This is a genomic window from Chromobacterium subtsugae (assembly GCF_001676875.1).
Taxonomy (GTDB): domain Bacteria; phylum Pseudomonadota; class Gammaproteobacteria; order Burkholderiales; family Chromobacteriaceae; genus Chromobacterium; species Chromobacterium subtsugae.
Genome location: NZ_JYKA01000024.1, coordinates 1 through 56,687, shown reverse-complemented (window position 1 = coordinate 56,687; position 56,687 = coordinate 1). Strand labels below are relative to the sequence as shown.

48 protein-coding genes, 1 tRNA gene, 1 pseudogene and 1 riboswitch (1 of these 51 running past the window's edge) are annotated in these 56,687 nt (G+C 65.4%); of the genes and pseudogenes, 17 read left to right on the top strand and 33 right to left on the bottom strand.

All coding sequences use genetic code 11. The features are described from left to right. The 3 genes in view from MY55_RS20390 to MY55_RS20380 are tightly spaced (at most 39 nt apart) and all read right to left on the bottom strand, a layout consistent with a single transcriptional unit that may run on beyond the window. On the bottom strand, nt 1–1,200 hold the 5' portion of the coding sequence (locus tag MY55_RS20390; protein WP_065202941.1) for a sodium:solute symporter family transporter. It extends 279 nt beyond the left edge of the window; 1,200 of the gene's 1,479 nt are visible here — the first part of the coding sequence; the start codon lies at nt 1,198–1,200; its stop codon lies off the left edge, out of view. Further along, a complete protein-coding gene (locus MY55_RS20385; protein WP_043577084.1) occupies nt 1,197–1,406 on the bottom strand; it encodes a hypothetical protein in 210 nt (69 codons plus the stop codon). The genes MY55_RS20390 and MY55_RS20385 overlap by 4 nt, the downstream gene beginning before the upstream one ends. A 39-nt stretch (nt 1,407–1,445) precedes the next feature. Then, nucleotides 1,446–1,895, bottom strand: coding sequence for a GNAT family N-acetyltransferase (locus tag MY55_RS20380; RefSeq protein WP_043577093.1), 450 nt, complete (start codon nt 1,893–1,895; stop codon nt 1,446–1,448). Nucleotides 1,896–1,898: 3 nt separating this feature from the next. Here MY55_RS20380 and MY55_RS20375 point away from each other — a divergent pair, with 3 nt between their 5' ends. Together MY55_RS20375 and MY55_RS20370 are read left to right on the top strand one after the other, a co-directional pair. Next, nucleotides 1,899–2,831 carry a hypothetical protein gene (locus MY55_RS20375; protein ID WP_146008374.1) on the top strand — a complete coding sequence of 311 codons (933 nt, stop codon included), beginning with the start codon at nt 1,899–1,901 and terminating at the stop codon, nt 2,829–2,831. A 156-nt stretch (nt 2,832–2,987) separates the two neighbouring features. Continuing rightward, on the top strand, nt 2,988–4,958 hold the full coding sequence (locus tag MY55_RS20370; protein ID WP_043577097.1) for a phosphocholine-specific phospholipase C: 1,971 nt from the start codon (nt 2,988–2,990) through the stop codon (nt 4,956–4,958). A gap of 66 nt (nt 4,959–5,024) precedes the next feature. Here MY55_RS20370 and MY55_RS20365 read toward each other — a convergent pair whose 3' ends face one another. Continuing rightward, on the bottom strand, nt 5,025–5,237 hold the full coding sequence (locus tag MY55_RS20365; RefSeq protein WP_043577099.1) for a cold-shock protein: 213 nt from the start codon (nt 5,235–5,237) through the stop codon (nt 5,025–5,027). A gap of 330 nt (nt 5,238–5,567) precedes the next feature. Further along, nucleotides 5,568–9,008: a DNA polymerase III subunit alpha gene (gene dnaE / locus MY55_RS20360; protein WP_047243868.1), complete on the bottom strand. Its 3,441-nt coding sequence runs from the start codon at nt 9,006–9,008 to the stop codon at nt 5,568–5,570. Nucleotides 9,009–9,134: 126 nt separating this feature from the next. On the opposite strand from dnaE, the gene MY55_RS20355 reads away from it, so the two are divergent. After that, complete coding sequence (locus tag MY55_RS20355) at nt 9,135–9,737, top strand: flavin reductase family protein (protein WP_043577104.1); 603 nt, start codon at nt 9,135–9,137, stop codon at nt 9,735–9,737. 6 nt (nt 9,738–9,743) lie between these two features. Here the strand turns inward: MY55_RS20355 and MY55_RS20350 are convergent, their stop codons facing one another. The 6 genes from MY55_RS20350 to MY55_RS20325 form a co-directional block, all read right to left on the bottom strand. Next, a complete protein-coding gene (locus tag MY55_RS20350) occupies nt 9,744–10,646 on the bottom strand; it encodes a VirK/YbjX family protein (protein ID WP_052878038.1) in 903 nt (300 codons plus the stop codon). Nucleotides 10,647–10,822: 176 nt separating this feature from the next. Further along, entirely contained in the window at nt 10,823–11,068 is a 246-nt protein-coding gene (locus MY55_RS20345; protein ID WP_043577110.1) for a PhaM family polyhydroxyalkanoate granule multifunctional regulatory protein, read from the bottom strand. A gap of 76 nt (nt 11,069–11,144) precedes the next feature. Further along, nucleotides 11,145–13,415, bottom strand: coding sequence for an NADP-dependent malic enzyme (locus tag MY55_RS20340; protein ID WP_043577113.1), 2,271 nt, complete (start codon nt 13,413–13,415; stop codon nt 11,145–11,147). Between the two features lie 154 nt (nt 13,416–13,569). After that, nucleotides 13,570–14,898, bottom strand: a complete 1,329-nt coding sequence (locus MY55_RS20335; protein ID WP_043577116.1) for a TRAP transporter large permease — start codon at nt 14,896–14,898, stop codon at nt 13,570–13,572. Next, nucleotides 14,895–15,482: a TRAP transporter small permease gene (locus tag MY55_RS20330; RefSeq protein ID WP_043577119.1), complete on the bottom strand. Its 588-nt coding sequence runs from the start codon at nt 15,480–15,482 to the stop codon at nt 14,895–14,897. Before MY55_RS20330 ends, MY55_RS20335 begins: the two co-directional genes overlap by 4 nt. A gap of 75 nt (nt 15,483–15,557) precedes the next feature. After that, nucleotides 15,558–16,562, bottom strand: a complete 1,005-nt coding sequence (locus tag MY55_RS20325) for a TRAP transporter substrate-binding protein (RefSeq protein ID WP_065202939.1) — start codon at nt 16,560–16,562, stop codon at nt 15,558–15,560. 188 nt (nt 16,563–16,750) lie between these two features. Between MY55_RS20325 and MY55_RS20320 the strand changes: the two genes are divergently transcribed. From MY55_RS20320 to MY55_RS22910, 3 genes and pseudogenes are all read left to right on the top strand, one after another. Beyond that, nucleotides 16,751–19,045 carry a PAS domain-containing sensor histidine kinase gene (locus MY55_RS20320; RefSeq protein WP_065202938.1) on the top strand — a complete coding sequence of 765 codons (2,295 nt, stop codon included), beginning with the start codon at nt 16,751–16,753 and terminating at the stop codon, nt 19,043–19,045. A 28-nt stretch (nt 19,046–19,073) separates the two neighbouring features. Continuing rightward, nucleotides 19,074–19,149 (top strand) — tRNA-Ala (locus MY55_RS20315). Between the two features lie 517 nt (nt 19,150–19,666). Next, nucleotides 19,667–20,423: pseudogene (locus tag MY55_RS22910) on the top strand (IS5 family transposase). Between the two features lie 58 nt (nt 20,424–20,481). Here MY55_RS22910 and groL read toward each other — a convergent pair. The 13 genes from groL to MY55_RS20255 all read right to left on the bottom strand — a co-directional run bounded on the left by groL (nt 20,482) and on the right by MY55_RS20255 (nt 30,782). Further along, nucleotides 20,482–22,098: a chaperonin GroEL gene (gene groL, locus MY55_RS20310; RefSeq protein WP_065202937.1), complete on the bottom strand. Its 1,617-nt coding sequence runs from the start codon at nt 22,096–22,098 to the stop codon at nt 20,482–20,484. A gap of 29 nt (nt 22,099–22,127) precedes the next feature. Next, nucleotides 22,128–22,445, bottom strand: coding sequence for a co-chaperone GroES (locus MY55_RS20305; RefSeq protein WP_047238958.1), 318 nt, complete (start codon nt 22,443–22,445; stop codon nt 22,128–22,130). A 169-nt stretch (nt 22,446–22,614) separates the two neighbouring features. Next, on the bottom strand, nt 22,615–23,241 hold the full coding sequence (locus tag MY55_RS20300; RefSeq protein ID WP_065202936.1) for a diguanylate cyclase: 627 nt from the start codon (nt 23,239–23,241) through the stop codon (nt 22,615–22,617). Nucleotides 23,242–23,338: 97 nt separating this feature from the next. After that, complete coding sequence (locus MY55_RS20295; RefSeq protein WP_043581086.1) at nt 23,339–23,566, bottom strand: TIGR02450 family Trp-rich protein; 228 nt, start codon at nt 23,564–23,566, stop codon at nt 23,339–23,341. After that, entirely contained in the window at nt 23,553–24,089 is a 537-nt protein-coding gene (locus tag MY55_RS20290) for a lipocalin family protein (RefSeq protein WP_047258542.1), read from the bottom strand. Before MY55_RS20290 ends, MY55_RS20295 begins: the two co-directional genes overlap by 14 nt. Nucleotides 24,090–24,096: 7 nt before the next feature. Next, nucleotides 24,097–25,623 carry a cryptochrome/photolyase family protein gene (locus MY55_RS20285; protein WP_099049675.1) on the bottom strand — a complete coding sequence of 509 codons (1,527 nt, stop codon included), beginning with the start codon at nt 25,621–25,623 and terminating at the stop codon, nt 24,097–24,099. Next, nucleotides 25,620–25,781 (bottom strand): DUF2256 domain-containing protein, encoded by a 162-nt coding sequence (locus tag MY55_RS24320; protein ID WP_080770358.1) that lies wholly within the window; start codon nt 25,779–25,781, stop codon nt 25,620–25,622. The genes MY55_RS20285 and MY55_RS24320 overlap by 4 nt, the downstream gene beginning before the upstream one ends. Next, nucleotides 25,781–26,215: a nuclear transport factor 2 family protein gene (locus MY55_RS20280; protein ID WP_047258540.1), complete on the bottom strand. Its 435-nt coding sequence runs from the start codon at nt 26,213–26,215 to the stop codon at nt 25,781–25,783. Before MY55_RS20280 ends, MY55_RS24320 begins: the two co-directional genes overlap by 1 nt. Beyond that, a complete protein-coding gene (locus MY55_RS20275; protein WP_047258539.1) occupies nt 26,212–26,991 on the bottom strand; it encodes an SDR family NAD(P)-dependent oxidoreductase in 780 nt (259 codons plus the stop codon). Before MY55_RS20275 ends, MY55_RS20280 begins: the two co-directional genes overlap by 4 nt. Further along, nucleotides 26,988–27,521, bottom strand: a complete 534-nt coding sequence (locus tag MY55_RS20270) for a DUF3833 domain-containing protein (protein ID WP_043581074.1) — start codon at nt 27,519–27,521, stop codon at nt 26,988–26,990. Before MY55_RS20270 ends, MY55_RS20275 begins: the two co-directional genes overlap by 4 nt. Beyond that, nucleotides 27,521–28,726 (bottom strand): SAM-dependent methyltransferase, encoded by a 1,206-nt coding sequence (locus MY55_RS20265; protein WP_047237631.1) that lies wholly within the window; start codon nt 28,724–28,726, stop codon nt 27,521–27,523. Before MY55_RS20265 ends, MY55_RS20270 begins: the two co-directional genes overlap by 1 nt. Then, nucleotides 28,723–29,499, bottom strand: coding sequence for a DUF1365 domain-containing protein (locus MY55_RS20260; RefSeq protein WP_047258538.1), 777 nt, complete (start codon nt 29,497–29,499; stop codon nt 28,723–28,725). Before MY55_RS20260 ends, MY55_RS20265 begins: the two co-directional genes overlap by 4 nt. Further along, a complete protein-coding gene (locus MY55_RS20255) occupies nt 29,496–30,782 on the bottom strand; it encodes an NAD(P)/FAD-dependent oxidoreductase (protein WP_065202934.1) in 1,287 nt (428 codons plus the stop codon). Before MY55_RS20255 ends, MY55_RS20260 begins: the two co-directional genes overlap by 4 nt. 114 nt (nt 30,783–30,896) lie before the next feature. On the opposite strand from MY55_RS20255, the gene MY55_RS20250 reads away from it, so the two are divergent. Continuing rightward, on the top strand, nt 30,897–31,532 hold the full coding sequence (locus MY55_RS20250; RefSeq protein ID WP_043581067.1) for a TetR/AcrR family transcriptional regulator: 636 nt from the start codon (nt 30,897–30,899) through the stop codon (nt 31,530–31,532). Between the two features lie 168 nt (nt 31,533–31,700). Here MY55_RS20250 and MY55_RS23895 read toward each other — a convergent pair whose 3' ends face one another. Further along, nucleotides 31,701–31,943: a hypothetical protein gene (locus MY55_RS23895; protein WP_146008368.1), complete on the bottom strand. Its 243-nt coding sequence runs from the start codon at nt 31,941–31,943 to the stop codon at nt 31,701–31,703. Here MY55_RS23895 and MY55_RS20245 point away from each other — a divergent pair. Then, a complete protein-coding gene (locus tag MY55_RS20245; RefSeq protein WP_065202933.1) occupies nt 31,942–33,609 on the top strand; it encodes an ABC-F family ATP-binding cassette domain-containing protein in 1,668 nt (555 codons plus the stop codon). The two genes, MY55_RS23895 and MY55_RS20245, sit on opposite strands and share 2 nt — an antisense overlap. 123 nt (nt 33,610–33,732) lie before the next feature. Here MY55_RS20245 and MY55_RS20240 read toward each other — a convergent pair whose 3' ends face one another. Then, nucleotides 33,733–35,439: an amidase gene (locus MY55_RS20240; RefSeq protein WP_065202932.1), complete on the bottom strand. Its 1,707-nt coding sequence runs from the start codon at nt 35,437–35,439 to the stop codon at nt 33,733–33,735. Nucleotides 35,440–35,626: 187 nt separating this feature from the next. Next, complete coding sequence (locus MY55_RS20235) at nt 35,627–36,562, bottom strand: LysR family transcriptional regulator (RefSeq protein ID WP_065202931.1); 936 nt, start codon at nt 36,560–36,562, stop codon at nt 35,627–35,629. A 258-nt stretch (nt 36,563–36,820) separates the two neighbouring features. On the opposite strand from MY55_RS20235, the gene aguA reads away from it, so the two are divergent. After that, complete coding sequence (gene aguA, locus MY55_RS20230) at nt 36,821–37,927, top strand: agmatine deiminase (RefSeq protein ID WP_065202944.1); 1,107 nt, start codon at nt 36,821–36,823, stop codon at nt 37,925–37,927. Nucleotides 37,928–38,217: 290 nt separating this feature from the next. Here aguA and MY55_RS20225 read toward each other — a convergent pair whose 3' ends face one another. Beyond that, entirely contained in the window at nt 38,218–39,180 is a 963-nt protein-coding gene (locus MY55_RS20225; protein ID WP_065202930.1) for an amidohydrolase family protein, read from the bottom strand. 123 nt (nt 39,181–39,303) lie between these two features. Between MY55_RS20225 and MY55_RS20220 the strand changes: the two genes are divergently transcribed. The 3 genes from MY55_RS20220 to MY55_RS20210 all read left to right on the top strand — a co-directional run bounded on the left by MY55_RS20220 (nt 39,304) and on the right by MY55_RS20210 (nt 42,259). Next, the gene (locus tag MY55_RS20220; RefSeq protein ID WP_043581252.1) at nt 39,304–40,182 is read left to right on the top strand and encodes a LysR family transcriptional regulator; all 879 of its coding nucleotides are present in this window, start codon (nt 39,304–39,306) and stop codon (nt 40,180–40,182) included. A gap of 142 nt (nt 40,183–40,324) precedes the next feature. After that, on the top strand, nt 40,325–41,644 hold the full coding sequence (locus tag MY55_RS20215; RefSeq protein WP_053006777.1) for a hypothetical protein: 1,320 nt from the start codon (nt 40,325–40,327) through the stop codon (nt 41,642–41,644). A 12-nt stretch (nt 41,645–41,656) separates the two neighbouring features. Next, nucleotides 41,657–42,259: a c-type cytochrome gene (locus tag MY55_RS20210; protein WP_065202929.1), complete on the top strand. Its 603-nt coding sequence runs from the start codon at nt 41,657–41,659 to the stop codon at nt 42,257–42,259. A gap of 116 nt (nt 42,260–42,375) precedes the next feature. On the opposite strand, the gene MY55_RS20205 is transcribed toward MY55_RS20210, so the two are convergent. Then, nucleotides 42,376–43,614 carry an NADH:flavin oxidoreductase/NADH oxidase family protein gene (locus tag MY55_RS20205; protein WP_047237624.1) on the bottom strand — a complete coding sequence of 413 codons (1,239 nt, stop codon included), beginning with the start codon at nt 43,612–43,614 and terminating at the stop codon, nt 42,376–42,378. Between the two features lie 329 nt (nt 43,615–43,943). Here MY55_RS20205 and MY55_RS20200 point away from each other — a divergent pair, with 329 nt between their 5' ends. After that, on the top strand, nt 43,944–44,357 hold the full coding sequence (locus tag MY55_RS20200; RefSeq protein WP_043581258.1) for a MerR family transcriptional regulator: 414 nt from the start codon (nt 43,944–43,946) through the stop codon (nt 44,355–44,357). A 184-nt stretch (nt 44,358–44,541) separates the two neighbouring features. Next, on the top strand, nt 44,542–46,860 hold the full coding sequence (locus tag MY55_RS20195; RefSeq protein WP_157889396.1) for a penicillin acylase family protein: 2,319 nt from the start codon (nt 44,542–44,544) through the stop codon (nt 46,858–46,860). 46 nt (nt 46,861–46,906) lie between these two features. Here the strand turns inward: MY55_RS20195 and MY55_RS20190 are convergent, their stop codons facing one another. After that, on the bottom strand, nt 46,907–48,016 hold the full coding sequence (locus MY55_RS20190) for a chitosanase (protein ID WP_047244446.1): 1,110 nt from the start codon (nt 48,014–48,016) through the stop codon (nt 46,907–46,909). A gap of 341 nt (nt 48,017–48,357) precedes the next feature. Between MY55_RS20190 and MY55_RS20185 the strand changes: the two genes are divergently transcribed. Continuing rightward, on the top strand, nt 48,358–49,185 hold the full coding sequence (locus MY55_RS20185; protein ID WP_157889395.1) for a CHAD domain-containing protein: 828 nt from the start codon (nt 48,358–48,360) through the stop codon (nt 49,183–49,185). Between the two features lie 13 nt (nt 49,186–49,198). On the opposite strand, the gene MY55_RS20180 is transcribed toward MY55_RS20185, so the two are convergent. After that, entirely contained in the window at nt 49,199–49,963 is a 765-nt protein-coding gene (locus tag MY55_RS20180) for an SDR family oxidoreductase (RefSeq protein WP_043581261.1), read from the bottom strand. 83 nt (nt 49,964–50,046) lie between these two features. Next, entirely contained in the window at nt 50,047–51,345 is a 1,299-nt protein-coding gene (locus tag MY55_RS20175) for a voltage-gated chloride channel family protein (protein WP_043581263.1), read from the bottom strand. A 79-nt stretch (nt 51,346–51,424) separates the two neighbouring features. After that, nucleotides 51,425–51,488, bottom strand: a riboswitch (Fluoride riboswitch). Nucleotides 51,489–51,733: 245 nt separating this feature from the next. On the opposite strand from MY55_RS20175, the gene MY55_RS20170 reads away from it, so the two are divergent. After that, nucleotides 51,734–53,665, top strand: coding sequence for a hypothetical protein (locus MY55_RS20170; RefSeq protein WP_065202928.1), 1,932 nt, complete (start codon nt 51,734–51,736; stop codon nt 53,663–53,665). A gap of 39 nt (nt 53,666–53,704) precedes the next feature. Then, entirely contained in the window at nt 53,705–54,808 is a 1,104-nt protein-coding gene (locus MY55_RS20165; RefSeq protein ID WP_065202927.1) for a ferritin-like domain-containing protein, read from the top strand. Nucleotides 54,809–54,880: 72 nt separating this feature from the next. Here the strand turns inward: MY55_RS20165 and nadB are convergent, their stop codons facing one another. Next, nucleotides 54,881–56,467 carry an L-aspartate oxidase gene (nadB, locus tag MY55_RS20160; protein ID WP_047238506.1) on the bottom strand — a complete coding sequence of 529 codons (1,587 nt, stop codon included), beginning with the start codon at nt 56,465–56,467 and terminating at the stop codon, nt 54,881–54,883. Nucleotides 56,468–56,687 lie beyond the last annotated feature (220 nt).

Below are 56,687 nucleotides of genomic sequence, written 5' to 3'. Positions count from 1 at the left end.
CATCATCACCGCGATGTTCAATTGCTGGAACAGCGTGGACAGAACGATGCCGAACAGGCCGAGCGCCAGCGTGGCCAGTCGCGAAACGCGCAGCTCCCGGCGCGGCTCGGCCTGGCCGCGCTTCAGCCATACCGCGTACAGATCGTGGCTGACGGCGCTGGCGCCGGCCAGCGCCAGGCCGGACACCACAGCCAGGATGGTGGCGAAGGCGACTGCGGCCACCAGCGCGCTGGCGGTTTCTCCGCCCAGCAGGCGCGCCAGGTGCAGCGCGGCCATATTGCCGCCGCCCAGCAGTTTGCCGTCGGCGCCGTGGAAGCGCGCGTCGGGTCCCACCAGCATCATCGCGCCGTAGCCGATGACGATGTTGAGAGCGAAGAAGGCGGCCACCAGCCAGGTGGCGATGCCGACCGAGCGGCGCGCGGCGCGCGCGTCGGCCACGGTGAAGAAGCGCATCAGCACATGCGGCAGGCCGAGCAGGCCCAGGCTCAGCCCCAGGCCCAGCGACAGCATCTCCACCGGGTCGGCCAGCGCCTGGCTGGGCAGAAAGGCGGCCGCGCCGCGCAGTTTCTCCGCGGCGTCGAACAGCGCCGCCGGGCTGCCGCCGAAGCGCGCCAGCACGCCGCCGGCCAGCAGCAGCGCGCAGATGAACAGCAGGCTGGCCTTGCTGATCTGCACCCAGGTGGTGGCCAGCATGCCGCCCAGCGCCACGTAGACCATCATCAGCGCGCCCACCAGGCCGACGGCAGCGAGGTAGGGCAGGCCGAACAGCAGCTCGATCAGCTTGCCGGCGCCGACCAGCTGCACCACCAGGTAGCACAGCGTCACGGTCAGCGAGCCGGCGATGCTGACCAGGCGCACGCCGGCGTGGTCGAAGCGCTGGCTGAGCACGCCGGCCACGGTATAGCGGCCGCGCCGGCGCAGCGGCTCGGCCAGCAGCAGCAACAGCAGCGGCCAGCCCGCCAGCGTGCCCACCGCGTAGGCCAGCGAGTCGTAGCCCTGGCCCAGATACATGCCGGCGGCGCCGAGGAAGGCCGCTGCGGACAGGTAGTCGCCGGCCAGCGCCAGGCCGTTCTGCCAGGCCGGCAGGTGGCCGCCGGCGGTATAGAAATCATTAAGGGACGCGGTGCGGCGCCGCGCGGCGGCGGTGATGGCCAGCGTCAGCAGGATCAGGGCGGTGAACAGCAGCTGGGCGTGGCTCATGATGCGTCCTCATCGCGCGAGCCGCCGTGCAGCGCGGCGATCAGGCAGAACAGCAACAGCAGCGCCAGCGCCAGCAGAATGGAAACCGGCAGGCCGGCCAGCCGGCAGGCCAGCCAGCCGGGGCGCGCGGCCAGGATCAGGTAGTAGCCGAGACAGGCGGCGATGGTGAGGAGGACCAGCAGTCGCTGGCAGGGTGCGGGCTTCATGCGGCGGGCAATCGGGCAAAGAGTCGAGTGTAGCGCATGTCAGGCGGATGCGGCCGCTTGCCATTGCATCAGCCAGCGCGCCTCGCCGGGGCCGAAATAGTCCGGCTCGTGGCCGACGGCGGCGAAGCCCAGCCGCTGGTACAGCGCCGCGGCCGGATTGGCCGGGTCCACCGTCAGGCGGATGCTGCGCGCGCGCGGCCGCATGGCCGCCAGCGCCGCCTGCATCAAGGCCTTGCCGGTTCCGTTGCCGCGGCAGGCGGGCAGCAGCGCCAGCGACAGCAGCCACAGCTGGTCCGGCTCCTGGGACGGCGCGCCCAGCGCGTAGCCGATGGGCGCGCCGCGTTCGTCTTCGGCCAGCCAGAACCAGTCCGGCCACAGGTCCAGCGCCTGGCGGAAGAAAAAGTCCGGGTAGACGTGGCTGCCGAACACGGCTTGTTCGATGGCGAAGATGGCGTCGAGATCGGCGCGGCGGGCCTGGCGGAGTCGCATGGAGTGCTTTCGTGTTTTTGTTGGAATGCGCAGCCTAATGGAAGGCGTCCAGCCGGTAAAGTCCGGCTGAGGCGGCGCAAGGGTTTTGATATCATTGATCTTTTACTATCGAAGGGAACGCGTCCGCATTGGTTGGCGCGAAACAGCATGATGAATGTGTCTGGTTTTGGGGGAAAGTGCCGGGTTGGCAGAAAGTGGCCGGCGTACGCCGCGCTGGCGCTGGGCATGGCGGGCCATGCCGCCGCGGCGCTGGCGGCGGACGAACCGGCGACGCCGCTGTCCGCGGAGCTGAAGGATAGGTACGAGCAAATGCAGGATGATGTGCCCAATCGCGTTCCCATGCTTAGCCTGACGCCGGCCGCATCGGGCCGCGCCGGGCAAATGGAGGCGTTGGTGCGCCAGTGCATGAACGAGCAGTTGCAGAAACGCAATGATTACAGCCTGGAGCTGCAGCGCGCCGGGGCCGCGGTCTTGCTGGATATGAAAAGAATCCGCGAGGACAACGCCGTCGAAGAAAGCAGGACGATAGTGGAGAACCTGCGCGCGGCCGCGCAGCGCCATCGTTATGACATGGACGCGGTTCCCGGATGCCTGGAGGACAACCTCGGCAAGCTGAAACTGAGCAAGGCCGCGAAGAAAGACTTCATGCGCGGGGTGAGCGCCGGCATGGCCAAAAGCCGTTATCAGGCGGAAAGAATCTGGACGCTGGAGTTCGCCTTGATCGACCAGATGGCGGCGGCCACGCAATATCTGACCGCGAACAAGAACTATTGGTCGATCGACGACAGCGGCCGGATGGCGTACGCCTCTCCCCAGGTGAAGGCGCAGGCGGAGTCGATGTTGGCGGTGCTGGGCAAGCTGCGCGATCAGCAACGCGAACTGGGGCGGCAAGGCGTGGCCAACGGACTGGCCAATATGAGAAAAGCCGGCATGTGAGGCGGCATGCCCGCCGGGCGCGAAGCCGCGCCGCGCGGATAGAGACCACCGGGAGGAGCCTGATCCCATTAATCAAATCTAAATATTGAGAAAGCACACTGCGCGCTGGCCAGAATTGCCATGGTCATCAAACCTGAACATTTCCGGAGGGTTGTCATGAGCGAGTTGTCACGTCGCGAGTTTCTCAAGTTGTCGGCCGCCGGCGTCGCCGCCGGCGCCATTCCGCCCGGGCTGGCCGCGGCGATGGCGATCCGCCCCGCCGGGCGCAGCCTGTCCGCGGTCAAGCACGTGGTGGTGTTCATGCAGGAAAACCGCTCGTTCGACCACTATTTCGGCATGCTGCGCGGGGTGCGCGGCTTCGGCGACCGCAGCGCGCTGCAGCTGCGAAACGGCAGCAGCGTGTTCCGCCAGCCGCATCTGCTGTCCAGCGAGTTTCCCTTCCACCTGGACAGCAGCCGCACCAACGCGCAATACCTGACCGACCTCGACCACTCCTGGACCGGCACCCACGCCGCCTGGAACCAGGGCAAATACGATGGCTGGGTGGCGGCCAAGACCGGCCTGACCATGGGCTACTTCAACCGCGCCGACATTCCCTACCACTACGCGCTGGCCGACGCCTTCACCATCTGCGACGGCTATTTCTGTTCGCAGCAGGGGCCGACCAATCCCAACCGCCTGTACCTGTGGAGCGGCACGGTGGACGCCGCCGGCAAGAACGGCGGCCCGGTCACCGACAACAGCGAGAAGGGCTACAGCTGGACCACCTATCCGGAGCGGCTGCAGGCGGCCGGCGTCAGCTGGAAGGTGTACCAGGTGGTCGGCGACAATTTCGACGACAACGCGCTGGCCTGGTTCACCCAGTACCGCAACGCCAAGCCCGGCAATCCGCTGCACGACCGCGGCATGAGCTCGGTGCCCAAGGTCAGCGGCAATTCGGTGAAGGACCTAGTGGCGGCCATCCGCAGCGACGCGGTGAACGGCACGCTGCCGCAGGTGTCGTGGATCGTCGCGCCGCAGGATTATTCCGAACACCCCAGCGCGCCTCCGGCCGCCGGCGCCTACTTGGTGGACCAGGTGCTGCAGGCGCTGACCGCCAATCCGGATGTCTGGGCCTCCACGGTGATGCTGCTCAATTACGACGAGAACGACGGCCTGTTCGACCACGTGCCGCCGCCGGTGCCGCCGTCCGGCACCGCGGGCGAATTCGTGTCCGGCGCGCCGATCGGCCTGGGGCCGCGGGTGCCGCTGCTGGTGCTGTCGCCGTGGAGCCGCGGCGGCTACGTCTGCTCGCAGGTGTTCGACCACACCTCGGTGCTGCGCTTTCTGGAAACCTGGAGCGGGGTGCAGGAACCCAATATCTCGGCCTGGCGCCGCCAGGTGTGCGGCGATCTGACCGCGGCGCTGGATTTCGGCAGCAGCAATACCAGCCTGCCGGCTTTCCCCGACACCGCGGCGCTGTTGACCCAGGCGCAGCAAAGCAAGGGCTGGCCGGCGCCGACCGCGCCGGTGCCGGGGCAGATGCCGCAGCCGGAGGCGGGCCGCCGTCCGGCGCGCGCCTTGCCCTACCAGTGCAATGCCTACGCCAGCACCGATGTGGCCGGCGGCATGGTGTGGATACACATGCAGAACAGCGGCAGCCAGGGTGCCCATTACGCCATCTACGCCAACCAGTACCGGCTGGACGGCCCGTGGCAATATGACGTGGCCGCCGGCGGCAACATCCAGGACTACTTCCATGTGCAGACTTACGGCGGCGGCTGGTACGACCTGACCCTGTACGGCCCCAACGGCTTCCTGCGCCGCTTCGCCGGCAATATCCACAGCGCGGCCGGCGTGCTGGAGGCGGTGAGCGGCGTGTCGGTGGTGCAGGGCGTGCCGCAGCTGACCCTGCAGCTGAACAATGGCGGCAAGGTCGCGGCGACTTTCCAGGTGAGCGCCAACGGCTATGGCGGCGGGGCGCCGCAGCAGGTCAGCGTCAACGGCGGCGGCAGCCAGCTGCTGAGCTGGAACCTATCCGGCGTGTACGGCTGGTACGACTTCACCGTCACCTGCAGCAACGACACCAGTTTCATTCGCCGCCTGGTCGGCCATGTGGAAAACGGCGCCGCCAGCGTCAGCGGTTGAGCGCGGCGGCCGGGCAATAAAAAAACCCCTGTCATGTCGACAGGGGTTTTTCCGTTGGACGGACGATTACTCGACGCGAACCTGTACGGCTTGCAGGCCTTTCTGGCCTTTTTCAACCACGAAGGAAACGGTCTGGCCTTCCTTCAGGCTTTTGAAACCATCGCTTTCGATAGCTTTGAAATGCACGAACAGGTCGTCACCGCCACCTTGAGGGGTGATGAAGCCGAAGCCTTTTTCATCGTTGAACCACTTTACGGTGCCGGATTGGCGATTAGACATGGGATATCTCCAGGAAACGGGTGTTTTCAGTGCGGTATGGCTCAGGTCGGCAAAGGCCGGCCGATCATGCACCTTAGCCCATCATAAGCGAATTCTCGCGTTTGTGGCTGATTAGTCGCTCAGCGCGGCATCGGCAATGCCGGCCTCGTGGCGGGAAGCCCCTGCTTTGATTGGGGAATTTTGCGGAAAGGGTATGCCGCGGACGTACAGTCGCTGTACGAAATGCCAGGCCGTCTAGCCTGGCGCGCGTGGCTTGGCGGCGTGATGGATGCCGGTTTGCGCCAATGAAAATGCCGCCCGCCGGCGGCGGACGGCATCTGGCGGCGGCGCTTACCACATCACCTTGACCCGGTTCTCACCCAGCCAGTCGGACAGCGCCAGCAGCAGCCCGTCGTCCAGCCGCACCCCCCATTCCGGCGGCAGCATCAGGTCGCCTTTGGCCTCGCCGTTATTGTAATGCAGCCGCACCGGGCAGCCGGCGTCCTGGCTCTTGAACGGGTGCAGCTCGGACTTGAGGCGGGCGACGTCCACCTGCCCGGACAGCTGCAGCGCCAGGCTGCGGGCGTAGCGGCTGCGCGCTTCGCCCAGGCTGTACAGCTTGTCGACGATGATGCGCAGGCGGCCGGCGCCGGCGAAGCTGTCCTCGCTGACCTTGCCTTCCACCACCAGCACCACGTCTTCCTTCAGCTTGTCGCGGTTGGTCTCGAAGCTTTCGGCGAACAGGCTGACCTCCAGCTTGGTGCTGCCGTCGTCCAGCTCGACGAAGGCCATTTTGCCGCGGTTGCCCACCTTGACGCGGATGCCGGTGACGAAGCCGGCCAGCAGCTGCGGCGACTTGTTGGGTATCAGCCGCGACAGCGGCGTCTTGATGAAGGCGCGCACTTCTTTTTCGTAGGCGGAGAACGGGTGGCCGGACAGGTAGAAGCCGATGGCCAGCTTTTCCTCGGCCAGCTTCACCGCGTCGCTCCACGGCCGGGTGGCCACCATTTCCACCGCCGGCGCGACGTCGTCGCCGAACATGTCGAACAGGCCGCCCTGGTTGGCGTTGGCGTGCTCCTGCTCCGCCGCCTCCATCGCCAGGCCGACGTTGGCGAACAACAGCGCGCGGTTGGGTTCGATGGAGTCGAAGGCGCCGGCGCGGATCAGCGCCTCGATCACCCGCTTGTTGACCAGCTTCTTGTCGGTGCGCTTGCAGAAGTCGAACAGGTTGGCGAACGGGCCGCCGGCCTCGCGCATCGCGACGATGTGGTCCACCGCCGATTCGCCGCTGCCCTTCACCGCGCCCAGCGCGTAGCGGATTTCCTTGCGGCTGACCGGCACGAAGCGGTAGTGGCTGTGGTTGACGTCCGGCGGCAGGAACACCAGGCCGTTCTTGTGGTCGGTGGCGTCGTCGTAGAAAATCTTCAGCTGGTCGGTGTTGTCCAGTTCGGTTGACATGGTCGCCGCCATGTAGGCGGCGCAGTGGTGCGCCTTCAGCCAGGCGGTGTGGTAGGCCACCAGCGCGTAGGCGGCGGCGTGCGACTTGTTGAAGCCGTAGCCGGCGAATTTCTCCATGTAGTCGAAGATTTCGTTGGCCTTGGCTTCCGGGATGTCCTGCTTGCCGGCGCCTTCGACGAACATGGCGCGCTGCGCCACCATCTCCTCGACCTTCTTCTTGCCCATCGCGCGGCGCAGCAAGTCGGCGCCGCCCAGGCTGTAGCCGCCGATCACCTGCGCCGACTGCATCACCTGTTCCTGGTACACCATGATGCCGTAGGTGGGCGCCAGCACCGGTTCCAAGAGCGGGTGCAGGTATTCGAACTTGGCGCCGTGCATCCGCTGGATGAAGTCGGGGATCAGGTCCATCGGGCCGGGGCGGTACAAGGCCACGAAGGCGATAATTTCCTCGAACTTGCTCGGTTTGGCCTCCACCAGCATCTTTTTCATGCCGCTGGACTCGAACTGGAACACGCCGGTGGTGTTGGCGCTGGCGAACACCTTGTAGGCGTCGCGGTCGTCCAGCGGCAGGTGGGCGACATCGACGTCCTCGCCGCTGACCTGTTTGATGTACTTCTGCGCCAGCTCGATGATGGTGAGGTTGCGCAGGCCCAGGAAGTCGAACTTCACCAGGCCGATCTGCTCGACGTCGTCCTTGTCGAACTGGGAAACCGGAGAGGCGCCTTCGCCGCTGGCGATGTAGAGCGGGCAGAAGTCGGTCAGCCTGCCCGGCGCGATCAGCACGCCGCCGGCGTGCATGCCGATGCCGCGCGTCAGGTCTTCCAGCTTCATCGCCAGTTCGATCAGCTCGCCGGCGCCTTCGTTTTCGATGATCTCGCCGATTTGCGCTTCCATCTCCATCGCCTTGGTCAGCGACAGCGGCTTGTTGGCCTCCAGCGGAATCAGCTTGGACAGGCGGTCGCACAGGCCGAAGGGCAGGTCCAGCACCCGGCCGACGTCGCGGATCACCGATTTGGACGACATGGTGCCGAAGGTGGCGATCTGGCTGACCGCCTCCTCGCCGTATTTCTGCCGGGTATATTCGATCACCCGCCAGCGGTTTTCCTGGCAGAAGTCGACGTCGAAGTCGGGCATCGACACCCGCTCCGGATTGAGGAAGCGCTCGAACAGCAGCGCGTATTTCAGCGGATCCAGGTCGGTGATCGACAGGCTGTAGGCCACCAAGGAGCCGGCGCCGGAACCCCGGCCCGGGCCTACCGGGCAGCCGTTGGCCTTGCCCCACTGGATGAAGTCCGCCACGATCAGGAAGTAGCCGGGGAAGCCCATCTGGATGATGGTGTCGCACTCGAATTTCAGCCGCTCGTCGTACTCGGGGCGCCTTTCCCGGCGTACTGCCTCGTCCGGGTACAGCTGCGCCAGCCGCGCCTCCAGCCCGCGCTTGGCCTCGTGCACCAGGAAGTCGTCCAGCGACATGCCGTCCGGCGTCGGGAACAGCGGCAGGTAGTTCTTGCCCAGCACCACGCTGATATTGCAGCGCTTGGCGATTTCCACGGTGTTGGCCAGCGCTTCCGGAATGTCGGCGAAACGCGCCAGCATTTCATCGGCGCTGAGAAAGTATTGGCACTCGCTGAAGGCGCGCGGCCGGCGCTTGTCGCCCAGCGTGTAGCCTTCGGCGATGCAGACCCGCGCTTCGTGCGCCTTGAAATCGTCCGGATCCATGAACTGGATCGGGTGGGTGGCCACCACCGGCAGGCCCATTTCGCCGGCCAGCCACAGCGTGGCCTGCACCACGTTTTCCACCTGGGCGCTGTCCACGCGCTGCACTTCCAGATAGAACGAGCCCGGGAACAGTTTTTCCCAGTAGGCGGCGCGGCGTTGCGCTTCTTCGCGCTGCGCCATCGCCAGCGCCATGCCGACATCGCCGAGATGGGCGCCGGACAGGCACAAGAGGTTGCTGTTGTCGCCGGACTCCAGCCAGGCGCGCTTGATCTCGGCGCGGCCACGGTACTGGTTGTGGCTGAAGGCCTCGGTCAGCAGTTCGCACAGCCGGCGGTAGCCCTCGCGGTTCTTGGCGGTGAGCAGCAGCCGGTACGGCTTGTCGCGGTCTTCCTCGTTTTCCAGCCAGATGTCGGCCGAGACGATGGGCTTGATGCCCTTGTTGCGGCAGCTCTTGTAGAACTTGACCATGCCGAACAGGTTCATCAGGTCGGACATGCCCAAGGCGGGCATGCCGTCCTTGACGGCGCGCTTCACCGCGTCGTCGAGGCGGACGACGCCGTCGGTGATGGAAAACTCCGAATGGAGGCGAAGATGGACAAAGCGGGGTGCGTTCATCCCGGCATTTTACCGGCTGGCGCTGTGGCAAACCAGTTGAATCGCCGACGCCGTGCGGCTGGTGTTCGGCACGCCATGCACATTAGAATGATGGCATCATGGTATTAATGACGGTGCGAGAACCAGATGGAGTTCAATGTGCAGCAATTGGAGCGGACGAATCTGTATCAACTGCTGGTGGGGTGCGTGCTGCCCCGTCCTATCGCCTGGGTCAGCACCCAGGACCTGAAGGGCGTTTGCAACCTGGCGCCGTTTTCATTTTTCAATGTGATGAGCATCAACCCGCCGTTGCTGGGGATCAGCATACTCAAGCAGGCTTCGGAGCGCGACAAGGATACGCTGGCCAATATCCGCCTGACCGGCGAGCTGGTGGTCAACATCGTCAGCCAGGCGCTGGCCGAGGCGATGAATGTCAGCTGCGGCGGCTATCCGGCCGATGTCGACGAGTTCGAGCTGGCCAGCGTGGCCAAGGTGGACAGCGTCACGGTGAAGCCGCCGGGCGTGGCCGAGGCGCCGGTGCGGCTGGAGTGCACGCTGCACCAGTGCCTGACCTTCGGCCACGGCACCGGCGCCGGCAATCTGGTGCTGGCGGAAGTGCGCCACATCCATGTGGCGGACAGGGTATGGAATGAGGGCGCGATAGACGATGTCGCGCTGCAGGCGGTGGGCAAGCTGGGTGGCGATCGCTACAGCCTGGGTCAGCCGGCCTTCAGCCTGACCCGGCCCTGAGCGGTTTTACAGCACCGCCTGGGTCTGCGCGGACAGCGCGTCCAGCAGCGCGTAGCGGCGCTGGTATTCGGCGCGTTTCTTGCTGGCGATATCCGCCATGGCCTTGCGCGCCAGCGTCAGCGGGATGCGGAAGAAGCGCCCGCCTTCCATCGGCTCCGCGTCCAGCGTTTCCCAGAAGCTGTCGTAGTCGGCGAAGAAGTTGCGGCGGTAGCGCCAGGAACTGTAGATATGCTCGGCCTTGCCGACAGCCAGGATTTCGTCGGCGCCGATCTTGCGCGCCAGCGCCGTCAGCGCTTCCATCGCCAGCCGCTTGGGAAACAGGCCATGGGCGAGCTTGGTGGCGAGCTGCACGCTTTCGGCGCCGTGCGGCTTGGTCGGGCCTTGCAGCCCGCCCACCATCACCACCAAGTCTTCGCCGCGTCGGGTCAGGGTGAAGGTGAGGGTGGCCAGCGCCACGCGCTCGGCATTGCACACCTGCAGCGACATTTCGCCTTCCTTGTCGAAAGTGTGCTGCTGCGTCAGCAGCACGTGCAGCGCGCCGTCGTTCTTGCCGGTCAGGGCGGCCAGCGCTACCGGCTGATTGGACAGCAGCAGGCCGCGCGCCGGCTCGCAGAAGCGCTGCTCCAACAACTGGTAATGCGCTTGCAGCGCCTGCAGCTTGCCGCGCGCGTTCAGCGAGCGGTACAGATAGGGGCGGTGCAGCTTGCAGGCCAGGCGCGGGTTGCGCCGCAGATAGGTCAGCAGGGCCTGCGAGCGGAAGGTTTCCAGCCAGCGCAGGGTCCAGGGCAGCGTCAGCATGCCGCGGAGGACGAACTTGAAGCGGTTCTTGCCCTCGTCAAAGCCATCTCTTTGGGAGAATTCCCCGCTAGCCAGCGACCAGAACAGATCCACCGAATTGATTACAGTCATGTGGAACCTCATCCTTAAGGTCGTAAGGATAAGTTAAATCCGCATATAAATTTGTTAATTGTTGTGTAGTCTAGTGTGACTGTATGTGACGCCTGACCATTTTGTCATGATAGTCTGTGCGGTTTTATCCCGTGGCTGCGGGAACGCGCCGGCCGCGCCTGCCCGGCGAGGCGGGTTCAGCCTGCCGGGGGCTCTTTCGGCCGCATCGAGTGCAGCGCGCTTTTCTGCATTTCCAGCGTCTTGATCTGCATCGACAGCACGCCCAGATTCATCGTCATCCAGCCTTCCACCACCTTGAGTTCGGCCAGCTTGCGGTCGATCTCCTCTTCCGACATCGGCGGCAGGAAAGCCTGCATGCCGGGCGGGGTGGCTTGCTGCCAAAATTGGCGGAACAGGGCGAACGGATCGTTGTCTTGGCTCATGGCGGTTTCCTGGCAAAAAAAAACGGGCAAGCGACGCTTGCCCGTTCAGTATAAGCCTGGATGGCTCAGCCGACGATCAGCACTGGGCGTCCACCGACGCCAGCGCCACCATGTTGACGATGCGGCGCACCGAGGCGATAGGCGTGAGGATGTGCACCGGCTTGGCCATGCCCATCAGGATCGGGCCGATGGTCACGCCGTCGGACGCCGACACGCGCAGCAGGTTGTAGCTGATGTTGGCGGCTTCCACGTTCGGCATGATCAACAGGTTGGCCGAGCCCTTCAGCGTGGAGTCCGGCAGCGCCTGCTGGCGGATGCTTTCCACCAGCGCGGCGTCGCCCTGCATCTCGCCGTCGATTTCCAGTTCCGGCTGCGCTTCGCGGATCAGGTCGAAGGCGGCGCGCATCTTCTGCGCCGACGGCGTGTTCAGCGCGCCGAAGCTGGAGTTGGACAGCAGCGCGGCCTTCGGCTGGATGCCGAAGCGCTTGATCGACTCGGACGCCATCTTGGTGATGGAGGCCAGCTGTTCCGCGCTCGGCTCGGCGTTGACGTAGGTGTCGGTGATGAAGATGTTGCCGGTCGGCAGGATCAGCGCGTTCATCGCGCCGGCCACCTTGTCTTCGTTGGCGTAGCCGAGCACGTTCTCCAGAATGTCGAAGTGCTGGCGGTACGGGCCGTAGGTGCCGCAGATCAGCGCGTCGGCGTCGCCGCGGCGCACCATCATCGCGCCGATCAGCGTGGTGTTGCCGATCACGCGGCGGCGCGCCTGCTCCTGCGACACGCCCTTGCGCTTCGTCAGCTGGTAGTAGTCTTTCCAGTACTCGGTGAAGCGCGGGTCGGATTCGTTGTTGACCAGCTCGAAGTCGACGCCCGGGCGCATCTTCAGGCCCAGTTTCTCGATGCGCTTCTCGATCACGCTGGGGCGGCCCACCAGGATCGGCTTGGCCAGGCCTTGGGTGACGATCTCCTGGGTGGCGTGCAGCACGCGCTCGTCTTCGCCCTCGGTCAGGACCACGCGCTTCGGGTCTTTCTTGGCCTGGGAGAACACCGGCTTCATGAACAGGTTGGTCTTGTAGACGAACTGCGCCAGCTGGTCGGCGTAGGCGTCGAAGTCCTGGATCGGGCGGGTGGCGACGCCGGACTCCATCGCGGCCTTGGCCACGGCCGGGGCGATCTTGACGATCAGGCGCGGGTCGAACGGCTTCGGAATCACGTATTCCGGGCCGAAGGACAGCTCCTGGTCGCCGTAGGCGGTGGCGACCACGTCGTTCTGTTCGGCCATCGCCAGGTCGGCGATCGCGCGCACGGTGGCCAGCTTCATCTCTTCATTGATGGTGGTGGCGCCCACGTCCAGCGCGCCGCGGAAGATGAAGGGGAAGCACAACACGTTGTTGACCTGGTTCGGGAAGTCCGAACGGCCGGTGCCGATGATGGCGTCCGGACGCACTTCCTTCACCAGCGGCGGCAGGATTTCCGGTTCCGGATTGGCCATCGCCAGGATCAACGGGTCGCGGGCCATGGACTTGACCATGTCTTGCGACACCAGGCGCGGGCCGGACAGGCCCATGAAGATGTCGGAGCCGACCATCGCGTCGGCCAGCTTGCGCCAGCCGTTGTCCTTGATGGCGTAGCGCAGCTTGGACTCGTCCAGCTTCTCGTCGCGGCCGACGAAGACCACGCCCTTGGAGTCGCAGATGGTGATGTTTTCGCGCTTCACGCCCAGGGCCACCAGCAGGTCCAGGCAGGCGATGGCGGCGGCGCCGGCGCCGGAGGCCACCACGCGCACTTCGCCGATTTCCTTCTTCACCAGGCGCAGGCCGTTCAGGACGGCGGCGGCGGCGACGATGGCGGTGCCGTGCTGGTCGTCGTGGAACACCGGAATGCCCATGCGCTCGCGGCACTTCTTCTCGATGTAGAAGCACTCCGGCGCCTTGATGTCTTCCAGGTTGATGCCGCCGAAGGTCGGCTCCAGCGAGCAGATGATGTCCACCAGCTTGTCAGGGTCCAGCTCGTTGACTTCGATGTCGAACACATCGATGCCGGCGAATTTCTTGAACAGCACGCCCTTGCCTTCCATCACCGGCTTGCTGGCCAGCGCGCCGATGTTGCCCAGGCCCAGCACCGCGGTGCCGTTGGAGATCACCGCCACCAGGTTGCCGCGGGCGGTGTACTTGTAGGCGTTGAGCGGGTCTTCGACGATGGCGTCGCAGGGAGCGGCCACGCCGGGGGAGTAGGCCAGCGCCAGATCGCGCTGGGTGGTCAGCGGCTTGGTCGGCGCGACCTGGATCTTACCCGGGGTTGGGAACTGGTGAAATTCCAGCGCGCTTTGGCGCAGTTGCTCGTCCATTCGCAGGCTCCTGATTGAGAGATGTTCTTTTGTTGGATGTAAGGGAGATTTAGCCTCGCATTATAAGACTTAAGCCAGATGCGGGCTATGCCGTGTCAGACAAAAAACGCGATGGGCGAGCCCATCGCGTCGGCATGTTTTCTATGCTGGGATTTCAATTCATCATGCCCAGCGCCCGCGGCAGCCACAGCGAGATTTCCGGGATGAATGTGACCGCCAGCAGGAAGCCCAGCATGGTCAGCAGCCACGGCCACACCGCCACCGTCAATTCGGTGATCCCCATCTTGGTGATCCCCGACGCCACGTAAAGGTTCAATCCCACCGGCGGGTGGCACATGCCCACTTCCATGTTCACCGCGATCAGGATGCCGAAGTGCACCGGGTTGACCCCCAGCTTCACCGCCACCGGGTACAGGATGGGCGCCATGATCAGCACGATGGCCGACGGGTCCATGAAGTTGCCCGCCGCCAGCAGCAGGATGTTGGTCAGCAGCAGGAAGGCGACGACGCCGAAGCCCTGGCTGGCCATCCACGCCGCCATGCTTTGCGGAATCTGCTCGGAAGCCATCAGAAAGGAGAACAGCACCGCGTTGGTGATGATGTAGAGCAGCATCGAACTCATCGACGCGGCGTTGACCAGCACCTTGGGCACGTCCTTCAGCCCCATGTCCTTGTAGACGAACACCGCGATCACGAAGGCGTACACCGCCGCCATCGCCGCCGCTTCGGTGGGGGTGAAGATGCCGGTGTAGATGCCGCCTATCACCAGCACCATCAGCAGCAGGCCCCACACGCAGTCGCGGAAGGCTTCCCAGCGCTCCTTCCAGCTGGCGCGCGGCAGGCGCGGGTAGTCGAACTTCTTCGCCCGATACCAGGTGGTGAGGCCCAAGAGCGCCGACAGGCACAGGCCGGGCAGCACGCCGGCCATGAACAGCTGGCCGACCGAGGCGGTGGACACGCTCATGCCGTTGGGGCCGGTGACGTCCATGCCGGCGGTGGCGATGCTGAACATCACCAGGTTGATCGACGGCGGGAACAGGATGCCCAGCGCGCCGGAGGTGGTGATGACGCCGGCGCCGAAGCGGGCCGGGTAGCCCTGTTTCAGCATCGCCGGCAGGATGATCGAGCCGACCGCCACCACGGTGGCTACCGAAGAGCCGGTGATGGCGGCGAACAGCGCGCAAGACACCACGCCGGCGAGGCCGAGGCCGCCGTACCAGTGGCCGACCAGGGTGGTGGCGAAGCGTATCATCCGCCGCGCCACGCCCCCGTGCATCAGGAAATTGCCGGCCAGGATGAAGAACGGGATCGCCATGATCTCGAACTTCTCGATGCCGGTGAACAGCTTCAGCGCGACGGAGGTGATCGGCACCTCGGTCATCGTGAACAAAAAGGTGAGTACGGTCAGGCCCAGCGAGATGGAGATCGGCATGCCGGTCAGCATCAGCGCCATCAACAGGCCGAAGATGATCAGCGCGCTCATGGCCGGCCTCCTTGCTTGTCATGCGGGTGAAGATTGTCCAGCGCCGGGTCGCCTTCGATGCCGTCGACGTGGCCGTGGTCGTGTTTGGGCAGCGCGCCGGTCTTGACGAAGTTCCAGGCCACTTGCAGGAAGCGGAAGCACATCAGGCTGGAGCCGGCGGGAATGGCCAGATAGACCAGCCACATCGGCGCTTCCAGGTCGGGCGAGGTCTGGTCGGTGTGGCCGATCTCCCAGACGAAATTGCCGCCCATCACGGCCACGGTGCCGGTGAACAGCGCGCCGGCCAACAGGCCGAACACGATGAAGCGGCCGCGGGTCTTGTCCGGCAGGCGGTTGATCAGCACGTCGACGCCGACGTGGATGCCGGTGCGCACGCCGTAGGCGGCGCCGAACTTGGCCATCCAGACGAACAGGTAGACGGTGAGTTCCTGCGCCCACGACAGGTTGATGTGGGCGAGGTAGGGTTGCAGGGTGGGAATGCCCGAGCCGTAGCGGTGCAGCACCGCTACGAACGTGATCAGGGTGGCGGCCCCCATCAGACAGGCGATCATCCACTCCTCGAGGTGGTCGAGGAACTTGAGCATGACGATGTTTCCTAAGTGCGGGAAAACGGCCGGACGGCAAGCCGTCCGGCCATGGCGCTGGGCGCGCGGGCTTGCTTACTTGTTGGGGTTGAAGCCGGTTTCTTTATAGATCTGCTTGAGCAGGTCCGGGCCGATGCGGGCCGCCATCTTCTGGTGCACCGGCGCCAGCGCCTTCTTGAACGCTTCGCGCTCTTGCGGGGTGGGGACGTAAACCTTGGTCTTGCCGGACGCCTTGATCGCGGCGACGGCTTTTTCGTTTTCCTGTTTGGCGATCTGATTGGCGTAGACGGTAGCGTCCTGCACCGCACTGTCCAGCTGGCCGCGCACGTCGGCCGGCAGGCCGTCCCAGAACTTCTTGTTGACGATCAGCGCGTAGCCGAGGAAGCCGTGCTGGGTCAGCGTCAGGTTCTTCTGCACCTCGTAGGCCTTGCTGGTGTAGAGGTTGGAGGCTTCCAGCTCGGTGCCGTCCACCACGCCGGTCTGCAGCGCCTGGTATACCTCGGAGAAAGCCATCACCTGCGGCAGCGCGCCCAGCGTGCGCATTTCTTCCTCAAGAACCTTGGACGACTGGATGCGGATCTTCATGCCTTTCAGGTCGGCCGGGGATTTGATCGGCTTGTTGGCGGAGAAATTCTTGAAGCCGTTGTCCCAGTAGGCTAGGCCCTTGATGCCTTTGCTCTCCAACTTGCCCAAGAGCTGCTTGCCGATCGGGCCGTGCATCACCTTGTTGACTTCGTCGTAGCTGTCGAACAGGTAGGGCAGGTCGAACACTTCGAATTCCTTCACGCCCAGCGGGCCGAACTTGGCCAGGCTGGGAGCCAGCATCTGCACCGCGCCCAGCTGCAGCGCTTCCAGCTCTTCCTTGTCCTTGTACAACTGGCTGTTGGGGTAGACCTGCACCTTCACGCGGCCGTGGGTGCGTTGCTCGGCCAGTTTCTTGAAGTATTCGGCGGCCTTGCCCTTGGGGGTGTCCGGCGATACCACGTGGCTGAATTTGATGACGATTTCGCCGGCGGCCTGGGCGAAACCGGACAGGGTGAGGCTGGCGCAGATGGCCAGCGCGGTGTATTTGCGTTTCATGAGAGCGTCTCCAAATAGCTTTGTAGCTTTAGTTATGTATGCGAACCCCGGTTTTGCCGGTGTTATTTTGCATAAAGTAGAAGCTCTAGCCCCGCTCTGCCATTAGGGAATTCCAGCATGCCGTTTTTCACGGCGCGGGCCGGCGGGCTTGTTATCATCCGGCATCTTAACCTTGCAATGTGACGCCCATGTCCGCACCCGACTCCCGCATCCGCCGCGCGCCGCGCCTGCTGTGGCTGAGCGTCAGCCTGGCGCTGATCGCGCTGCTGCTGGCGCTGTGCAGCCTCAGCTACCTGGTGTACCGCGACTGGCGCGACGAGCAGCAGGACAATCTGATCCAGGAGGTGCTGTGGCTGGAGCAATCGCTGCGCATGCATCTGGAAGGCCACCAGGAATGGGCTGACGGCCTGGCGCGGGACATCGCCGCCGGCAAGGTGGACAGCCAGCGCTTCGCCCATCTGGCCGCGTTCTACATGCGGGAAAATCCCGAACTGCTGACGATAGAGCGGGTGGGCGCGAGCAACCAGGTGCAATGGGACCAGCACGGCATCCGCCGCGACCGCCGCAGCCTGGGGCCGGCCGAGTTCGACGGCCTGTGGCGTGCGTCGCGGCTGCTGCGCTCCAGCTACGGCGCACCTTACCAGGGCGCCGACGGCAAATACCGGTTCGACCTGGCGGTGCCGGTGGTGCGCGACGGCCAGCTGCTGGGCGGGCTGCGTTTCTCCTATCAGTTGGACGGGCTGCTTTACCACCAGGTGCCGTGGTGGATCGCCTCCAAGAACTACATCAGTATTCTCGATCTGGGCGGCAAGACGCTGGCGCAGAAATTCGACGCCGCCGAGCGGCCGGGCAATATCTCGCACCAGACCAGCTTCGACCCGCCCGGCTACGGCCTCTACCTGCGCGCGGTGGCCTACCGCAGCGGCTTGGGCCTGACCCTGCCGGTGCTCACCTGCGTGATCGTGCTGCTGTTGCTGACGCTGTGGTACGCGGTGTGGCGCATCCGCCGCCACATGCGCGAGCGCGCCACGGCGGAGCAGAAGCTGGCGCAGGAAGTGTCGCTCAGGCAGGCGATAGAGGATTCGATGAAGAGCGGCCTGGTGGCGATAGGGCTGGAAGGCGAGATCGTCCGCGTCAACCGCGCCTTCTGCGACATGCTGGGCTTCGCGCCGGAAGAGCTGGTGGGCAGCTACCCGCCGCACCCGTTCTGGCCGGCCGATCAGCACGGCGTGCTGGCCGACGCGATGGACGCGGTGCGCGACAACCGCCAACCGGAGCAGGGCTTCGAGCTGGCGCTGATGCGCAAGCGCGGCGACACGCTGGTGGTGCGGCTGTTCGCCACGCCGCTGGTGCGGGAGGACGGCAGCCAGCACGGCTGGATCGCCTCGATGTTCGACATCACCGAACGCCAGCGCCAGCGCAAGGAAATGGACGCTGCCCACCGCCGCTTCCTCACCGTGCTGAACGGCCTGGCCGCCGGCGTCTGCGTGGTGGCGGAAAGCAGCGGCCAGCTGCTGTACGCCAACCCCGGCTTCGCCGAACTATGGCTGGTGGGCGACGCCGACGCGCCGTGCTGCGTGCTGCTGCCCGGCCTGAGGGCCGGCCCGGAAAACGAGGAGTACGGCCAGGAATTCATCGTCGCCGGCGAATGCTGCCTGCTGATCCGCCGTCGCCGCATCGAATGGGTGAACGGCGAAGCGGCCTGGCTGGCGATACTCAGCGACGTGTCCGAAGACCGCCGCCGCGAGGCGCGCGAACAGGCGCAGCAAGACCGTTTCCAGAACACCGCCCGGCTGATCGCGATGGGCGAAATGGCCTCGACGCTGGCGCACGAGCTGAACCAGCCGCTCACCGCCATCCACACTTACGCCGCCGGCGTCAGCCGCCGCCTGCCGGAACAGCTGGAGCTGCCGGCCGGCGTGCGCGACGCCATCCATGCCATCGCCGAACAATCGCGGCGGGCGGCGCAAATCGTCAGCAGCATTCGCGCCTTCGTCAAAAAGCACGAGCCGCAACTGGAGCGGGTGGACCCGGCGCGGGCGGTGGCGCGGGCGCTGAGCCTGGCCGAACCGCTGGCGGCCAAGCACGGCGTCAGCCTGCAGCTGGAGCCGGACCGCCGCGCCTGCCTGCTGGACATGGACCCGGTGCTGATCGAGCAGGTGTTGCTCAACCTGATGAAAAACGCGGTGGAAGCGCTGGTGGAAGCCGACACCCCGCAGCCGTCGGTGCAGCTGCATACCTGCGTGGGCGAAGGCAAATGGCGGGTGGAGGTGGTGGACAACGGCCCCGGTCTCGCCGCCGGCATGCAGGACAACCTGTTCACGCCGTTCTACTCCACCAAGCCGGAAGGGATGGGCATAGGCCTCAACATCTGCCGTTCCATCGTGGAATTCCACCGCGGCGAATTCGGCGCGGTCAGCAGCCCGGCCGGCGGCTGCGTGTTCTGGTTCACGCTGCCGCTGGCGGGCAGGGTGGTTGAATGAAAATGCCATTGTGCTATCATGGCGCAATGGGCCGATAGCTCAGCTGGGAGAGCGCTGCGTTCGCAATGCAGAGGTCGGGAGTTCGATCCTCCTTCGGTCCACCAGAAGTCTTATCTCAGGTATGGCAGTTTGTGACGGGAAGCATAAGTTGGCCGAAACGGCCAGCTTATACTTCCCGTTTCGCGTTTCTAGCCACTCCGCCGTCCAAAATTCATTCCGCTTTTCTCCATCCCTATTCCTTGGAAGTATTGCGCAGCAAGGCTTTCCGCGTTTGAAACGCCGTTCCAGCTCCTGGCCAGCTTATGGTTCCTTGTTGAATTGATTCATGTTCAATGGGGCTGTTGCTGATTGATCTGAGCACGGCCCTTCGTAGTTGTTGCACAGTTCACGTGTAAGGGGGCAACTAGCCAGTTGCCTAGAGCCACGCCGTAGAAGCGGGACTGCCTCCGCGACTTGATCGGTTCGAGAGGGGGGACTCCAATAGAAGACTCGACTTGCCGACAACAGGGGGCAATCTTGCTGTGAGGTGGACTGTCCACGAGGAGCGGGACAGACCAAAACCACTTAGAGCCGCTAACAAAACCCCTTGATGCCAGATAGGCACGACCACATCTAGCGAGGATGAAACGGAAAGTCGTCAGTCAGAAGCTCCGGAAGTCTTTGCAGCCGCTACTTTCTCCACCACCGCGCTCCCGCCGGGGTGGGCGTCCGAGGCTGGATGATTTTGCTGTCGTCAGCGGCATCTTGTTTGTTCTCACCACCGGCATTCCTTGGGAGGATCTCCCGTAGGAACTCGGTTTTGGCAGTGGAATGACTTAATTGGAGAAGGCTGCGGGATTGGCAAGCGCTAGGCGTTTGGGATCGTCTACATCTAGCCCTGCTGATACAACTGCGCCAACACGATCAAATTGATTGGAGCCGGGCCAGCATTGATGGGGCTAGCGTTGCCAACCACCGGGGGGCAAGAGACCGGCCCCAACCCCACCGATCGAGGTAAATGCGGCAGCAAACGGCACATCATCGCAGATCGCCGAGGTTTGCCACTGGCGCTGAGCATTACCGGCGCCAACCGGCATGATTCCATGGTCTTCGAAACTTTGCTTGATGCGATGCCTGAGGTTCCTGGTTTGCCGGGACGGCCCAGACAAAAGCCCTGCAAGTTGCAAGCTGATAAAGGCTACGACTACCGCCGTCGCCGTGAACACCTGAGCCGACGCGGAATTTTGGTGCGAATTGCTCGTCGCGGGGTGGGAAGCAGCGAGAGATTGGGCCGCTACCGTTGGGTGGTGGAACGCCTCCATTCTTGGCTAGCTGGCTCAAGCTGGCTTTCTCATTGATCTGCATGCGATTTATCGACAGGTTTTGTTGGCGGGTCTAAGCGAAAAAAAGCCCGCGCTTGAGCGCGGGCCAATGACGAAAGGGGCTAGGTCAGCGGATCAGTAATCCAGCTCCGCCGGAGCCTTGGCCTTGCTGTCCTGTGCCGCTTCGGCCACGGTGGCGTCGGTGGTCAGGATCAGGCTGGCGATGGACGCGGCGTTTTGCAGCGCGGTGCGGGTCACCTTGGTCGGGTCGATCACGCCCATTTCCACCAGGTCGCCGAACTGGCCGCTGGCGGCGTTGTAGCCGTGGCTGCCCTTGCCTTCCAGCACCTTGTTGACGATGACGGACGGCTCGTCGCCGGCGTTGGCGGCGATGGCGCGCAGCGGCGCTTCCAGCGCGCGCAGCACGATCTGGATGCCGGCGTCCTGGTCGGCGTTGTCGCCTTTCAGCTCGCCGATGTGGGCGCGGGCGCGCAGCAGGGCCACGCCGCCGCCGGCGACGATGCCTTCCTCCACCGCGGCGCGGGTGGCGTGCAGCGCGTCGTCGACGCGGTCTTTCTTCTCTTTCATTTCCACTTCGGTGGCCGCGCCGATGCGGATCACCGCCACGCCGCCGGACAGCTTGGCCACCCGTTCCTGCAGCTTCTCGCGGTCATAGTCGCTGGTGGCGGCATCGATCTGCGCCCGGATGGTTTGCACGCGGGCGTCGATCTTCGCCTTGTCGCCGGCGCCGTCGATGACGGTGGTGTTTTCCTTGCCGATTTCCACGCGCTTGGCGCTGCCCAGCTCGGCCAGGCCGGCTTTTTCCAGCGTCAGGCCGGTTTCCTCGGAAATGACAGTGCCGCCAGTCAGGATGGCGATGTCTTCCAGCATGGCCTTGCGGCGGTCGCCGAAGCCTGGGGCTTTGACCGCGGCCACCTTGAGGATGCCGCGCATGCTGTTCACCACCAGGGTGGCCAGCGCTTCGCCTTCCACGTCTTCGGCGACGATCAGCAGCGGCTTGCCGGCCTTGGCCACTTGCTCCAGCACCGGCAAGAGGTCGCGGATATTGCTGATCTTCTTGTCGTAGAGCAGCACCAGCGGGTCTTCCAGCACAGCGGTCTGTTTTTCCGGATCGGTGATGAAGTAGGGCGACAGGTAGCCGCGGTCGAACTGCATGCCCTCAACCACGGCCAGCTCGTTGTCCAGCGACTTGCCGTCCTCGACGGTGATCACGCCTTCCTTGCCCACTTTGTCCATGGCGTCGGCGATGATCTTGCCGATGGCTTCGTCGGAGTTGGCCGACAGCGCGGCCACCTGGGCGGTTTCCTTGCTGTTGGTCACCGGCTTGGACAGGGTTTGCAGCTCCTTCACCACGGCATGGACGGCTTTGTCGATGCCGCGCTTCAGGTCCATCGGATTCATGCCGGAGGCGACGTACTTCATGCCTTCCTGCACGATGGCCTGGGCCAGCACGGTGGCGGTGGTGGTGCCGTCGCCCGCCACGTCGGCGGTCTTGGACGCCACTTCCTTCACCATCTGTGCGCCCATGTTTTCGAACGGGTCTTTGAGCTCGATTTCCTTGGCGACGGACACGCCGTCCTTGGTGATGTGCGGCGCGCCGAAACTGCGCGCCAGCAGCACGTTGCGGCCTTTCGGCCCCAGGGTGACTTTCACCGCATTGGCCAGCACGTTGACGCCGTTGACGATGCGTTCACGGGCGTTGTCGTGGAAGCGGACTTCTTTCGCAGCCATGGTTTAACTCCTGTGATGAATGGGGAAAATCAAGCAGCCTTGCGGCCGGATTCGGATGCGCCTTCGATCACGCCGAAGACATCCTCTTCGCGCAGCACCAGGTATTCCTGGTCGTCCAGCTTGACGGTCTGGCCGCCATATTTGCCGAACAAGACCAAGTCGCCTACCTGCACTTGCATCGGCAGCAAGGTGCCGTCAGGCAAGCGTTTGCCGGGACCGGCCGCGAGGACTTCGCCTTGTTCGGGTTTTTCCGCGGCGCTATCGGGAATGACGATGCCGGAAGCAGTCTGGCGGACCTTTTCGACCCGCTTGACGATAATCCGGTCGTGCAGAGGACGGATTTGCATATCAATCTCCTGTGCGATTCAGATCATGGGAAACGGTAGGTAAGACCGGCTTGCCGCAGGCGCGAAGATGCCCGCGCTTGCCGGTCAAATTCAGCCTGATGGGCTGACGAATGACGAAATAAGGGCGGGCCAAAAACTTTTCAAGAGGTTTTTTTCAGAAAAAATGCGGCTAAAAAATGACGCGCTCGATGCGGCCGAAACGGTATTCGGTTCGGGCCGCCTTGCCGCCGCGGCAGACGCGCGGCGCCAGCGGGCAAGGGGGCTGGCGTAAGCCATCTTCGCCCAGCGTGTCGTCCTCGGCCAATTCGCGCCACAGCCCGCCATGCACCGGCCGGAACTGCCAGCAAACATAGCCGCGGCGCGCCGCCAGCCGCATCAGCTCCGGGCCGTCGGGCGCCTCGGCTACGACGCTTTCCTGGCCGTCGATGGCAGGCAAGTCGCCAAAAGCCTGGCGGCAGGCAAGCTCCTCGCCGGCGGCGGCGCCCATGGTGTTGCAGCCGCGCCGCTCATCGCGCAGCAGGCTCCAGGCGCCCAGCTGCCAGGCCGCGTCCAGAATCTCCTCCTCCACCCGCGACAGCGCGCTCCATCTGCGCGTCAGCTGCAAGGCCGACGCCGGCACTTGCCGCAGCGAGGCTTGGCCAGCCGGCGCGCGGTCGGCGGCGGCTTTGCCGAAGCCATGCCAATGCAGCATCAGCAGCAGCGGGGTATCGGGGCAGGGGACGGCGCTGAGGCTGACCGCGAACAGCGGCAGGCGCATATGGCGGATCTGGGCGGACAAGGTATCGAACAATTCCATGGCGACACTCCATGACGATGGATGCGAAGACATGCTTAAACGATAAAAACATTGCCGGCGCGAGGCAAGGGCATGCCTCGCCGCCATGGCCAGGCTTTCATTTCCACCCCTGCAGCCATTGGTCCGCGTCGCGCAGCGCCTGCCACGCCATGGTTTGCCGGCGCCGGGTGTAGACCGCCTCCAGCGTCACCGTCTCCACCGCGGCATCCGGCGCCGGCCGGCCCAGCGCCACCACCAGAAAGTGCTTTTCCTTGTCGCGCGGCGCGGCGGCGGTCCACTTGCTGAGCAGCAATTTTTCCGGATTGAGCCGTCTAGTTGCCGCCACGGTCCTGCCTCACCCAGATCAGCTTGTCGGCCGGCACGCCTAGCTTGGCTGCCACCGCCAGCAGCGCCGGCTTGGCGGCGGGGGCGGCTTGTTTATCGCGCGACAGCAGCCACAGATAATCCTTGTCCGGCCCCACCACCACCGCCCAGCGGTAGCCGGGGTCCAGCGCCGCCACATGGTAGCCGCCGTAGAACGGTCCGAAGAACGACACTTTCAGTGAGGCGACATCGGCGGGCCCGTTGAACCAGGCTTTGCCCACCGCTTCGCGCCAGCTGGCGGTCGCCTCGTCAAAACCGCGGTTGACCACGCGGATGCTGCCGTCGGCGTTGCGGCTGTAGTCGGCGCTCACCGCCTGCAGGCCGCGTTCGAAGCGGTGATCGAGGCGGGCGATTTCATACCAGCGGCCCTGGTAGCGTTCCAGTTGGAAGCCCCGCGCCGGGGCGATGCCGGGCGGGGGCGCGGTGTCACAGCCGGTCAGCGGCAGCAGGATCAGGGCGATGAGCGCGAGCGGTTTTTTCAGCATGGTTGTCTCATAGTGAGTCGAGATTGGTTTGCAGCCAGCCGGCGCGCGCGGTTATGGCGGCGCGCTCGGTTTCCGGCAGCTTGTCCAGCTGGCGGTAGACCAGGGCCAGCCGCGGATTGCCGGCCAACTCCGCGCGGTGGCGCTGGAAAAAGTCCCAGTACAAGGCATTGAACGGGCAGGCGTCGGCGCCGACGCGCTGCTTGGGCCGGTAGCGGCAGCCGGCGCAGTAATCGCCCATGCGGCCGATATAGGCGGCGCTGCCGGCGTAAGGCTTGCTGCCCAGCAGCCCGCCGTCGGCGAACTGGCTCATGCCCAGCGTGTTGGGCAGCTCCACCCATTCGAAGGCGTCGATGTAGACGCCCAGATACCATTGGTGCAGCGCTTGCGGCGACAGGCCGGCGATCAGGCCGAAATTGCCTATCACCATCAGCCGCTGGATGTGGTGGGCGTAGGCGTCTTCCAGCGATTGGCCGATGGCGTGGGCGAGGCAGCGCATGCCGGTGTCGCCGTCCCAGAACCAGCGCGGCAGCGGCAGCTGGTGCGCCAGCGCGTTGCTGTCGCGGTAGCCGGGCATTTTGGCCCAATAGACGCCGCGCACGTATTCGCGCCAGCCCAGTATCTGCCGCGTGAAGCCTTCCACCGCGGCCAGCGGCGCGCGGCCCTCCTGCCAGGCGGACACGGCGGCGTCCACTACCTCGCGCGGGTTCAGCATTTTCACATTCAGGGCGAAGGACAGCAGCGAATGGAACAGCCGCCGCGCGCGCGGGCTCATCGCGTCCTGATAGGCGCCGAAGTGCGGCAGCCCATGTTCGACGAAGGCGCGCAGCTGCGCCAGCGCCTCGGCGCGGTTGAGCGGCCAGCGCAGCGCGTCAGCCTGCGGCTGGCCGAAGCTGGCCACCCCGGCGCCGACAATGGTTTGCCACAGCCGGCTGTGGTCATGCTCGGGACGCGCATCGCCTGGTTCGGGCGGATCGCCGGGCCAGCGCTGGCGGTTGTCGGCGTCGAAATTCCAGCGTCCGCCGGCGGGCTCGGCGTTTTCGTCCATCAAAATGCCGTGCTGGCGCCGCAGGTGGCGATATAGGGTCTCCTGCCGCCATTGCCGCCCGCCGAACAACGCCGCCACCTCGCCGCGCGCGGTGTAGAAGTGCTCGCTGTCCGCCATGCGGCAGGGCATGGGCAGGCCGGCCGCCCACTCCGCCAGCTGGCGGTCCAGCCGCCACTCGTCCGGGGCCTGGTACTCCACCGCCGCCGCGCGGTAATGGGCGATCAGCGCGTCCAGATTGCCGGTCAGCGACTGGCGGTTGCTGGCGTCGTTGATCGCGACGTAGCGCACGCGGTGGCCTTGCGCTTTCAATTGGGCGGCGAAGTCGCGCATCGCCGCGAAGATGGCCAGGATTTTTTGCGCGTGGTGGCGCACGTAGTCGGTTTCCTGGCGGATTTCCATCATCACGTGCACCACATTGGCGTCGGGCTCGGCGAACCAGCTGTGGCAGGGATTGAGCTGATCGCCCAGGAGCAGCCGCAAGGTGGTCATGCGGCTTTGCCTTTCTGGCGGCGGCAGCGCTCCGAGCAATACTGCACGGCATCCCAGCTGGCGCGCCATTTCTTGCGCCAGCTCATGGCCCGGCCGCAGCCGGCGCAGGGCTTGGACGGCAGCGCCGCCTTGTTGCCCTTGAAGGTCCGCGCCGCCATCACACCACCTTGAGTTTCTTGCGCAGCCAGGCCACCGGCAGGCCCAGCACCGGTATTTTCTCGAACAGTTCTTCCGCCGCGTCCCAGTAGTCGCGGTGCAGCGCGATCTTGCCGCCGGCGTCGAACTGCAGATGGCTGCCGCCGTGGATATTGACCTTGCGTCCAGCGTAGACAAAGTCGAAATCCCAGGTGATGAAAGCCTGGTCGCCGTCGCGCAGCGCGTGGATGACGGTGAAGCGCGGTTGCTCCAGCGTCTTGAACATGTGGCGGAACACCGCCTGGATGTCGGTGATGCCGCGCGCGTCGTTGAACGGGTCCTTGAAGCGGGCGTCTTCAGCGTAGAAGTGGCCGATATCGGGCAAGGTGTCCGGCGTCAACGTCTGGTACCAGTCAAGCAAAGCCTGCCAGTCGGCTTGGGAGGGGATGCGTTTCATGGTCGAGCCAGCCTCGCGAGCAAGGGCAGCCGCAGCCGGTAAGGCAGCAGCCGCAACAGTTTGAGCCATGCGGTGAAGCGCAGCGGGAAGTGGATTTCAAACGCGCCGCGCGAAAGACCGCGCATGATGCTTTGCGCCGCTTGGCGCGGGGTGAGCAGCGCCGGCATGGAAAAATCGTTCTTGGCGGTGAGCGGGGTGGCGACGAAGCCGGGATTGATCAGATAAACCGCCACCCCGCGCGGCTTGAGCTCGGTATAGAGGATTTCCGCCAGATTGATCAGCGCCGCCTTGCCGGGGCCGTACACCGCCGCGCCCGGCAAGCCGGCGTAGCCGGCCACGCTGGCAATCAGCGCCACGCCGCCGCGCCCTTCCCGCGCCAGCGCCGGCAGTACCACTTCCAGCCCGTGGTAGACCCCCAGCAGATTGGTGTCGAGCAGGCGGCGGGTTTCGTCTGCATGCAGGTCCAGACAGGTCTGCGGACGGTAATCGGCCGCGCAGAACACTACCAGGTCGGGCCGCGCGCCGTTTCGCTCCAGCCGCTCCCAGACGCGCGACCAGGCCGCCGGATCGGTCACATCCAGCGTTTCCACGCGCGCGCCGGCGCGGCCGGCGGCCAGCGCCTGCATCGGCTCGGCGCGGCGCGCCGACAGGATGACCTCGGCGCCGGCGTCCAGCAGTTCGGTAGCCAGCGCGGCGCCGATGCCGCTGGACGCGCCGATCACCCAGACGCGGCGCGCATGCCAGTCGGCGATGGCGGGATTGAGGCGCAGGCTCACGGCCGCGGCTCCGGCTTGCGGAAAAACAGCGTGACTTCGCCCAGGCGGAAACCGAACTTGCTCATCTCGGCGCGGTTGAGCAGGCTGCGCTCGTCCTGCAGGAACATCCAGTCGTCGAACTGCACCTGGTATTCCTTGCCGTCCACCGGCAGCTTCAGCGTGTAGCGCCAGCGCAGCGCGTTGCCGGCAGTCTCGCCCGCGGCCTCGCCCACCACATCGTCGGCCAGGCCGCGCCAGCGTCCTGCGCCCAGCGGCTTGAGCCGCCACACGCGCTGCTGGCGGCTGCCGTCGCTGTAGCGGAAGCGCTCGGTCAACACCAACTCGTCTCCCTGGCGCTCGCCGTCCATGTCCACGGTAAAACGCTTCAGCAGTCGGCCCTGTCTATCCTGGAACATGCCCCAGGCCTCGGTTTTGCCGAGGAAAAACCGGCCGGGGTCCAGCGCGGGACGGTTGGCGGCGTAATCGGCCGCCGACGGTCCGGCGCAACCCGTCAGCAAGGCCAGCAAGGAGGCGAGAGCGGCGCGCGGCATCACGCATGCCTTTGCAGCAGAAATTGCGAAACGCCGATGCGGCCTTCGTCGAAACCGGCTTCGCAGTAGCACAGATACAGCCGCCACAGCCGGATGAAGGCCTCATCGAAGCCCTGGCTGCGGATGGCGGCGAGATTGGCCTCGAAAGCATCGCGCCAGCGGCGCAGGGTTTCCGCGTAGTCGGGGCCGAAATCCAGCCGGCCGCGGCAGGCCAGGCCGCCTTGCCGCGCCGCGCGCAAGAAGCGTTCGCGGCTGGGCAGCATGCCGCCGGGAAAGATGAAGGTCTGGATGAAATCGGCGTTGGCGCGGTATGTTTCGAAGCGCGACTCTTCTATGGTGATGCTCTGAGCCAGCGCCTGGCCGCCCGGCTTCAGGCAGCGGCGCAGGGTGTCGAAATAGCCGCGCCAGTAGCGCTCGCCCACCGCCTCGAACATTTCGATCGACACGATGGCGTCGTACTGGCCGGAGAGGTCGCGGTAGTCGCGGTGCTCCAGTATGGCCAGCGGCTCGTTGGCCAGGCGGCGGCGCGCGAAGTCCAGCTGCGCGTCGGAGATGGTGATGCCGTGCACGGCCACGCCCAAGCGGGCGGCATGCTCGGCGAAGCCGCCCCAGCCGCAGCCGATTTCCAACACCCGCATGCCGGGGCGCAGTTGCAATTGATCGCAGATGCGCTGGTACTTGCGCGCCTGGGCATCGGCCAGGGACAAGCGGTAGTCGCCGTCGAACCAGGCGCTGGAGTAGGTCCAGCCGGGGTCCAGCCACAGCTGGTAAAAATCGTTGCCGATATCGTAATGGGCATGGATGTTGCGCCGGCTGCCGCGGCGGCTGTTGACGCGCAAGAGGTGGCGCAGCCTGTGCCACGCGCGCGCGGCCCAGCGGCCCAATTCGCCCAGCTGCATCGCGTCTTCGTTGCGCAGCGCCAGCCGCAACAGCGCGGTCAGGTCGGGGCTGTCCAGCCAGCCGTCGCGGTATGCCTCGGCAAAGCCTATGTCGTTGCCGGACAGCATGCGGCGGCAGGCGCGCCAGTCGGCTAGCGTCAGCTCGGCGTCGGCCTGCGGCTTGAGCGCGCCGTACCACAGCTCTTCGCCATCTGGCGTGACGATTTTGAGGCTGCCGTGTCGCAGTTTCGACAACAAGGCCAGCAGCGCCCGCCCGGCGGCGGGAATGTCAGGGCGGGACAGGGCGATGGGTTGGCTTGCGCTCATGGTTTCAACTCCTGGCCGCGGCTGAGCGCGGCGGCGGGGGGATGAGGTTTGCGGAAAAAGGGCACGCGTTTGAGCCACAGCCGCAGCGCCTGCCAGTGGATGCGGGCGATGACGCCCAGAGTCAGCAGCGGCTGGCGCAGCAGGGCGCGCGCGGCGGTTCCCGGCGTCAGCGGCGACAGGCGGCCGGAGATGGCGGTGTGCAGCAGCGGCCCGGCGTCGTTGTGGTAGTCGATGCGGACCAGCGCATGGTCTCCGCTTTGATGGAAGCGGAAGCGGTAATGGCCTTCGATGCGGCAAAACGGCGAGACATGCAGCAGTTTGCGGCATGAGAGCTGGCTGGCGGCGGAGATGGGGCCGCCGCCGGTCTGGCTCAACAGATAGCCATGCCTTTCGCCAAAGGTATTGTTCACCTCGGCCAGCACCGCGATCAGTTGACCGGAGGCGTTGTGGCAATGCCAGAAGCTGACCGGGTTGAACACATAGCCGAACACGCGCGGAAAGGTTTGCAGCCAGACCTCGCCGTTGGCGGGCAGGCCGGCTTCCTCCAGCCGCGCGCGTATCCACGGCAAGAGCGGCGAGCCGTCGCGCGGGCCGTAGTCGCGCGTGCGCAGCGACAGCGGCCGCCAGCGGTCCACGCCAAACCAGAAGCCGCGCAGGCTTTCGAGCTTGGCCAGATTCAGCCGCAAGCAGAAAACCGGATAGACGAAGCGATTGGGCGCCGGCCGCAAGCGGCGGTGCATCACCTGCCCGGTCAACAGATAGGCGCCGCTCATTTCTCCAACCTCGCCCAGGCCGGAGCCAGCCCAAAATCCCGCGCCACGCGCAGCGCGGAGTTCAGCCCATCCTCGTGGAAGCCGTAGCCGGTCCAGGCTCCGGCGAACCAGCAGCCGTGGCGGCCCTGAAGGCCGGACAAAGCCTTTTGCGCGGCGATGGCGGCGGCGTCAAACAGCGGATGCTGGTAATGGTAGCGGCCCAGCACCTTGGCCGGATCGGGGGCGCGCGGCGGGTTCAACGTGACTGCCACCGGCGTGGCGACAGGCAGGGGCTGCAGTTGGTTGAGCAGATAGCTGACGCCCACCGCGCGGCTGTCGTCATCGTCGTCCGACAGGAAATTCCAGGCTGACCAGGCCGCTTCGCGGCGGGGCAGCAAAGAGGCATCGGTATGCAGCACCGCCTCATTGGCTTGATAGCGGACGGCGGACAGCATCTTGCGCTCCAAATCATCGGCATCCGCCAGCATGGCCAGGGTTTGCGGCGCATGGGTAGCGAAGACGACGCTGTCGAAAGTCTCTTCGCTGCTGGCGGCAAGCAAGCGCACGCGGCCATCTACCCGGCTGACGCGCAGCACCGGCGTCGACAGCCGGACATCGGCCAGGCTGGCGGCGATTTTCTCGACATACTGCCGGGCGCCGCCCGGCACCGTGCGCCATTGCGGCCGGTCGCGCAGCTGCAGCAGGCCATGGTTCAGGCAGAAGCGCAGGAAAGTCTCGGCCGGGAAGGACAGGATGTCGCGGCAGGGGCTGGACCAGATCGCCGCCGCCATCGGCAGCAGGTAGTGGTGGCGAAAGCGCGCGCCGTATCCGTCCGCGTCCAGCAAGCGCCCCAGGCTTTGCGGGGCCTCGATCGCGCGGCGCAGATTGCGCTCCGCCTCGCGGTTGAAGCGCAGGATGTCGGACAGCATGCCCCAGAAGCCGGGCGACAGCAGATTGCGGCGCTGGACGAACACGCTGTCCAGATCGCGCCCCGCCCACTCCAGCCGGCCCTGGCCCAGCGAGACGCTGAACGACATGTCGCTGGGATGGCTGGGGATGCCTAGCTCCTGAAACAAGGCGATGAGGTTGGGATAGGTGCGATCGTTGAATACCAGGAAGCCGGTATCGACGGCGAAGTCGCGGCCGTCGACCGTGACATCGACGGTGTGGGTATGGCCGCCCAGATAATCGGCGGCTTCGAACAGCGTCACCGCGTGCCGTCGGGAAAGAAAGTAAGCCGTGGCAAGGCCGGCGATGCCGCCGCCTATCACGGCGATGCGTTGTGGCGATGAGGCGTTCACCATGTCGTCCTGTCGCGAGGTAGGAAATCCGCCGGTTGGCAGTGCGCCGGCGCTGCTTTATATTCAGGATAAAACCAATTTGAAAAAAATGCTACTGATCAGTAAAAGGTGTTACCGATGGGTATACTAGGCAGGCTCAGCTTCAAGGATCAGGCTTTCAAGCTGCGCGAGCAGGCGGTGCTCGACGCCACCACGCGGATGCTGGCGAGCAAGGGTTTCGACCTGATGACCATGGACGATGTGGCCGGCGAGGCGGGGATTTCCAAGCCCAGCCTGTACAAGCATTTCAAATCCAAGGATGAGCTGGCGACCGAGGTGATGATCCGCTTGCTGGACGACGCCCAGGATTTTCTGGCGCGGCAGGCGCCGGAGTTGAGCCCGCTTGCCCGCCTGCGCGATCTGCTGGCTTGGGCGCTGGGCATGCGCCTCGCCGGCGGGCTGCCGTTCCTGCCCTCGACCAGTCCGCAGGTGCGCGCCATGCTGACGCGCAGCCTGCGTTACGTCAGCCGGGCGATCAAGCTGCACAAAATGCTGCAGGGCATCGTCGAGCAGGCCAAGCGGCAGGGAGAGCTAAGGGCGGATATGCCGACTGACGTGATCCTGTACAGCTACTACTCCCGGACCTGCGATCCGGCGGTGGAGTACTTGCGCGTCTATGGGAAATACCAGGACGAAGACATCGTCAGGCATATGCTGCGAGTCTGTTTCGACGGCATGGCGGACGATCATCGCCGCGATGACGGAGAGTCGTGAGGCCGCGGATCAGAGGGGGCCTGCGGTGTCTGATCGGCCGCCGACATGAGTAGCAGATGGTTCCCTATTGAAGAGTGCGGTACTTGTCAGGGGGACTGGGTGATACGCGGGGCTGCTGTTCGGCCAATGCGGGCTGTCATCCCATGTGTCCTGAACGTCTGCTCAGATTCACATGCCGGCCATTTCGCTGTCGCCGGCATCGAACGTCAGCTTTCTTCCCCTTTGGGGCGCGCAGGGGCGTGTTACCATCTGCGCCGTGCCGTTTTTATTGCTTTGCGGCATGCGGCGGCGCGCCGCTGCCGCTGCACCATTGTCATGATGCGGCCAACGTTGGCCACTTTTCTGTCGTCTTCCCGCCTTGTCGCCGGTCGCGGCGTAACCTTTTTTCTGCCGCCGCACGGCGCCTCCCATGATCATTCTGAAAAACGTGGCCTTGCGCCGCGGCACCAAAGTCCTGCTCGACAACGCGTCGGTGACGCTCAATCCCGGTGAGAAAGTCGGCCTGGTCGGCCGCAACGGCGCCGGCAAATCCTCGCTGTTCGCGGTGCTGAACGGCTCGCTGCACGAAGACGGCGGCGATGTGTCGATCCCATCGCAGTGGCGCATGTCGCAGGTGGCGCAGGACATGCCGGAAACGGCGCAGATGGCGACCGAGTTTGTGGTCGAAGGCGATACCACCCTGCTCGCCGCGCAGCAGGAGGTGGCCGAGGCCGAGGCCGGCGAAGACTACATGCGCATGGCGCACGCCTATACCGCGCTCAACGATGCCGGCGCCCACGACGCGCCGGCACGGGCGCAGGCGCTGATTCTCGGGTTGGGTTTCAGCGTCGCCGAGCTGCAGCAGCCGGTGAACAGCTTTTCCGGCGGCTGGCGCATGCGGCTGCAACTGGCGCGCGCGCTGATGTGTCCGTCCGACCTGCTGCTGCTGGACGAGCCGACCAACCACCTGGATCTGGACGCGCTGGTATGGCTGGAAGCGTGGTTGAAGCAGTACGCCGGCACCATGGTGGTGATCAGCCATGACCGCGAATTCCTCGATGCCGTCACCAACGTGACGCTACACGTCGACAATGCCAAGCTGGTGCGCTACGGCGGCAATTACAGCAAGTTCGAGGACATGCGCGCCGAACAGCTGGTCCTGCAGCAGGCGGCGCAGGCCAAGCAGCAGGAAAAGATGGCGCACCTGCAGAAGTTCATCGATCGCTTCAAGGCCAAGGCCAGCAAGGCCAAGCAGGCGCAGAGCCGTGTCAAGGCGCTGGAGCGGATGGAGAAGATCGCGCCGGTGCTGGCCGATGCCGAGTTCCAGTTCGAATTCAAAGAGCCGCAGAGCCTGCCGAACTCGATGCTGTCGATGACCGGCGCGGCGTTCGGCTATCCGGCGCCGGAGGGCGCGCCGGAAGGCACGCCGCCGACGGTGATCGTGCGCAACGTGAACCGCACCGTGCTGGCCGGGCAGCGCATCGGCATTCTCGGCGCCAACGGCCAGGGCAAGTCGACGCTGGTGAAAACCGTGGCCGAGGCGCTGCAGGCGGTCGGCGGCGAGATCATTCGCGGCAAGGGGCTCAATATCGGCTACTTCTCGCAGCAGGAGCTGGACGTGCTGCGGCCGGAGGACGATCCGCTGCAGCACATGTTCCGTCTGGCGCGCGACACCCCGGCGGCGATGCGGCCGCCGGCCAACGATTGCCGCGAGCAGGGGCTGCGCAATTTCCTGGGCACTTTCAACTTCAGCGGCGACATGGTGAAGCAGCCGGTCGGCAGCATGAGCGGCGGCGAGAAGGCGCGGCTGGTGCTGTGCATGATCGTGTGGCAGCGGCCCAACCTGCTGCTGCTGGATGAACCGACCAACCATCTGGACCTCGCCACCCGCGAGGCGCTGAGCGTGGCGCTGAACGAGTTCGAAGGCTCGGTGATGCTGGTCAGCCACGACCGGGCGTTGCTGCGCGCGGTGTGCGATGAATTCTGGATGGTGTCGCGCGGCGGGGTCAGCGATTTTTCGGGCGATCTGGACGATTACCAGGTCTACCTGCTGGAAGAGGCCAAGCGCCGGCGAGAAGAGGCGGCCGGCAAGCGTTGAGCCGGCCCGTCCGCGCGTGGCCACCTTGCGGCCAAGCATAGGGAGGTGCCGGGGCAGCCCAATGATAGCTTCCAACCCACTGCTACTGGCTGAACAGCAGTCCTGGTCTGCCCTGGCTGGCGCTCATTGAGCCAGCGGCGGCGTGCGCGGCGGGATCATGCGCTTGTTGCCGGTGGCTTCAAAGGCGCCGGCGAAGCGCAGCAGCGCGTTGTCATCATAGGCGCGCCCGGCGAAAGTCAGCCCCACAGGCATGCCGATATCCGCCATCACCCCCATCGGCACGGTAACCGTGGGGACGCCAAGATGGCGGATGGCGAGGTTGCCATTGGCTACCCAGATGCCATTGCTCCAGGCGATGTCGGCGGAGCGCGGATTGACGTCCGCATCAGCCGGGCCGACGTCGGCCACGGTGGGGAACAGCACCGCGTCCAGCTTCAGCGCATCCATCCAGTCTTCCAGATCCAGCTTGCGGGTCTTTTCCAGACCGCGCAGACCATCCGGCACGCTTGCAATCTGGTCATAGGGCTTGAGGCCCCGCTTGGCCATGTTGACGTATTCGTCCATGCCTGCGGCCAGATCCCCTTCCCGGTTGGGCAAGGTGCCAGGATCGTGCGGGAAGATCTTCGGACCATCCACGTCGGCCAGTTTGTTGAGCTTGGGGTCGCCGTTGGCGCGCAGGAACTCGTCGAAAGCCCAGCCGGACAGCTCCCACAGCTCGTCATTGAGGAACTCAGGCGAGACGATGCCGCGGTTGAATACGGTGGGCGCGCCGGGACGATCGCCTTCGCAGTTGGAAACCAGCGGAAAATCCACTTCGATGACTTCCGCTCCGGCGGCTTCCAGCGCCTGGCGCGCGGCTTCCCAGAGGTCGATCACCGACGCGCGGGTATGGATGCGCTGGCCGGTCGGGCCGCCGATGCCGGGCTTCTCGCTGGTGCCGGCGAGCTCGTCCTTGTTGATGTACATGCGCGGTATGCCAAAGCGCTTGCCTTTAAGCATGTCGGGCTGGGCCAGCAGGCCGGAATAGGAATCCGGCCGGACCTCGGAGGCTTTGGGAATCTTTACCCAGGGCTGCAGGCGCCATAGGTCGCCGCGGCTGATCGGGTCGTCCGCGACGATGACGTCGAGCACTTCGAGCAAGTCCGCCATGGTGCGGGCGTAGGGCACGACCACGTCCATGGTCGGCGTCAGCGGCCAGTTGCCGCGCACCGAGATGACCCCGCGAGACGGCGTATAGGCGCACAGGCCATTGTTCGAGGCCGGGCCGCGGCCGCTCGACCAGGTTTCCTCCGCCATGCCGAAGGCGGCGAAGCTGGCGGCCGTAGCGGTGCCGGCGCCATTGGAAGAGCCGGAGGCGAACGGCGCCGTCAGGTAGTCGGCGTTGTAGGGGCTTTCGGCGCGGCCGTAGCAGCCGCGCTGCATGCCGCCGTTGGCCATGGGCGGCATATTGGTCTTGCCCAGGCAGATGGCGCCGGCTGCGCGCAGGCGCGCGATGGTGAAGGCATCGTGTTGGGCCACCAGATCCTTGAACGCCGGGCTGCCGGAAGCGGCGGTCAGCCCCTTCACCAGATAGCTGTCCTTGGCGGTGTAGGGGATGCCGTCCAGCGGGCTCAGCGTTTCGCCACGGGCGCGACGGGCATCGGATGCCTCGGCTTCCTGGATCGCATCCGGATTGCGCACCACCACCGCATTGAGCCTGGTCTCCGTCGCGGGGCCATCGTAGGCCGCTATCCGCGCCAGATAGGCCTTGACCAGTTCCACCGCTGTTGTACGCCCGGATTCGAGCGCCGCGCGCAGTTCGGCAATGGATAGTTCGGTAACCTCGATCATGCTACTACCTCCACTCAAAAGACGGATTTCACGCCCATCGCGGCGACCGTTTCCGGTTTGCGCAGGCGGGTGGGCGCGCTCAGGCGCCGCACGGCAGCCGGCGCGCGCATGGGTTGTTCTGCAATATGGCGGCTAATCTACAAGAGATAGCATCATGCGGGAAAATGATTCATTTTAATGCACTCATTCATACGGCGAATACCGGGGCCGCATCATCGGATTCGATGAGCTTGCGCATCAAATCGCGCAGCCAGTGCAGCGCCGGATGACTATCCTGTACTGGGTGCCAGATGCAGTTGAGGTGATAGCCTGGCAACTCTTCCGGCAACGCCACCATCTTCAACGGCCAGTAGCCCGCCATCATCGCCGCGACTTTCTTGGGCAGGATAAACAAATGATCGGTGTTGCTGACGATGGCGGCTGCGGCCATATAGCTTTGGCTGTGCACCGAAATCTTGCGCTGCAAGCCGCGCGCGGCAAGAAAATCATCCATTGGCGACCCCCGATTGCCTAGCGGCGCGTGGAAGACATGCGGCAAGGCGATCAGATCCGACAGTGTCAGCCTATCGCTCTGGAGCGGGTGGCCATGGCGCAAGATGCCGATCAGCGGCTCGTTCAGCCAGGTTTCCCGGCACAGATAGCTGGGGATGGACATGTATTCGTCAAAACCCAGCAGGAAGTCGATTTCACCGTCGGCAAGCGCCAGTTCCGGAATGTCTTCCCGCAGGATGGTGATGTCGATATGAACATTGGGCGCGACCTCCGCCAGTTTTTTCACCAGTGGCGGAATCAGCACGCACTCTACATAATCGGTGGTGCACAGGGTGAAGCGGCGCGCCGATGTGGCCGGGTCGAAGGCCTCCGGCTGGCTGAAATGGCTTTGCAGCAGGCTGAGCGCCTGATGGACGCCCTGTTGCAGGTAGAGCGCTTTTTGCGTCGGCAGCATGCCATGCGGCGAGCGCACCAGCAGCGGGTCGTCGAAGAAGGTCCGCAAGCGGTTGAGCGAGTGGCTCATCGCCGGCTGGCTGACAAACAGTTTCTCTGCCGCCCGCGTGACGCTGCGCAGGCTGATCAGGGCATCCAGCGCCAGCAGCAGGTTCAGATCCAGTTGATGCAGCTTCACACCATTCACCGTATTTATGAAAGTATTCGTATTGTTCATTTGCTGAATAGTTTGGCGCTACATAGACTGCGTCTGTCAATCACTTCGTCGTTCATCGCAGAGGAAATCTGCCGTTCCAGCAGGCGGTTCCGCCCGGCGAATGTGCATTGGTCGAGCCGCCGCATCGCGCAGATCGGGAGACGCGCCGAGTCTGTCATCCGCAAATGCACGATTCATTGAATACTTCTGATGGCATTTATCAAGCCGATGGTGATCAACATGAACAATAAAACGCACAATAGTCTTCCGGCCGCCGATGGTTTCCACATGCCGGCCGAGTGGGCCGAGCATCAGGCGGTATGGATGATCTGGCCGCAGCGCCCGGATAACTGGCGCCATGCCGGACGCGAGGCGCAACAGGTCTTTGCCGCCATCGCCAAAGCCATTTCCGCGGCCACGCCTGTGTTCATGGCCGTGCCGGAACCGTTCATGTCGCAGGCGCGCGCAGTGATGCCGGCCGAAGTCACGCTGGTGGAAATGAATAGCGATGACTGCTGGATGCGCGACAGCGGACCGACCATGGTGATCGATCAGGCGGGCCATCTGCGCGGCGTGGACTGGAAGTTCAATGCCTGGGGCGGCTTCAACGGCGGGCTGTACCATCCTTGGGATCAGGATAGTGAAGTGGCCAGCCAGGTGTTGGTCCATCATGGCTTTGATCGCTACGCGGCTCCGCTGGTGCTGGAGGGCGGCTCGATTCATGTCGATGGCGAAGGCACGCTGCTCACCACCGCGGAATGCCTGCTCAATCCCAATCGCAATCCGGATTTGTCCCAAGCCCAGATCGAGGCTTTGCTTTCCGAGTATCTGGACGTGACGCACTTCATCTGGCTGCCGGAAGGCGTGTTCATGGATGAAACCGACGGCCACATCGACAATATGTGCTGCTTTGCCCGTCCTGGCGAGGTTGTGCTGCACTGGGTCGACGATGAGCAGGATCCGCAGTATCCGCGTTCGCAGGCCGCCTACGAAGTGCTGTCCCAAGCGCGCGACGCCAAGGGCCGCCAGCTCAAGATCCACAAGATGCTGGCCCCGGGCCCCTTGTTCTACGAGCAGGATGAAACGGCTGGCGTGGTGGCTAGCGGGCAGGCGGTGCCGCGTGAGGTTGGCGAGCGCATGGCCGCTTCTTATGTCAACTTCCTGATCAGCAACGGACAGATCATTTTCCCGCTGCTGGATGAGCGCACCGATGCCGCGGCGGCCAGCCGCTTGCAGGAGATCTTCCCGGAGTACCGAATTGTCGGCGTTCCTGCGCGCGAGGTACTGCTTGGCGGCGGCAATATCCACTGCATCACCCAGCAGATTCCAGCTGGCAAGGCTGGCTAAAGCGCTCTCGTAAACGGCGGGTGAATTCCCGCCGTTTCTGTTTGCCATGAACCAAGCTTGCGCGGAATTTCGTGCGCGGCCAGCTTATGGTGCCGGTCACAGGAAGCGCTGTCGACATGTTGATCCGGCCGCGCAGAAGCTGGCGGCGCGGCCTGCGCATGCTTGCCGCTTGGCATTTCTTGCCGCTCCTCGTCCCAAAGACATCCCCCGTTTCTCTCCCATCACCTTCTAGAAGCACGGCCCAGCAAGGCTTTTCTTGTTAGATACGCCGTCCTGGCCCGAGCCCGGTCTCATGCGGCTAAACCACGGACTTTGGCCAGCCGCGGGAACAGCTCCAGCGCGTTGCGGTGGTTGATGGCGGCATGTTCCGCCGCGGACAGTTCAGCGCATGCGTCCAGCTTGGCGGTGAATGATGCCCCAACCTCCGCCGGCGCGTAGGGGTAGTCGCTGCCGTACAGGATGCGGCCGACGCCGGCGAAGGCGGTCAGGCTGGGCAGGGCCGCGGGGCCGGAAGAGAGCGCGGTGTCGAAATGGAAGCGCTGGAACAGGCGCAGCAATTCCGCTGTCGCCGGAACATCATCGCGCACGCCCTGAGCCAGTTCGGCGAAGCGATGGGACGCGTACGGCAGAAAGCCGCCGGCATGGGACAGGATGACGTTCACGTCCGGATGGCGGGCCAGCGTGCCGTTCAGCACCATCTGCACTGCGGTGCGGGTGGTATCGAAGGGATAGTCCACCAGCGGGCCGGGCATGCCGGCGATGGCGTCGATGGCCGGTTTGCCAGGATGGATGAACACGGTGGCGCGGCGCCGGTTCAGTTCGGCCCACACCGGCTCGAATGCCGGATCGCCCAGGTATTGGCCGCCGTAGTTGCTGAGCAGCACCACGCCGTCCGCTTGCAGCGTGTCGAACGCGTATTCAATCTCCCGCAGCGAGCCTTCGATGTCCGGCAGCGGCACGGTGGCGAAGTTGCCGAAGCGGTCCGGGTGGCGCGCCACCAGGCCGGCGGTGTATTCATTGACGCGGCGGGCCATGTCCAGCTTGGCTTGGCCGGACCAGCCCTGCACGCCAGGAGCGGTCAGCGACAGCATGCCGGTGGCGATGCCCTGGCTGTCCATGAAGGCGATGGCGCTTTGGGGGCTCCATTCCGGGCTTTTCCAGCCGGACGGGTCGCCGCCGTGGGCGGGCAGGGCGTCAGCCCAGAATGGGGGGACGACATGCTGATGGACATCGATGCGTTGAGTCGCGGTCATGGTGTGGCTCCTGATTCATGGCGCCGCGGCGCGGCGTCTGATGCTCAGAGTAGGCGCGTTTGAAAAATCACTCCAATAGATTAAATTTCAATATTGATCATTTTCAGTGATGAGTTTGAGCGCATGGAACTACGCCATTTACGCTATTTCCTGGCGGTTGCCGACGAGGGCCATTTCGGCCGGGCCGCCGAAAAGCTGCATATCGTCCAGCCGGCCTTGAGCGCCCAGATCCGGGCGCTGGAGGACGAGCTGGGCGTCACCCTGTTTGACCGCAGCACGCGCAAGGTGGAGCTGTCCGACGCCGGGAGAATTTTGCTGATCGAGGCGAGGCGCACGGTGGAGCAGGCCGAGCGCGCCAAGAACGTGATGCGCCGCGCCGCGCGCGGCGAAACCGGCGTGGTGAGGATAGGTTTTGTCGGCAATGCCGTGGCGGCGGGGCGTTTGCCAGATGATTTGCTGGCATTCCATGCGGCCTGGCCGGATGTGGCGGTGGACTTGCATGAAATGGCGCCGGCGGCGCAGTTGGAAGCGCTTCTGGCGGGGAGGCTGGACGTCGGCTATTGCCCGCAGCTGGGCCATCCGCTGCCTGCCGGGCTGCAGGCCAGGCCAGCAGGCAGCTGGCATTGGGAGGTGGCGATGGGCGGCCAGCATCCCTTGGCCGCGCGCCGGACATTGCGCGTGGACGATTTGCGGGAGCAGTCGTTCATCGTTTACGCCGCAGACGGCGACGACGAGGGCCAGTTGCCGATGTTGCGCCAGCTGTTGGGCGCAGAACCCCGCATCGCTTACAAGGTGGGCAGCACCATGTCGGTGCTGGCCTTGGCGGCGGCGGGCCTGGGTCTGGCCCTGGTGCCCGCGCCGGTGCGCAAAATGGCGGCGCCGAATCTCGTTTATCGCCGGTTGGCGGAGCGCTCGCCGCTGGTGTCGGAATTGTCGGCGATCAGCCGCGCGGGCGAGGAATGGGGCGCTGCGCGGCGCTATCTGGACATGTTGAAGGGCTGAGCACTCGCGTTTGGGCGCGGAGCGGCAGGAGAGAGGCGGATTTTGTTTGGGATAGATCAATTTCCGCTCGCTATTGGCGCGGCAAGCCGCTGGGCGGTCCCTATAACGGAAGCATTGCAGATTAAGCATCCGGGAGCGCCAAATGCGATCGACGAATCTGTTCAAGCGGCTCTGGGCGCTCATGGCTTGCGCCGCCTGGCTGTGGTCCGCGGCGGCGTCGGCCTTGCCGAGTTATGCGCGGCAGACCGGCGAGGCCTGCATCGCCTGCCACGTCAGCTTTCCGGAACTGACGCCGTATGGCAGGCTGTTTAAGCTGTCCGGCTACACTTTGGGCGCCGCCAAGTTGTTTCCGCTGGCGGCCATGGCCCAGGCCTCGATTTCCCATGTCGGCAACACCCAGGGCAATGACGGCGCCTATCCCAGGCAGAACGACGGGGTGATAGAAGGCGGCAGCCTGTTTGTGGCGGGCAAGATCGGCGATCATGTCGGCATGTTCTCGCAATGGACTTTCAACGCGTTGAACCAGAATCCCGGCGCGCAGGACTTTTCCGGCCACACGGTGGCGGACAACAACGATTGGCGGCTAAGCGACCACATCGCCAACAGCGATCTGGACCTGATCTACGGGCTGTCGCTCAACAACAATCCCACGGTGCAGGATGCCTGGAATACGATGCCGGCCTTCGGCTATCCCTATCAAAGCAGCCACTTGACCGGAGCCTGGGGCATTGCGCCGCCGGCCACGCTGATCGAGGGCGGGCTGGCGCAACAGACGGCCGGCCTCAGCGCTTACGCATTCCTGAATAAAGCCTGGTACTTCGAGCTGGGCGGATACCGCGTGGCCAAGGGCGGCGCCTCGCTGTTCAAAAGCGGGGTCGCCTTGAGCAACCGGCTGGATGGCACCAATCCATACGGGCGTTTCGCCTACAGCCATGATTGGAGGGAACACTCGATCGAGGCTGGCGTTTTCGGTCTGGACGCGCGAGTCCATACCGACCCTTCCGATCCCGGCTCGCCGACCAACCACTACCGCGATACCGGCCTGGACGCGCAGTATCAGTATTTGTCCGAGCCGCATGTGTTCACCGCGCAAGCCGCTTACATCCACGAGCGGACCGTTTGGGACGCGTCGCAAGTGGGAAGCGCGGTGCAAAATCCCGGCAGCCAGCTGAACGCTTTCCGCATCAAGGGCAGTTACTGGTATCAGCGCAGGTATGGCCTGACCTTGGCGTATTTTTCTGAAACCGGTTCGGCCGACAATATCGTCTATCCCATTACCGGCAGCCCCAATACCAATGGCTGCATCGCCGAGCTCAACTACATGATTCAGCCCAATTGGCGGGTGGGCCTGCAGTACACCGGCTTTCTGAAGTATCAGGGCGCCAGCGCCAATTACGACGGCAATGGACGCAACGCCCGCAACAACAACGTCACCTACCTCTACACCTGGATAGCCTTCTGACAGGGGAGTGCGATGAAAACGCTATGGATGATAGGCTGGTGCGGCGCGTTGCTGTCGGCAGGCGTGGCCCTGGCGGACAAAGATCCGGAGTCGCTGGCGCGCGGCTGGTGCGCCAATTGCCACGGCGCGGACGGCAATAGCGTTTCGCCGCTGTTTCCCCGCCTGGCGGGGCAGCAGGCCATGTATTTGCAGCAGCAGCTGCAGCTGTTCCGCGAGCAAAGCCGCAGCGACCAGGCGGCGCACGACTATATGTGGGGCGTGGCCGGCGGCTTGAAAGGCGCGGAAATCGCCGGCGTGGCCGGCTATTTCGCCGCGCAGACGCCCAAGCCCAATCCGGCGCCGCCGGCGGCGGCCGCTGAACTGGCGGCGGGGAAGGAGATTTTCCTGCGCGGCAAGGGCGACAGCGTGCCGGCCTGCTTCGCCTGCCATGGCGCGCGGGGCGAAGGCAGCGAACAGGCGCCCCGGCTGGCGGGCCAGCACGCGGCTTATCTGATCAAGCAACTGCGGGTCTTCTCCACGCGCCAGCGGCCCGCGGCGGCGGCGATGCAGGCCATCGTCCATGACCTCAGCGAAGACGATCTGCACAATCTGGCCATCTACTTGCAAAGCCTGTAGCCCGCGCGCCTGGCTTACTTGCCCGCATGCAGCAAACAACCGAGCGGCGGTGGAGCTGCCGGGGGCGAATGTCCGGGCGCGATCGGACGGCCCTCCTGTCGCCGTGCCCGCCATCGTCACGCGGCTGCGCTTTGGCGCTGGATCCAGCGGCGATAGCGGCCGGTGCGGATCTTGGCGTCCCATTGCTGCTGCAACAGCGCCAGGACTGGCGCAACGTCCGGCCGGGCGCGCTTGCCCTGGCTGAGGCGGCGCAGCTGGTATTTCACCATCGCCATATAGCCGACCGAGGCCAGCACCTTGTTTTTCCAGGGAATGGCGCGCAGTCTCGGCGCGGCCGTCGCGTCGCTGCGCCAGGCATTGGGCAGATTGGGGTTTATCGCCAGCGCGGTGGCCATGCCGGCCACGGCGACGCCGCTGCCCAGCACTTGCTCCACCACCGGGTAGCGGCGGATGCCGCCGGTCACCATGACGGGCATCCGCGCGACGGCGGCGATGTCCTGGGCGAATTCCAGGAAATAGGCTTCGCGCGCCAGCGTGCGGCCGTCGCGCGTCTGGCCGTGCATGGCCGGCGCTTCGTAGCTGCCGCCGGACAGCTCGATCAGGTCCACGCCCAATGGGTTCAGCATGGCCGTCACCTGTTTGGCGTCGTCGGCGCTGAAGCCGCCGCGCTGGAAGTCGGCCGAATTGAGCTTCACCGACACGGCGAAGCCGGGACGCACCGCCGCGCGCACTTCGCGCACGATGTCGGTCAGCAGGCGGGCGCGGTTTTCCAGGCTGCCGCCCCAGCGGTCGGCGCGCTGGTTGGTGATCGGCGACAAAAACTGGCTGATCAGGTAGCCGTGCGCGGCGTGGATCTGTACGCCGTTGAAGCCGAACCGCTCCGCCAGCCGCGCCGTGTTGACGAAGCGGGCTTTCACGTCGGCGATGTCGGCCTCGCTCATCGCGCGCGGCGCGGCGAACTGCTTGGAAAAATTGCCCAGCTCCATCGCCACCGCCGACGGCGCCAGGGTGGGCTGGCCCAGCGCGGCCGGCATCTGGCGCCCCGGGTGGTTGATCTGCATCCAGATCTGCGCGCCGCGGGCGCGGGCGGCGGCGGACCATTGCTCAAAGCGGACGCCGAATCGCTCCGACTCCAGCACCACGCCGCCGGGGCCGGTCATCGCGCGCCGGTCCACCATCACGTTGCCGGTGAGGATCAGCCCGGTGCCGCCTTCCGCCCAGGCGCGGTACAGGCGGATCAATGCTTCGGACGGCGCGTGGTCGCGGTCGGCCATGTTCTCCTCCATGGCGGCCTTGGCCAGGCGGTTGGGCAACAAGCTGCCATTCGGCAGTGTCAGCGAAGCGAAGGGGTTCATCGTGCTCTCCAGGGGGGCGATGGCTGCACGATAGGATTAAAGCGCGCTTTAAGGTCAAGCCTGGCGGCGCAAAAAATTCCGTCCCCGGCGGCGCGCGGGCTATTGGGCTCATCGCTCAGCGCGCGGGACGCTGGGCGTGGGATCCGCAAGGTCCAGGTTGACATTCAAGCTGGCTTTAAGCTTAGCATGGCATCAGCCATCCTCCCTTGGCGGAGGCGTGGCGCAATGTCCTGTCATCCGGAGGCGCCGCCCATGTCCACTGTCCAGCAAGCCGTCCCGGCGGCCGTCGCCGTCTCGCAATCCTTAGCCTGGGCAGGGCGGGGGCGCGCATGAAAATCGGCGAACTGGCCAAACGCAGCGGCATGGCGGCGTCGGCGATCCGCTTCTATGAGTCCAAGGGTTTGCTGAAGATGGCCAGCCGGCAGGTGAATGGCTACCGCGACTACCCGCCGGAAGCGCTGGCGGTGCTGTCGATCATCCGCGACGCGCAGCAGGCCGGCTTCACGCTGGACGAAATCAGGCAGCTGCTGCCTGGCGATTTCCAGTCCTGGCGGCATGAGGAACTGCTGTCCGCGCTGCGCCGCAAGGTGGCGGATATCGAAGCGCTGCAGGCGCGGCTGGCCCAGAGCAAGGCGCATCTGCAGGCGTTGATCCAGATGATCGCCGCCAAGCCGGACGACATGGATTGCAAGGAGAACGCCGCCCGGGTGCTGGCAAACCTTGGCGTGGCGGGAGATTCCTAAGCGGGCTCGGCATCGAGCCATCCGCGGTTGATCGCTGACGGCATCTCCATCTTTCCTGATATGCCATTTGAATTTTCATGCGTAGAATCGAGTGGTCCAAGCATGTCGCCGGCATTCTGCGACGGCGCGGATTCCTCTCTAATCCGACGCGCCGGCTGCGGCGCGCGATCGCAGGAGAATCATCGTGTCAAAACCGCTCATCGCCGGCTGCACGGCCTTGTCCATCTTGTCTTGCCTGCCGGCGTCGGCGCGCGCCGATGCCGGCTATCAGGCGCTGGTGCAGCGCACTTCGTTCGGCATTCCGCACATCACCGCCAGCAATGAAGGCAACCTCGGTTACGGCGCCGGCTACGCTTATGCGCAGGACAATTTCTGCCAACTGGCGGAAGAGATGGCGACCGCCCGCGGCCAGCGTTCCCGCTACTTCGGCACGGCGGGCAGTTACGCCAGTCCGGATGGCGGACAGATACCCAATGCCGCCAGCGATTTCTACTACGCCTTCCTGAACAGCGACGCGAATATCCGCGCCAGTTTCGCGCGCCAGCCGGAGGCGGTGCGGAGTCTGCTCGATGGCTATGTGGCCGGGGTGAACCGCTATCTGCGCGAAACCGGCGTCGGCGGCTTGCCGGCGGCCTGCCGCAACCAGCCGTGGGCGCGGCCGCTGGAGCGGCTGGACATGATCCGCATGATGCGGCGCTACGCGGTGACTTCGTCCGGCGCGCAATACATCGGCGCCTTGCAGGCGGCGGTTCCGCCGACTGCCGGCGCGGCGCGCAAGCAGCGGCTGCCGGTCGGCCAGGAACCGCTGCGCGGTTTGTATGGCAAGCGCCGGCCGGTGGGTTCCAACGCCATCGCGCTGGGGCGCGAAGCCACCCATTCCGGCGCGGGCATGCTGTACGCCAATCCGCATTTCCCCTGGAACGGCGCTTACCGCTTTTACGAGCAGCATCTGACCATTCCGGGCAAGGTGGATGCGATGGGCGTTTCGCTGGGCGGGCTGCCGGTGGTGAACATCGGCTTCAACCGCGCCGTCGCCTGGACCCATACCGTCAACACCTCGCTGCACTCCACGCTGTTCGCCTTGCGCCTGGCGCCGGGCGATCCGACGCGCTACATCGTCGATGGCGTGGCCAAGCCGTTGCGGCCGGTCACGGTCAGCATTGTCGGCCGCGACGCCAATGGCGCGCCGGAGCGCTTGCAACACACCTTCTATCTGAGCGAGTGGGGGCCGGTGGTGGCGTTTCCGGGGCAACTGGATTGGGACGCCGCAAGCGCCTACGCGCTGGCCGACGCCAATCAGGACAACGACAGGATGCTGGATGCCTGGTGGCGGATGAACCGGGCCGGCTCGCTGGCGGAGCTGCGTTCCGCGGTGGAATCGACGCTGGGCCTGCCCTGGGTGCATACCCTGGCGGCGGACCGCGCCGGCAATGTTTACTTCGGCGACGTCACCGTGGTGCCCAATGTCGGCGCGGCAAAACAGCAGGCTTGCATGCCGGCGGCGACGCGGCCCTTGCTGGCCCAGGGCGTGATGGTGCTGGATGGCGCGCGCGCCGCCTGCCGCTGGGACAATGCGGCAGGCACGCCGCAGCCGGGCATCTTCGCAGCCAGGGATTTGCCGACGCTGGCGCGGCGCGACTTCGTGCAGAACAGCAACGACAGCGCCTGGCTGACCAATCCGGCGCGGCCGCTGACCGGCTACCCGGACATCGTCAGCGCGGCCGGCGGCGTGCAGGGCGCGCGCACCCGCTACGGCTTGCAGCAAATACTGGGCCGGCTTGGCGAGCAGCGCTTCACTCTGGACGCGCTGCAGGAAATGGGCTTGTCCAACCGCTCCTACTACGCGTCGCTGTTGCTGGACGATCTCAAGCGCTTATGCCGGACGTCGGGAAGCGGCCAGGTGCCGGCGGATGCCTGCCGGATCTTGGCCCGCTGGGATGGCAAGGCCGAACTGGATAGCGTGGGATGGCCGCTGTTCCAGGCCTGGCGCGGACGCTTGAACGGCAGCGGCGTGGCCTACTGGGGGCAGCCTTTCGATCCGGCGCGCCCGCTGCAGACGCCGCGCGGGTTGCGCATCGGCGATGCGGCGGTGGCCAGCGCCGCGCGCGCGGCCTTGTTCGACGCGGTCAAGGATTTGCAGGCCGCCGGCATCGCCTATTCCAGGCCATGGGGCGAGATCCAGCGCGCGGCGCGCGGCGGCAAACGCATTCCGATCCACGGCGGCGGCGGCGAAGATGTCTACAACGTCATCGAAAGCGGGCCGGGCGGCAATGGCGAACTCAATCCGGAATCCGGCACCTCGTTCCTGATGGCGGTGTCGTTCGAGTCCGGCCTGCCGCAGGCAGAAGCTTTCCTCACCTATTCGCAGTCCAGCGATCCGGACTCGCCGCACAGCGGCGACCAGACCGAGCGCTTCAGCCGCAAGCAGTGGATCCGCCTGCCATACACGCAAACTGACATCCGCCGCGACCCGGCTTATGCCTGGCGCTGGCTGAGGGAATAGCCGGCGCGGCCGGAAAAGCCGCCGGGCGCCAGCCCGGCGGCTGCGCTTACTTCATCTGCCAGCCGGTCACCTTGAGCACCGCCGCGTCGGCGTTCTTCAGGTCGGTCTCGCCCATGCCCAGCAGGGTGCTCCACTGCTTGACGCGGTTCTTGCCGTTGGGCGGCTGGTTGTAGTCGTTGCTGTCCACGATCTTGCTGCGCTCGGCGTAGAAGCGGGTCAGGAACGTTTTCTCGTCGGCGCTGTTGCCGGAGCGGGACAGCACGCCGGCCAGCGTGCCGGAATCGCCGCTGGCACCCTGGTTCAGCGCGGTGTCGACGAAGGAGCCTATCGTCAGCGCGCTGTTGAAGCCGCGCTGGCGCGCCTGCTGGACGCTGAACTGGATGTAGACGGCGTAGAAGGTGCGCCACATCGCTTCGCGCCAGGCGGCGTTGTTCTGCAGCGCGCCTATCTTGTTGCAGAAGGTTTTCTTGTCGTCGCTGATCTTGAGAATGGCGCCCTGCATCGCGCCGTGGGCGCCGGCGCGGTTCAAGCCGCCGATTATCGACGGGTTGGCCGCGCCGCTGGCGGCGTCGAATGCCTTGAACAGCGCAGGGGCGTCCGGGCCGCCGTCGTTGGGGCCGCCGGTGGTGGCGCCGAAAATGCCGATGGTGAAGCCGCGCTTGTCGCCGATGTCCTCGCAGTAGCCGTAGAACTTGGTCCAATCCAGCGAGTCCTGCTCCGGCTTGTTGATCAGCTTCATGATGTTGTCCCACTGCTCGCCGTCCAGCCCGGTGTTGGCCTTGAGAAACTGCAGCGTGGCCGGCGAGAAGTTGGCGTCATGGTCGGCCGCCTTGGCGGCGGTCTTGGCCGCCGGCCGGCAACTGGCGCCGGCTATCCAGGGCTGGCCGGCTCCCGCGCTGTCCGCCGACGGAGCATTGCCCTGGGTCCAGTAGGCGGCGGTGTAGTTGACGCCGCCGCGGCTGGCCAGGCTGCCGGCGGGATAGGGCGCGGCGGCATCCCAGGCCGCGCCGCAGGCCTGGAGATGGGCGGCTTGCCGGGCCGGCGCGCCGGCATGGGAGCCCTGGGCCGCGGCCTGATTCGCCAGAGCCAGCGCGGCCAGCAGGGGCAGGCAGGTTTTCAGGATGGTGGACAGCTGTCTTGCGCTTGCGTTTTTCAAAGCGTTCTCCGAAATGGTTGCGAAGTAGCGCGGCGGTCGCCGCTGCGGACAGGCGGTCAAACAAACGCTTTTATATGCCATTTGATTTTTTACGGCAACTCGTACATACGACTTTTGCGAATAAGTAACTACTTGATATGAAAAATACTTTATGAATTTTGACTAGGCTGGCCAGGATGTTTTGCCAGGCAAGCATGACGCCGGGGCGGGCAAGCGCGCTGGCTATATTGGATGATGGATGCGTAATGCGCGCGGAAAGCTGGTGTGGCGGAGGGGAGGCAAGCATGGCTGGCGGGAGGGCTGTGGCGGAAAGGATGCGGGCGCCGGCTTTGCATCCGGCGATGTCGCCCCGGCAAGCTGGCCGGGTGGTGACGGCGGCATGCCTGCGCCATTTCCAGGCCAATCTGGCGGGCGCCAAGGCCGGCGTCGACCATGAGTGCCTGCACCAGGCCAGGGTGGCGCTGCGCCGGTTGCGCTGCGCGCGCAAGATATTCTCCGCCCGCGACGCGGATGGGGATGCGGCGGCCGCCGATCTGAAATGGCTGGCCGGCCAGCTCGGGCAGGCGCGCGATCTGGACGTGCTGCTAGTGGAGGCGCTGCCGGCGGCAGAGGCCGCGGCGGGCGGCGGCGCAGGCTTAGGCAAGCTGCGGCAGGCCTTGGCGCAGCGCTCGGAGCGCTGCCGGCGCGAGGCGCAAGCAGCGCTGGAGTCGGCTTGCTGTGAGAGGCTGTTGTCGTCTTGCCGCCATCCGCAGCTTGAGGACGCGGACGCCAAGCTGCGGCGCTTCGCCCGGCGGATTCTGCGGCGGCGGCGGCGCGGGCTGCGCCGCTTGGCGGAGCGCTGGCGGACGCTGGATCCGGAACAGTTGCATCAGTTGCGCAAGCAAGCCAAGGCGCTGCGCTATGCGGCGGAATTCTTCGCGCCATTGTTCGACGCCGGCGCGGCGGCGCGCTATCTGTTCCGCCTGCAGCGGGTGCAGGACCTGTTGGGCGCGATTCACGACGCGGCGGCGGGCCGGGCGCTGCTGGCGCAGTGCGGCCCGGCGGAAGATGGCGAGCTGGCGCGGGCGGCGGGCTTTGTCGATGGCTGGCTGGCCCAGGCGGCGGCGCAGGCCGGGCAGCGGCTGGGCCGGGCGCTGGCGCGCCTGGAGCGAGCCAAGCGCTTTTGGTGAGGCGGCCGCTGGCTTAGCCGCGGGCGCTGCTGGCGCCGCCATCCGCGAACAGCGCCGCGCCGCTGGTGAAGCCGGACAGGTCCGATGCCAGGTACAGCGCGGCGCCGGCGATTTCGGCCGGGCTGGCCAGCCGTTTGAGCGCGTGCAGGTTTTCCACCCAGGCGCGCTGCTCCGCGGTCGGCGTCGCCGCCTGCCCCATCTCGGTATCGGTGCCGCCCGGCAGCAGGGCGTTCACCCGCAGCCCTTGCGCGCCATACTCCGCCGCCAGCGATCTGGTGAGGCCAACCAGCGCGGATTTGGCGGCGGCGTAGGCCGCCATGCCCGGCAGGCCCACCGCGTGGCCGACGAAGGACGAGGTGAAGATCAGCGAGGCCTTGCCTTGTTTCAGCATGGCGGGAATCTGGTATTTGGCGCAGAGGAAGGCGCTGGTGAGGTTGGCGTCCAGCGTGCGGCGCCAGTCGTCCAGCGCCAGATCGGGCAGGCTGCCGGGCGCGCCCAGCGCGCCGGCGTTGTTGAAGGCGATGTCCAGGGCGCCGAAACGGCCCAGCGCCAGTTCCACCATCGCTTGGGCGGCGCGCTCGTCGCTGGCGTCCGCGGCCAGCGCGGCGGCCTGGCCGCCGGCGGCGGCGATTTCGTCCACCAGGCTATCCAGCAAGTGGCCCCGGCGCGCCACGACGACGACCTTGGCGCCCTCGCGGGCGAACAGCAGGGCGGCCTCGCGGCCGATGCCGGAGCTGGCTCCGGTGATGATGGCAGTTTTACGGTCTAGCAAGCCCATTTGGCGGCCTCATGTCTGATGAAAGGAATGAGGCCCCAGTTTCCGCGATGCCGCGCCGGCGGGCATTCCGATTCTTGCCGACTTCAATCCGGCCGGGCGGAGGATCGCGCCGCGCGCCAGGCTGGCAGATCGGCCAGCCGGATTTGCGCCGGCAACGCGCCGTGCTTGGCCTGGGCCACCCGCTGCGCGCGGTAGATGCCGGCGTGGCCGGAGCACAGATAGCTGACCACGCAGGCTAGCGCGGCGTAGACGCCGGCTTCGGGGCCGAACAGCTCCATCGCCATCACGGTGGAGGCCAGCGGCGTGTTGGCCGCGCCGGCGAACACCGCGGCGAGGCCCATGCCGGCCAGCAGGGGGAAGGGCAGCTGCAGCAGCGGCGCCAGCGCGTTGCCCAGCGTCGCGCCGATATAGAACAGCGGCGTCACCTCGCCGCCCTTGAAGCCGGCGCCCAGGGTCAGCGCGGTGAAGGCCAGCTTGCCGGCGAAGTCGTAGCTGGGCAGCGGCTGCTGGAAAGCGGCGGCGAGAGTGGGCAGGCCCAGGCCGAGATACGCGTCGGCCGGGAGCAGGCTGGCGGCGGCGGCCACCATGGCGCCGCCGGCCAATGGCCGCAGCGGCGCGTAGCGGATGAAGCGTTTGAACGCTCCGCCGACGGCGTGGGTCGCGCTGGAGAACAGCCTGGCGACCAGGCCGAAGGCGACGCCCGCCAGCACCGCGGCCAGCATGTTCCAGGCGTTCAGGGGCGGGACAAAGGGAATGGCGTAATGGCTGTGCTGGATGCCCAGCGCCAAGCCCAGCCTGTCGGCGGCCACCGCGGCCAGCAGGCAGGGCAGGATGGCGTCGTAGCGCAGCTGTCCGATGGCCAGCACTTCCAGTCCGAAGACGGCGCCGGCCAGTGGCGTGCCGAACACCGAGGCGAAACCGGCGCTGATGCCGGCGCTCAGCAGGATGCCGCGGTCCGCCGGCCGCAGCGGCAGCCAGCGGTTGAGCTGGTCGGCCAGCGCGCCGCCCATCTGCACCGCGGTGCCTTCCCGTCCGGCCGAGCCGCCGCACAAATGGGTGGCGATGGTTCCCGCCAGCACCAGCGGCGCCATCCGCAACGGGATGATGCGGCGGGGATCGTGGATTTCATCCAGCAGCAGATTATTGCCGGCCTCCACTTCCCGGCCGAAGCGCAGGTAAAGCCAGCCGACGGCGAAGCCGGCGACGGGCAGCAGCCAGATGGCCGCCGGATGGGCCAGGCGCCAGCGGCTGGCCCAGTCCAGCGCCAGCAGGAAGAAAGCGGATGCGCAGCCGGCGAGCGCGGCCACTATGCCGGACAGCAACAGCCATTTGCCGAGGTGGGGCAGCGGGGCGAGCCGGCGGATGAGTTGGGTGTAAGGCATGGAAGTCCATCGTCTGATCGCATTGAACAAACCTGGACAGGAGAAAACCGGGGCGCGCCCACAGCTTCCCTGGCCAGGGAACGCTGTAGGCATCATCAGCCCTTGTGGGCGGTTGGCGGAGGAATGCCATCTCCATCTGAAGCGTAGATTCTAGGGCGCGGCGCGCGCGGCGGCAAGTCCGGGCGCGGATTGTCATCGTGCTCCTGCAACGATGGCCTTGCTGTCACCTGTCTGAAAGGCCATTGCTGTCCTTACGGTCGCTACCTATACCTGCCGCATGCTTTGGAAATTCCCCCTTGCGCGACATGGCGATTGCCTCGGCATGCATCCGATGCAAGTGGTGCAGCCCTTCCTCTTTAAGGCAGTTCCATGCGTACAAGGAGCCGATATGAGTTATCTGCAGTTTCCCCGGCTGGCGTTCGCCGGCAGTTTCCAGGCCGATGTCTCCACCGTCAACAACGACCCCCGCCACTACGACATCGACAATTTCGAGCCCGCGTTCCAGGATTTCCAGACCAAGCAGTCGTACAACGGCTGGTGGCATCCCACCGGCACCGCCATCATGCGTTTCGCCGACTGCCAGGTCACCAGCCTGCGCGGGCCGGACGGCGTGCTGATCACTGAATCCGGGCTCGACCCGCTGCTGTCCTGTACGGTGGGCAACGCCATCGGCAAGCCTTCAGGCAAGATGGTGGATCTGGATCCGGACTGGCAGCTGGCGTCCAATCTCTATGGCCTGGCGGTATCGCTGCTCAGGCCGGACGGCACGCCCATCATGACCGCCGACTACGAAAGCAACCCGTTTCGCGACCTGTGGTTCACCCGCGGCAGCGGTGGCGGTGACAGCGGCGCTTCGGCGATGTTTCAGTCGGTGCTGACGAATGTCGAGTGGCATCTGGACGATTTCGACAGTCCCCTGCTGGATCAGTTGATCCGGGTCAGCGAGCAGGGGCGGCTATCTGTCCGCCTGAGCACCTATGGCTACAATATGGACGCGTCCAACCCGCGCTTCGGCTACGGCACGGTGCTGGGCGCCATCGGTCCTGTCCATGCGGGACAGCCGCGCTCCTTCATCCTGGGGCGCCGTTTCATGCCCACTACCCAGCAGGGCGCCGATCTGGTCAGCAGCAACGGCATCGGCTGTTTTTCCTCTTATATAGACAGCGCCAGCGGCAGCTTGCAGGTGGACCTGAGCAACGCCTTGCCGCTGGGGCCGGATAACCAGGTCAAGTACCTGGGCGTTTTGCAGTACGCGATCCTGAAAAACGCGTTGACCGCGCAGGACGCCGAAATCGGGCCGGGCGATTACATTTACCTGGGAACGGTGGACACTTCGCAGGCGCTGCAGAATGTGCAGGCTGGCATCCAGTCGCTGCCGCTGAGCGGCGATGCCTTGCGCCAGACCGAGGGCCAGCCGCTGGCCATCATCCAGATCAACGACAGCAACGGCAACGCGCAGGTCTGCGTGCGCGAGGCGCTGCTGGGTAATGAGGTGAGGGTCGAGGACTTCGCCACTCGGCTGGACCCCAACGATCCGGCGAAAAACCGCCTCGTCACCACCCTGTACGCGGCTACCTACGGCCAGCCGGCGGCGGGGGCGAGAATGGAGTTCTGGGCGGCGGGCCCGGCGCTGGATTACGACAACACGCCCACCAGCCCGGATGCCGCCACCACGCCGCGGGCGCTGCTGCCCGTCAACAATGTGCCCGGCGGCGCGATCCGCATCGAGCCGCGCGAAGTGGTGACCGGCGCCGATGGCACCGCGCAGTTCACGGTGCACGGCCCCGAGTTCATGGCGACGCCGCGCGAATACATGGACGGCCAGTTGTTCACCATCAATTACAACTTCGCCGGCGACAATCCGGCGGTGCAGCAACCTTACGACAATCTGGCGCTCATGGTGTTCAGCACCTATCCGCAGCCTGGGCAGCAGGTGAACCTGGAACACCCGCGCTGGGACGATGTGCAACCCATCCTGCAGCAGTATGCCAATCTCTATCCGGTGATGAGCCAGGGCTTGTTCGACTTTTCCAAGCAGGGCGTGGCCGATGCCTGCGCCGCCATCATGCGCTTCGTGTTCGACAAGCCGATCGAGGATCCGGACCAGATGCCGGTCACCCGCGACCTGTCGTCCAGCAAGCGGCGGATGCTGATCAATTACTTTCAGGATGTGATGGACCGCACCGGCAACACCATGGACCGGCAACTGATGTTCGGCAAACGTTGTCCGTTGCGGCCCAGCGCGATGCCCGGCGAGGCGGACATCGCCGCCGCGCGCGCCGCGCCCACCGCCAGCAAGAGCCGCAAGGCCGGCCGCTGAGCCGGTCATCCCATCGCCCGACAAGAGAAAGAAGAGTCCATGCTGAAAATTCGTCCAGAATTGATGGCCAAGCTGCGCGCGGCCGCTTCCGTTGAGGATGTGCGGGAAATGCTGGCCGGCGCGGTGCGGCTGGAACTGGCCACCATCCCGCCTTACCTGACCGCGCAGTTCTCGGTGATGCCGGGCCAGAACCAGGCGTCGCGCGCGCTGGTGCAGTCGGTGGTGGTGGAGGAAATGCTGCACATGACGCTGGCGGCAAATGCGCTGATCGCGATCGGCGGCAACCCGGACATCGTGGCGGACGGCCGCAGCCTGCAGTATCCGGGGCCGCTGCCGATGTGCGTCGACGAGGGGCTGACGGTAACGCTGAAGTCATTGACCCGGCTGCAGGCGTTCGAGGTCTTCATGGCGGTGGAGCGGCCGGATACCGAGGCCATCCTGCCGGGCGAGACGGCGCCGGAACTGGCCGACAACTCCGGCTACGAGTCTATCGGCGACTTCTATATGGCCATTCTGCACAAGCTGGAAGAACTGGTGGCAGCCGGGGTGCCCTGTTTCGCCCGCCCGAGGCTGGAGCAACAAGTGGATATCAGCAAGTGGTTCCCTCCCGAGGTGCCAGGCCATCCGGAAGGCAAGGTTTACGATATCGGCTCCGCCCGGGCGGCGATCATGACCATCGTCCGCCAGGGCGAAGGCCTGCAGATCCAGGACGACAAGATCAACCCAAAGGAAGACCCGAGAGGCGGCTACGCCCATTACTTCAAGTTTGGCGAGATCTATTACGGCAAGCGCCTGGTGCGCGACCCGGCCAGCGTGTCCGGCTGGTCGTACAGCGGAGAACCGGTGCCGCTGGATGAAACCGGCGTTTATCCGCTGCTGCCCAACGCCGCCTTGTCCGACTACGCCAAGGGCAGCGGCGCGGCGGTCAGCGGCACGCAGTTCTACCAAGCGTATCAAAACCTGCTGGTGGCGCTGAACCGCACCTTCAACGGCGAGCCGAATCAGCTGGATGCCGCGCTGGGCATCATGTACGAGTTGAAGCTGGTGGCGCAGAAAGTGATGCAGAACCTGGCCAACCCTGACGTGCCCGGCGTGCTGGCGGCTCCGCCGTTCATGCGTACCCATCATCCTGACGAAGAGTGAAGCCGTAGATAAAGAACGGCCGCCACGCCTTAATCAGGGCACGGCGGCCGTTTCGCTTGGCTTGCGGCGGACTCAGTCCTGGCGCGGGGGCGGCTCCAGCACCGTGTCGCGGGCTTGCGGCAGCAGGTCAGGATAGTCGCGGCTGTAGTGCAGGCCGCGGCTTTCCTTGCGCAGCAGCGCGGAGCGGACGATCAGCTCCGAGGTCTGCACCAGGTTGCGCAGCTCGATCAGGTCGTTGCTGACGTGGAAGTTGCTGTAATACTCGTCGATCTCGCCCTTCAGCAGATCGATGCGGTGCAGCGCCCGTTCCAGCCGCTTGTTGGTGCGGACGATGCCGACGTAGTCCCACATCGCGCGCCGCAGCTCGTCCCAGTTGTGCGAGATCACCACTTCCTCGTCCGGGTCGGTGACGCGGCTGTCGTCCCAGGCCGGAATCGCCGGCAGTTTGATGGCGTCCTGCGCCTGGATGTCGGCCGCCGCGGCCTTGCCTATCACCAGGCACTCCAGCAGCGAGTTGCTGGCCAGGCGGTTGGCGCCATGCAGGCCGGTATGCGCCACTTCGCCCACCGCGTACAGTCCGGCCACGTCGGTGCGGCCGGCCAGGTCGGTGACGATGCCGCCGCAGGTGAAATGCACCGCCGGCACCACCGGTATCGGCTGCTGGGTGATGTCTATGCCCAACTCCAGGCAGTGGGCGTAGATATTGGGGAAGTGTTCCTTGATGAATTGCGCCGGCTTATAAGAGATGTCCAGATAAACGCAGTCCAGGCCGTGCTTCTTCATTTCAAAGTCTATCGCGCGCGCCACCACATCGCGAGGCGCCAGCTCGCCGCGCGGATCGTGCTGCGGCATGAAGCGGGTGCCATCCGGCAGTTTCAGAATGCCGCCTTCGCCGCGGACGGCTTCGGTGATCAGGAAGGATTTGGAATGCGGATGGTACAGGCAGGTCGGATGGAACTGCATGAACTCCATATTGCCGACGCGGCAGCCGGCGCGCCAACCCATCGCGATGCCGTCGCCGGTGGCGGTATCCGGATTGGTGGTATAGAGGTAAACCTTGCCGGCGCCGCCGGACGCCAGGATGGTGTGCTGGGCGGCGATGGTGACGACCTCGTCGCTGTTCTTGTCCAAGGCGTAGACGCCGTAAGCGCGCTTGCCGTCCTGGCCCAGCTTCTGCGACGTGATCAGGTCTATCGCTATATAGTGTTCCAGCTCGGTGATGTTCGGATGCGCCTTGATCTTCTGGCCCAGCGTGCTGGTCACCGCGGCGCCGGTGGCATCGGCGGCATGGATGATGCGGCGATGGCTGTGGCCCCCTTCGCGCGTCAGGTGATAACCGGTCTGATGCTCGTCGTCGCGGGTGAAGGGCACGCCCAGCTCGATCAGCCAGTCTATCGCCTCCTTGGAGTGCTCGACGATGAAGCGGGTGGTGTCTTCATTGCACAGGCCGGCGCCGGCGATCAGCGTATCGCGGATGTGGTCTTCCACCGAGTCGTCGGTATCCAGCACGGCGGCGATGCCGCCTTGGGCATAAGTGGAGCTGCCTTCCAGCAGGTCGCGTTTGGTGATCAGGCCCACCTTGCGTTTTTCCGCCAGATGCAGCGCCAGCGTCATGCCGGCCAGGCCGCTGCCGATAATCAGCACATCGAATTTGAGCATATATAGAGTGTCCACGGCAGGCACGTTGCGTGCCAAACGCATGGAAGCGTAGCAGAATCGCCTGTTGGCGCGTAGCCGACGCCGCATTTCCGGTGGCCAGCCAGGTCCGACTGTGGCGGTTTTCTTGCCGCAATGGCTGCGGGCCTGAAATTCTTTCTCACGGCTTTTCTTGCAAATCAATACCTTGCGCGGGCCGGTCGAAGAAAGTTCATTTTTTGTG

Bases quoted from the DNA above. Each gene is read 5' to 3' on its own strand.
- MY55_RS20205 (WP_047237624.1), bottom strand. From the start codon at position 43,614: ATGAACCCCTTCGCTTCGCTGACACTGCCGAATGGCAGCTTGTTGCCC.
- dnaE (WP_047243868.1), bottom strand. From the start codon at position 9,008: ATGAACGCACCCCGCTTTGTCCATCTTCGCCTCCATTCGGAGTTTTCC.
- MY55_RS20255 (WP_065202934.1), bottom strand. From the start codon at position 30,782: ATGGTGAACGCCTCATCGCCACAACGCATCGCCGTGATAGGCGGCGGC.
- MY55_RS20220 (WP_043581252.1), top strand. From the start codon at position 39,304: ATGGAACTACGCCATTTACGCTATTTCCTGGCGGTTGCCGACGAGGGC.
- MY55_RS20320 (WP_065202938.1), top strand. From the start codon at position 16,751: ATGTCCGCACCCGACTCCCGCATCCGCCGCGCGCCGCGCCTGCTGTGG.
- MY55_RS20370 (WP_043577097.1), top strand. From the start codon at position 2,988: ATGAGCGAGTTGTCACGTCGCGAGTTTCTCAAGTTGTCGGCCGCCGGC.
- MY55_RS20270 (WP_043581074.1), bottom strand. From the start codon at position 27,521: ATGCCGCGCGCCGCTCTCGCCTCCTTGCTGGCCTTGCTGACGGGTTGC.
- MY55_RS20180 (WP_043581261.1), bottom strand. From the start codon at position 49,963: ATGGGCTTGCTAGACCGTAAAACTGCCATCATCACCGGAGCCAGCTCC.
- MY55_RS20355 (WP_043577104.1), top strand. From the start codon at position 9,135: ATGGAGTTCAATGTGCAGCAATTGGAGCGGACGAATCTGTATCAACTG.
- MY55_RS20305 (WP_047238958.1), bottom strand. From the start codon at position 22,445: ATGCAAATCCGTCCTCTGCACGACCGGATTATCGTCAAGCGGGTCGAA.
- MY55_RS20170 (WP_065202928.1), top strand. From the start codon at position 51,734: ATGAGTTATCTGCAGTTTCCCCGGCTGGCGTTCGCCGGCAGTTTCCAG.
- MY55_RS20300 (WP_065202936.1), bottom strand. From the start codon at position 23,241: ATGGAATTGTTCGATACCTTGTCCGCCCAGATCCGCCATATGCGCCTG.
- MY55_RS20325 (WP_065202939.1), bottom strand. From the start codon at position 16,562: ATGAAACGCAAATACACCGCGCTGGCCATCTGCGCCAGCCTCACCCTG.
- MY55_RS20365 (WP_043577099.1), bottom strand. From the start codon at position 5,237: ATGTCTAATCGCCAATCCGGCACCGTAAAGTGGTTCAACGATGAAAAA.
- MY55_RS20385 (WP_043577084.1), bottom strand. From the start codon at position 1,406: ATGAAGCCCGCACCCTGCCAGCGACTGCTGGTCCTCCTCACCATCGCC.
- MY55_RS20175 (WP_043581263.1), bottom strand. From the start codon at position 51,345: ATGCCTTACACCCAACTCATCCGCCGGCTCGCCCCGCTGCCCCACCTC.
- MY55_RS20260 (WP_047258538.1), bottom strand. From the start codon at position 29,499: ATGAGCGGCGCCTATCTGTTGACCGGGCAGGTGATGCACCGCCGCTTG.
- MY55_RS20245 (WP_065202933.1), top strand. From the start codon at position 31,942: ATGATCATTCTGAAAAACGTGGCCTTGCGCCGCGGCACCAAAGTCCTG.
- MY55_RS20250 (WP_043581067.1), top strand. From the start codon at position 30,897: ATGGGTATACTAGGCAGGCTCAGCTTCAAGGATCAGGCTTTCAAGCTG.
- MY55_RS20165 (WP_065202927.1), top strand. From the start codon at position 53,705: ATGCTGAAAATTCGTCCAGAATTGATGGCCAAGCTGCGCGCGGCCGCT.
- MY55_RS20185 (WP_157889395.1), top strand. From the start codon at position 48,358: ATGTCGCCCCGGCAAGCTGGCCGGGTGGTGACGGCGGCATGCCTGCGC.
- MY55_RS20265 (WP_047237631.1), bottom strand. From the start codon at position 28,726: ATGAGCGCAAGCCAACCCATCGCCCTGTCCCGCCCTGACATTCCCGCC.
- MY55_RS20280 (WP_047258540.1), bottom strand. From the start codon at position 26,215: ATGAAACGCATCCCCTCCCAAGCCGACTGGCAGGCTTTGCTTGACTGG.
- MY55_RS20200 (WP_043581258.1), top strand. From the start codon at position 43,944: ATGAAAATCGGCGAACTGGCCAAACGCAGCGGCATGGCGGCGTCGGCG.
- MY55_RS20350 (WP_052878038.1), bottom strand. From the start codon at position 10,646: ATGACTGTAATCAATTCGGTGGATCTGTTCTGGTCGCTGGCTAGCGGG.
- MY55_RS20240 (WP_065202932.1), bottom strand. From the start codon at position 35,439: ATGATCGAGGTTACCGAACTATCCATTGCCGAACTGCGCGCGGCGCTC.
- MY55_RS20380 (WP_043577093.1), bottom strand. From the start codon at position 1,895: ATGCGACTCCGCCAGGCCCGCCGCGCCGATCTCGACGCCATCTTCGCC.
- aguA (WP_065202944.1), top strand. From the start codon at position 36,821: ATGAACAATAAAACGCACAATAGTCTTCCGGCCGCCGATGGTTTCCAC.
- groL (WP_065202937.1), bottom strand. From the start codon at position 22,098: ATGGCTGCGAAAGAAGTCCGCTTCCACGACAACGCCCGTGAACGCATC.
- MY55_RS20340 (WP_043577113.1), bottom strand. From the start codon at position 13,415: ATGGACGAGCAACTGCGCCAAAGCGCGCTGGAATTTCACCAGTTCCCA.
- MY55_RS20215 (WP_053006777.1), top strand. From the start codon at position 40,325: ATGCGATCGACGAATCTGTTCAAGCGGCTCTGGGCGCTCATGGCTTGC.
- MY55_RS20335 (WP_043577116.1), bottom strand. From the start codon at position 14,898: ATGAGCGCGCTGATCATCTTCGGCCTGTTGATGGCGCTGATGCTGACC.
- nadB (WP_047238506.1), bottom strand. From the start codon at position 56,467: ATGCTCAAATTCGATGTGCTGATTATCGGCAGCGGCCTGGCCGGCATG.
- MY55_RS20290 (WP_047258542.1), bottom strand. From the start codon at position 24,089: ATGCTGAAAAAACCGCTCGCGCTCATCGCCCTGATCCTGCTGCCGCTG.
- MY55_RS20225 (WP_065202930.1), bottom strand. From the start codon at position 39,180: ATGACCGCGACTCAACGCATCGATGTCCATCAGCATGTCGTCCCCCCA.
- MY55_RS24320 (WP_080770358.1), bottom strand. From the start codon at position 25,781: ATGGCGGCGCGGACCTTCAAGGGCAACAAGGCGGCGCTGCCGTCCAAG.
- MY55_RS20285 (WP_099049675.1), bottom strand. From the start codon at position 25,623: ATGACCACCTTGCGGCTGCTCCTGGGCGATCAGCTCAATCCCTGCCAC.
- MY55_RS20345 (WP_043577110.1), bottom strand. From the start codon at position 11,068: ATGAGCCAAGACAACGATCCGTTCGCCCTGTTCCGCCAATTTTGGCAG.
- MY55_RS20210 (WP_065202929.1), top strand. From the start codon at position 41,657: ATGAAAACGCTATGGATGATAGGCTGGTGCGGCGCGTTGCTGTCGGCA.
- MY55_RS20330 (WP_043577119.1), bottom strand. From the start codon at position 15,482: ATGCTCAAGTTCCTCGACCACCTCGAGGAGTGGATGATCGCCTGTCTG.
- MY55_RS23895 (WP_146008368.1), bottom strand. From the start codon at position 31,943: ATGGGAGGCGCCGTGCGGCGGCAGAAAAAAGGTTACGCCGCGACCGGC.